The organism is Enterobacter cloacae complex sp. IR5412, from assembly GCF_049237385.1.
GTDB classification, from domain to species: Bacteria; Pseudomonadota; Gammaproteobacteria; order Enterobacterales; family Enterobacteriaceae; genus Enterobacter; species Enterobacter intestinihominis.
This window is the reverse complement of the sequence record NZ_JBMKHQ010000001.1, coordinates 595,522-652,075: the sequence shown is the minus strand read 5'-3', so window position 1 is coordinate 652,075 and position 56,554 is coordinate 595,522. Positions and strand designations below refer to the sequence as shown.

Genomic DNA, 56,554 nt, shown 5'->3' with positions numbered 1-56,554 from the left:
GACCGGCGTCTTTGGTGAAGAGAGTTATTCGCAGGGGGCGGGGATTTAAGCGTCATGGAGATGATTTTATTCCGGGATAACACCCGGGCGCAGCAAACCGATATTGTCGCCGTTCAGTCGCAGGTGGTGTACGGCAGTGTGGGAAACAGCATCGCGGTGCCAAATATTCGCACCCATCGACTGAACGTTACCGCCGTGCCGACGGTGCTGTTCAGCAATACGCCACACTACGACACCTTCTACGGCGGGGTGATCCCGGACGAGTGGTTCAGCGGCTACCTGAAGGCGCTGGAAGAGCGCGAGATCCTGCGCGAGCTTAAAGCAGTCACTACCGGCTATATGGGCAGCGCCAGCCAGATCGTGCTGCTGGCGCAGTGGCTGAAGGCGATCAAAGTGCAACATCCCGATCTGCTGGTGCTGGTCGACCCGGTAATCGGAGACATCGACAGCGGGATGTACGTGAAGCCGGATATTCCTGAAGCCTACCGTGAGCACCTGCTCCCGCTGGCCCAGGGCATTACGCCCAACGTGTTTGAGCTGGAAGTGCTGAGCGGCAAACCGTGCCGTACGCCGGAGAGCGCCATTGCCGCCGCGCAGGGACTGCTGTCTGACACGCTTAAATGGGTGGCGATCACCAGCGCGCCAGTGGCTGACGATCCGCAAAATATCCACGTCGTGCTGGTGAGCGAGGAGGGCGTTACCGTAAGCGCACACCCGCGCGTTGAGACGGACCTGAAAGGGACGGGGGATCTGTTCTGTTCGGAGCTGGTGAGCGGTATCGTCGGCGGTAAAACCGTGGCCGACGCCATTCGCATGGCGGGCGACAGGGTGACTGACGTGATGATCTATACGCAGTCGAAAGGCTACGACGAGCTTATTCTGCCTGCATAAACAAAAATGGCGCCCGAAGGCGCCATTTTACCGTGCGGCAAGAATTACTTCTTGATGCGGATAACCGGGGTTTCACCCACGGTAACGCTGCCAGACAGTTTGATCAGCTCTTTGATTTCGTCCATGTTGGAGATAACAACCGGAGTCAGGGTAGACTTCGCTTTTTCTTCCAGCAGTGGCAGATCGAATTCAATTACAGGGTCGCCAACTTTAACACGCTGGCCTTCTTCCGCGATACGTTTGAAGCCTTCGCCTTTCAGTTCAACGGTGTCGATACCGAAGTGAACGAACAGTTCGATACCGCTATCGGATTCGATAGAGAACGCATGGTTGGTTTCAAAAATCTTACCAATGGTACCGTCAACTGGAGCAACCATTTTGTTGCCAGTTGGTTTGATAGCAATGCCATCACCAACGATTTTCTCAGCAAACACTACATCCGGCACGTCTTCGATATTGACGATCTCGCCGGAGAGCGGAGCAACAATCTCAATAGTTCCGGAGTCGCTATTGCTTTTGTCACCGAACAGTTTACTAAATAAACCCATTAGACTTATCTCCTAAGCAGTAATTTGGGCCGCATCTCGTGGATTAGCAGATTGTTTTTTCTTCAATGAACTTGTTAACCAGCGTCATTAACTCGTCCGTTGTCGGTTGAGCAAGAGCCTGCTCTGCTAATACCTTCGCATCTTCGAAGTTCGTGTTACGGATAATCTTCTTGATGCGCGGGATGGAAATGGCGCTCATAGAGAATTCGTCCAGACCCATACCCAGCAACAGAAGTGTAGCACGTTCGTCGCCTGCAAGCTCACCACACATGCCAGTCCATTTACCTTCTGCATGAGAAGCATCAATAACTTGCTTGATCAAATTCAGTACAGACGGCGACATTGGCTGGTAGAGATGTGAAATCATATCATTACCACGGTCAACTGCCAGGGTGTACTGCGTTAAATCATTGGTACCGATACTAAAGAAATCAACTTCTTTGGCTAAATGACGTGCAATGGTCGCGGCTGCCGGTGTTTCCACCATCACGCCGATCTCGATTGACTCGTCAAATGCTTTACCTTCGTCACGCAGTTCCTGCTTGTAGATTTCAATCTCTTTCTTCAGTGCACGCACTTCTTCAACAGAGATGATCATCGGGAACATGATGCGCAGCTTACCGAAAGCGGATGCACGCAGGATAGCGCGAACCTGGTCACGCAGGATCTCTTTGCGATCCATGGCGATACGTACGGCACGCCAGCCCAGGAACGGGTTCTCTTCTTTCGGGAAGTTCATGTACGGCAGCTCTTTGTCGCCACCGATATCCATGGTGCGGACGATAACGGCCTGCGAGCCGCACGCTTCCGCAACCGCTTTGTACGCTGCAAACTGCTCTTCTTCCGTTGGCAGGGCGTCGCGGTCCATGAACAGGAATTCAGTACGATACAGACCTACACCTTCCGCACCGTTGCGCTCAGCGCCGTCAACGTCACGTACGGTACCGATGTTAGCGCACACTTCAACCTGATGGCCGTCCAACGTGATGGCTGGCAGATCTTTCAGTTTAGCGAGTTCCGCTTTCTCGGTAGCAACCTGCTCCTGAACGGAACGCAGCTGCTCGATCACATCGTTAGTTGGGTTGACGTAAACCACGTTGTTTACGGCATCCAGAATCAGATAGTCGTCGTTTTTCACCTGGGAGGTGACGCTACCGGTACCCACGATGGCTGGCAGCTCCAGAGAACGCGCCATGATAGAGGTGTGGGAGGTACGTCCACCTGCATCAGTAATGAAACCCAGCACCTTGTTCAGGTTCAGCTGTGCGGTTTCAGACGGGGTCAGGTCAGCGGCAACCAGGATGACTTCGTCCTGAATCGCGCTCAGATCGATGATGGCCAGACCCAGGATGTTGCGCAGCAGGCGCTTACCGATGTCACGTACGTCAGCCGCACGCTCTTTCAGGTATTCATCGTCCAGCTCTTCCAGGGCAGTTGCCTGACCTTCGATAACTTCATGCGCAGCCGCGTCGGCCGTCATGCCTTTATCTTTAATCAGGGCTATGATTTCCTGCTCCAGCTCCTCATCTTCGAGCAGCATAATGTGCCCTTCGAAGATGGCTTCTTTTTCTTCACCGAAAGTTTCGCCAGCTTTAGTTTTAATCGCTTCCAGTTGCGCAGATGCCTTGGCACGACCGCTCAGAAAACGTTCAACTTCCTGATCAACCTTGTCGGCAGAAATTTTTTTCCGGTCAATGACGATTTCGTCTTCTTTCAGCAGCAATGCTTTGCCGAAAGCGATACCCGGGGATGCTAAAATGCCTGAAATCATAACCCTACCTTACTTGTGACTGATATTGAAAAGAACCCGGTAAACTTACTCGAGTTCAGCCATCAGCTTAACCAGATGCTCAACTGCTTTCTGCTCGTCTTCACCTTCAGCGGAGATGGTAACAACGGTACCCTGAGTCAGACCCAGAGTTTGCAGCTTGAACAGGCTTTTTGCGCTAGCGCTTTTGCCGTTGGAAGTCACAGTGATTTCAGAAGTGAAGCCTTTCGCTTCTTTAACAAACTGAGCAGCAGGGCGGGTGTGCAGACCGTTCGGAGCGGTAATGGTAACTTCTTGCTGGAACATTGTATTTCCCCAACTTATAGGTTTAGTGTTGTGGAACTAAAGTCTAGCCTGGCGACTTAACTTTAGCCTGTATAGTTAGCGCTGACGTTTCAATCGTCATTAAACATTATGCAGTGAAAGCAAGACTTGAACCAAATCATAAAATCGATTCAGCAGCGCTATTTCGTTCACCGATTAATTTCGCGCATCAAAATAATTGCTGGTTTAAATACCAGACCCAACGGGGTGAAGCAATGCCAGGAGGGGTAAAACTTTGAAGCAGGCCACAAAAAAGCACCTGAAAAGGTGCTTTTTTACGCGTTTTTAACATACTGGCATCACTGTTGCAGTTCTTTCTCTGTGAACAGATCGGCAAACAGTGCTGTGCTTAAGTAACGCTCACCCGAAGACGGTAGGATAACCACAATATTCTTGTTGGTAAAGGTTTCGTCTTCCAGCAGTTTGAGAGCTGCAGCAACCGCCGCACCGGAAGAGATACCCGCCAGAATGCCTTCCTCGTCCATCAGGCGACGCGCCGTGGAGATGGCTTCTTCATTGGTGATTGCGACCACTTTATCGATCAGCTTCAGATCGAGGTTGCCTGGAATAAAGCCAGCGCCGATACCCTGGATTTTGTGCGGACCTGGTTTGATCTCTTCGCCTGCCAGCGCCTGAGCGATAACCGGAGAGTCGGTTGGCTCAACGGCAACGGTAATCAGATCTTTTTTACCTTTCGTGCCTTTAATATAGCGAGACACCCCGGTCAGCGTACCGCCGGTGCCTACGCCGGAGATAAACACATCAACCTGACCGTCGGTATCTTCCCAGATTTCCGGGCCGGTGGTTTTCTCATGAATTTCCGGGTTGGCCGGGTTGCTGAACTGCTGGAGCAGCAGATACTTTGCAGGATCGCTGGCGACGATTTCTTCGGCCTTCTGAATCGCGCCCTTCATGCCTTTCGCGCCTTCCGTGAGGACCAGATTCGCACCCAACGCTTTCAGCAGCTTACGGCGCTCAATACTCATGGTTTCAGGCATAGTCAGCGTCAGCTTATAGCCGCGCGCCGCCGCAACATAGGCCAGGGCGATACCGGTATTGCCGCTGGTGGGTTCAACCAGCTCAACGCCAGGTTTCAGCACGCCACGCTTTTCAGCATCCCAAATCATATTCGCACCGATACGGCATTTAACGCTGAAGCTTGGGTTACGAGATTCCACCTTCGCCAGAATGCGTCCATTACCGATACGGTTCAGTCGAACCAGGGGCGTATGACCGATAGTCAGCGAGTTGTCTTCATAAATCTTACTCATGGCCTGTCCTTAACTGTATGAAATTGGGATACCGACCCAGCATACCTGTTGAACAGGTATGGGGAAGTAAGGAAATCGCATATCTATATGCTGCAAGGAAATAATGGGGATCAGTATGGAATAAGGGGCGGCATAAGCCACCCCTCTTTTACACATTTTTGCATTACTTCCATAGCGCGTGCTTAGCACGGTAGCAGTCCACCCACATCGCCGTCGCGCCGCAAACGGCAACGGGCATGATGAACAGATTCAGGAAAGGGATCATGGTGAACAGGCTGGTAAGGGCACCAAACTGCATATTGGCAACCTTCTGAGTGCGCAGGGCAGTGCGCATCTCTTTAAACGGCACTTTGTGGTTATCGAACGGATAATCACAGTACTGGATAGCAAGCATCCAGGCGCTGAACAGGAACCACAGCACGGGTGCGACCGTCTGGCCGATCCCGGGTACAAAATAAAGGATGAGCAGCACAATCGCCCGCGGCAGGTACCACGCAAACTTCTGCCATTCGCGCTTCATGATGCGGGGGACATCTTTCACGATCCCCAGTACGCCCGTGTCAGGCGGCGCCGCACCGGTCAGGCGCGCTTCCAGCTGTTCGGCCAGCAGACCGTTGAACGGCGCGGCTATCCAGTTAGCTATCGTCGAAAAGAAATAGCCGAAAACCAGCAGCACGGAGATAACCGCAATCGGCCAGAGCAGGTAGTCCAACCACTGTAACCAGTCCGGCACATAGCTCATCAGGGAAGGGATCCAGCTTTCCAGTCTGGTGAACAGCCACCAGAACGCGCCCCCCATCAGTATAATGTTGATCAGTAACGGCAAAACAACGAAGCGTCGAATGCCCGGCAGGGAGACCAGTTTCCAGCCCTGAGAAAAGTACCAGACCCCGCTACGTGGGGCAGAAGAAGATGTTGAAACCATACCAGGCTGTACTCCTTTTTACACAACCAGTGGAATTGCCCGCCTATATTATCCAGTTACGGGCCAATGACCAGTTCGGAAATGTTCGAAAAACCAGCAAAAAGCACGATTTAGTTCATCTTTATGCTGTGAATGCTCTGCATACACTTGCACTTGACGTAAACGGCAAATACTCTTAGTGAGTAAATGTTTGCCGTGGTGGCAAGGTGTTAGAACAACAGAGAATATAATGATGCAGGATTTGCGTCTGATATTAATCATTGTTGGCGCGATCGCCATAATCGCTTTACTGGTACATGGTTTCTGGACCAGCCGTAAAGAGCGTTCCTCTATGTTTCGCGATCGTCCACTGAAGCGCATGAAGTCCAGTCGCGAAGACGATGACGTTGAAGACGACATCGACGGTCTTGACGACGACGGCGTGGGTGAAGTTCGTGTTCATCGGGTCAATACTGCGCCCGGCGCAGCGCATGGAGAGCATGAAGCTCCCCGCGCTCCGCAGCACCAGTATCAACCACCGTATGCCTCTGCCCAGCCGCGCCAGCCAGCGCCGCCGCCAGTGGAAGAACCTGTTCGTTATCCGTCGCAGCAGCCTGTGCAACAGCAGCCCGTTGCGCCACAGCCTGTACAGCAGCAACCTGTGCAACAGCCTGCACAGCCAGTGCATCAGCCACAGCCAGTGCAACAGCCGCAGCCGGTAGAACAACCGCAGCCTGAATCTGCACCGCCTGCGCCACAGCCCGCTCCGCGCGTTGAGCCAGAGCCTGTTGTTGAGCCAGAACCGGTTGTTGAAAAGCCGCAGCGTAAAGAAGCGGTAATCATCATGAATGTGGCTGCTCATCATGGCACCCATCTGAACGGTGACGTGCTGCTTAACAGCATCCAACAGGCAGGCTTCAAGTTCGGCGACATGAATATTTTCCATCGCCACCTGAGTCCTGACGGCAGCGGTCCGGCGCTGTTCAGCCTGGCCAATATGGTCAATCCAGGCACGTTTGACCCGGAAATGACCGGTGATTTCGTCACGCCTGGGGTTACGATCTTTATGCAGGTGCCGTCCTACGGTGACGAGCTGCAAAACTTTAAGCTGATGCTACAGTCCGCTCAGCACATCGCCGACGAAGTGGGCGGTGTGGTGCTCGACGATCAGCGTCGTATGATGACGCCGCAGAAACTGCGCGAATATCAGGACCGCATCCGCGAAGTTAAGGAAGCTAACGCGTAATCGTCGCGTTTACTTCAACTCCTCCTCAACCCCCGCCTGTCGGGGGTTTTTCTCATTGATGGTGCGATATGGACTCAATCGAACAACAACTTACTGAACTGCGAACCACGCTTCGCCATCATGAATATCTCTATCATGTTATGGACGCACCGGAAGTGCCGGATGCGGAATATGACCGCCTGATGCGTGAACTGCGCGAGCTGGAAGCGCAGCACCCGGAGCTGATTACGCCCGATTCCCCAACGCAGCGCGTCGGCGCGGAACCGCTGGGTGCTTTCAGCCAGGTGCGCCACGAAGTGCCGATGCTGTCGCTGGATAACGTGTTTGATGAAGAGAGTTTTCTGGCTTTCAACAAGCGCGTGCAGGATCGCCTGAAGAGCGTCGACAATCTTAGCTGGTGCTGCGAGCTAAAACTGGATGGTCTGGCCGTCAGCATTCTTTATGAGAACGGCGTGATGGTACGTGCCGCAACGCGCGGCGACGGCACCACCGGGGAAGACATCACCACCAATGTGCGCACCATTCGTGCGATCCCGCTGAAGCTGCGTGGCGATAACATTCCTGCGCGGCTGGAAGTGCGCGGGGAAGTTTTCCTTCCGCAGGCGGGCTTTGAGAAGATCAATGAAGAAGCGCGTCGTACCGGGGGTAAAGTGTTTGCAAACCCGCGTAACGCGGCGGCAGGTTCGCTGCGCCAGCTCGATCCGCGTATCACCGCGAAGCGACCGCTTACTTTCTTCTGCTACGGCGTCGGGATCCTGGAAGGCGGTGACCTGCCGGATACCCACCTGGGTCGTTTAATGCAGTTCAAAGAGTGGGGTTTGCCGGTAAGCAACCGCGTGCAGCTTTGCGACTCTCCGGAGGCGGTGCTGGCGTTCTATCACAAGGTTGAAGAAGATCGTCCCACGCTTGGGTTTGATATTGATGGCGTAGTGATCAAGGTTAACTCCCTGGCATTGCAGGAACAGTTGGGTTTTGTTGCCCGGGCGCCACGCTGGGCAGTGGCCTTTAAGTTCCCGGCGCAGGAGCAGATGACCTTCGTTCGCGACGTGGAATTTCAGGTAGGACGTACGGGGGCGATTACGCCTGTGGCGCGTCTGGAGCCTGTGCAGGTGGCTGGCGTGCTGGTCAGTAACGCTACGCTGCATAACGCCGATGAAATTGCCCGTCTGGGGCTGCGAATTGGTGACAAAGTGGTGATTCGCCGCGCGGGCGATGTGATCCCGCAGGTGGTTAACGTAGTGGAATCAGAACGTCCTGCCGATACCCGTGCCATCGAGTTTCCTGCCCATTGTCCGGTATGTGGTTCGGACGTTGAGCGCGTGGAAGGTGAAGCGGTAACGCGCTGTACGGGCGGGTTAATCTGCGGCGCGCAGCGTAAAGAGTCCCTGAAGCACTTTGTCTCCCGCCGGGCGATGGACGTCGACGGAATGGGTGACAAGATCATCGACCAGTTAGTTGAGAAAGAGTATGTCCATACGCCAGCGGACCTCTTTACCCTGACGGCAGGTAAGCTGACCGGTCTTGACCGTATGGGGCCGAAATCTGCCCAGAACGTGGTCAATGCGCTTGAGGCGGCCAAAAATACTACCTTTGCCCGTTTCCTTTACGCGCTCGGCATTCGTGAAGTCGGAGAGGCGACGGCGGCAGGGCTGGCGGCGTATTTCGGCACGCTGGAGGCTCTTGAGAAAGCCACCATCGACGAACTACAGAAAGTCCCTGACGTTGGTATAGTGGTCGCTACCCACGTCTTCAACTTCTTCGCCGAAGAGAGCAACCGTGAAGTGATCGGTAAATTACTGGAACAGGGCATTCACTGGCCCGCACCGGTAGTGGTTAATGCAGAAGAGATCGACAGCCCGTTTGCCGGTAAAACGGTGGTGCTGACCGGCAGTCTGAGCCAGCTCTCGCGTGATGACGCGAAAGCGCGCCTGGTGGCGCTTGGGGCAAAAGTGGCGGGAAGCGTGTCAAAGAAAACCGACCTGGTGATCGCCGGGGAAGCGGCCGGTTCGAAGCTGGCAAAAGCGCAGGAGCTCGGCATCGAGGTGATCGATGAAGCGGAAATGATGCGCCTTTTAGGAGAGTGATGTGGAAAAAGAGCAGCTCGTTGAGATCGCCAATACGGAGATGCCGTTCGGTAAATATAAGGGCCGCAGGCTGATTGATTTACCGGAAGAATATCTGCTGTGGTTTGCCCGTAAGGATGAGTTTCCTGCCGGGCGTCTTGGCGAGCTGATGGCTATCACATTACTGATCAAAACAGAGGGGCTGACCCAGCTGGTGCAGCCCCTGAAACGTCCTTAAACTTTCGCGGCGCGGGTCTCTTCCTGCGCCAGCTTTTCAGTCTGTGCCTTGTAACGCCGCGCCAGTACCGCACACACCATCAGCTGGATTTGATGGAAAATCATCAGCGGTAGTACCATCATCCCAATGACCGACGTCGGGAACAGAATATTGGCCATCGGGATCCCGTTGGCCAGGCTCTTTTTCGATCCGCAGAATACGATGGTGATTTCATCGGCCTTATTGAAGCCGCATTTGCGGGCCACAAAGACGTTAACCGCGATCACAATGGTCAGCAGAACAATGCTTACCACCACAATAAACAGCAGCGATCCTGCACCAACCCTGTGCCAGATGCCGTTCACCACGGCTTCGCTGAAGGCCGTGTAAACCACCAGCAAAATGGAGCTTTGGTCCGTTTTCCCGATCCATTTTTTGTGTTTCGCCACAAACGCCCCAATCCAGGGGCGGGATAAGTGTCCGAGCACAAACGGCAGTAGCAGTTGCAGACAAATTTTACCCACCTGCTCCAGATTACCTTCTGCACCATGCATGTTCATCAGCAGACCGACCAGCAGCGGTGAAACAAAGATCCCGAGCAGGCTGGAAGCCGAAGCAGAACAGACCGCCGCCGCGACGTTGCCGCCCGCCAGCGAGGTAAAGGCAATAGCAGACTGCACGGTGGCCGGCAAAATGCACAGATAAAGGAAACCGGTATAGAGCGCCGGATCGACATTCACCGGCGCCCACCAGGCAAACAGCACGCCCAGAACAGGGAAGAGGATAAAGGTGCTGCACATTACCCAGAGGTGCAGTCGCCAGTGGCTACCGCCTGCAATAATGGCTTCCCGGGAGAGTTTGGCGCCATGCATAAAGAACAACAGGGCAATGGCTGCCGTGGTCAGCCCTTCAATGACCGGAACGAAACCGCCCCGCGCCGGGAAGAACGAGGCCAGCAAGACGACACCAATCAGGGTCAGCGTAAACGGATCAAGGATACGAAAAAGTTTCATAATCACTCCTGAAAACAGATGCCGCTATTGTGCTTTCTTCCCTTTGAGAAATAAAATTGATTTATTGCATCCATTCATGAATTAAACAGATGAATTATTCACTACGTCAGCTTCGTGTTTTCGTCACCGTCGCGCAGGCCCACAGCTTCAGTCGGGCAGGGGAGATGATTGGCCTCAGCCAGTCGGCGGTGAGCCATAGCGTGAAAGAGCTGGAAACTCAAACCGGCGTGAAGCTGCTCGACCGCACGACGCGCGAAGTGGTGCTCACCGAAGCGGGACATCAGCTGGCAACGCGTCTGGAAAGGCTGCTGGATGAACTGAACAGTACGCTGAGGGACGTCGGACGGCTTGGACAACAGCTTTCCGGTACCGTGAGAGTGGCGGCGAGCCAGACGATTTCGGCGCATCTTATTCCCCAGTGCATCGCTGAAAGTAATCACCGCTATCCGGATATCGATTTTGTTTTGCACGACAGGCCGCAGCAGTGGGTACTGGAGAGTATTCGTCAGGGGGATGTGGATTTCGGGATTGTTATTGATCCCGGAGCGGTAAGCGACCTGGAATGTGAAGTGGTACTCTCGGAACCCTTTTTATTGCTCTGCCGCGATGATGATCCTCTGGCATCGCTGTCGCAGGTGGCCTGGCAAGCCTTACAGGGGGCAAACCTGGTGTTACAGGATTATGCATCAGGTAGCCGCCCGCTGATAGATGCCGCACTGGCCGCACAGGGCGTAAAGGCAACCATTGTGCAGGAGATTGGGCATCCTGCCACGCTCTTCCCCATGGTCGAAGCGGGGATTGGGATCAGCGTTCTGCCTGCGCTGGCGCTGCCACTGCCGCAAGGAAGTCGTTTAACGGTGAAGCGTTTCCTGCCCTGCATTGAACGCCAGCTGATGCTGGTACGCCGTAAAAACAGGTCTCTTTCCGGAGCGGCTCATGCCTGCTGGGATGTGGTGCGTATGCAGGCCAGGCGTCTGATGGAGGCCCGCACGCGCGATCCACTTTTTAACGAAACCAATGATCAGATATAGATATCAATCTGATGTTCTGCGGAGGGTTTATTGACGCCTTCCGCCACGGCCTGACCGCTTTCCTGTTTTGGCATCGCCTCTTCTGCCTGCTGACGCTGCAATTGCGCCAGCTGTGCCTGCAACATAGCCAGCTGAGATTCGAGCAATTCTTGCTGCTTTTGCTTTTCTTCCGCTGTGGCATCACCCATGGCGACTTCTTTGAGTTGCTGAGTGACTTTCGTTATCTGTTTGGTCAGACGGGTGATCTGGGAAGCAATGTCGTTTCCGCCGGAGCTGTTATCTACGCTGCCGATTTCCATCGCCGACAGAGAAACGGGCTTAAGAGTTGTCATATTGAGATCCTTTTCGCCATAAAATAGAGGTATCGGCAAAGAAGGCGTGAGCTTGAGTAAAACAAGCGGTTTGGCTGCAATGGGGATGTGCTATATCGCAGATAGCAAAAAAGCGCCTTTAGGGCGCTTTTTTACATTGGTGGGTCGTGCAGGATTCGAACCTGCGACCAATTGATTAAAAGTCAACTGCTCTACCAACTGAGCTAACGACCCGAAATGGTGGGCGATGACGGGCTCGAACCGCCGACCCCCTCCGTGTAAAGGAGATGCTCTACCAACTGAGCTAATCGCCCATTTCGGAACTGCTACGATAAGGTGAGAATGGTGGGCGATGACGGGCTCGAACCGCCGACCCCCTCCGTGTAAAGGAGATGCTCTACCAACTGAGCTAATCGCCCAATCTCAATTCTTATCTACACTGCGAGTCTACCGAAGTAGATGGTGGGTGATGACGGGCTCGAACCGCCGACCCCCTCCGTGTAAAGGAGATGCTCTACCAACTGAGCTAATCACCCCCGCTGTGTGGAGTCGCATTATAGGGAGAGTTGAAAATGAGTCAACGCATTTTCTAAAGTTTTTATTCGTTCGTCGTAAAATTAGTCAAAACGATCGCAAAACGGACTGTGGTGCATGATTTCTATACAAAAACAGCAATCTCGAACCAGATAAAGTGATCGACATTGAGGAATCGGCCCACAGTGATAGAATATTGCCCATTGTTTTCTTCCCAGGATTTGCCGATTACCGGCATCTTTATAACGTAAGGCCATTTCATGAAAATCAAAACTCGCTTCGCGCCGAGCCCGACAGGCTATCTGCATGTCGGTGGTGCACGTACCGCTCTCTACTCCTGGCTTTTCGCACGCCACAACAAAGGTGAGTTTGTGCTGCGTATTGAAGACACCGATCTGGAGCGCTCAACGCCGGAAGCAATTGAAGCCATTATGGATGGGATGAACTGGCTGAATCTGGAGTGGGACGAAGGCCCATACTTCCAGACCAAACGTTTTGACCGCTATAACGCCGTAATTGACGAGATGCTGGTCGCAGGCACGGCCTATAAGTGCTACTGCTCAAGGGAGCGTCTGGATGCGCTGCGCGAAGAGCAAATGGCAAAAGGCGAAAAACCGCGTTATGACGGTCGTTGCCGTCATGACCACAGCGAGCATGCTGCTGATGAGCCTTGCGTAGTGCGTTTTGCTAACCCGCAGGATGGCTCTGTTATCTTTGATGACCAGATCCGTGGCCCGATCGAATTCAGCAACCAGGAGCTGGATGACCTCATCATTCGTCGTACTGACGGCTCGCCAACCTATAACTTCTGCGTGGTTGTGGACGACTGGGATATGGAAATCACTCACGTGATCCGTGGTGAAGACCATATCAATAACACCCCGCGTCAGATCAACATTCTGAAAGCGCTGAACGCGCCTGTACCGGTGTATGCGCACGTATCGATGATCAACGGTGACGACGGTAAAAAGCTGTCCAAACGTCATGGCGCGGTGAGCGTGATGCAGTACCGTGATGACGGCTATCTGCCGGAAGCGCTACTGAACTATCTGGTGCGTCTGGGCTGGGCTCATGGTGACCAGGAGATCTTCAGCCGCGAAGAGATGATCGAGCTTTTCTCTCTGAACTCGGTAAGCAAATCAGCCAGCGCGTTCAACACTGACAAACTGCTGTGGCTGAACCATCACTACATCAATACCATGCAGCCAGAGTATGTGGCGACTTATCTGCAATGGCATATTGAGCAGGCAAACATCGATACCCGTACGGGCCCTGAACTGGCGGATCTGGTGAAGCTGCTTGGCGAGCGTTGCAAAACGCTGAAAGAGATCGCCGAGAGCTGCCGTTACTTCTATGAAGAGTTTGACGCGTTCGACGCCGACGCGGCCAAGAAACACCTGCGTCCGGTTGCGCGTCAGCCGCTGGAAGTGGTGCGAGATAAACTCGAAGCCATTACCGAATGGACTGCAGAAAATGTTCACCACGCGATTCAGGCAACCGCTGATGAGCTGGAAATTGGCATGGGTAAAGTCGGTATGCCGCTGCGCGTTGCGGTGACGGGGGCAGGCCAGTCTCCGGCGCTGGACGTGACCGTTCATGCCATTGGCAAATCACGTAGCGTTGCGCGTATCAACAAGGCGCTGGGCTTTATTGCTGAGCGCGAAAGCCAGCAGTAATGCTCGTAAATACAAATAACGGCAGGGTAACCTGCCGTTTTTTATGTCTGTTATTCAGCAATACCAAGACGCGTGAGAAAACCCTGCAAACCTTCGCGAGCGAGCAGCTTGTGCAAACGTTCCTGTTCGACAGTTGTCATGTTTTCCAGCGAGTCGATAATTTGTGGAAGCAGGCTGGATGAGGTCGCCACGCCATAGAGTGAAGGGCTTTCTGCCACATGGTAAACAGCCCGACTGTTACGAATGGCGGGAAGGCTAATGATGTGCTCCTTAACGTGCGCATCAATACATATCACCCTCGCTCTTCCGCCTTTTACACCGTTGATACCCTCCGTTTTCCATCCTTTCTGTCGTATCCAGCGATTAACGGTTTGTCGGGCGACGCCCAGACTGTCCGCCAGCTCTTCCGTGGTCATTTTGCTGCGTAATCTTTTCATATTAGCGTTGGTCGCGAATCCCTAAGCGTTGTAACAATCCGGTAATCCCTTCCCGCAGTAACAGAGATGTCATCTGCTTTTGCTCATCCGGCGTCATTTCATTCGCCAGCGTCAGGAGCAGGGCGTGAAGCGAGCCTTCGTGGTACGCCTTTTCTGGCATTTCCGGCGACTCTGTTACCCTGCGTGCGCTGCGAATAAAGTCGCGCACTTTTTCATTGACGTGTACCAGACGCGCCTTGCCGCCCTGAACGCCTGGTTTTGGCGATGTAATCCAACCCTCTTTGCGTACCCATTTATTGATGGTCTGTCGGCTATAGCCAGTCAGCAAGGCTAACTCTTCTGGCGTCATTCGTTCCTTGATCATACAATTTCCTGAATATCTGTGGGGTTAATTAGTGGTTCATTTTATAGCACCGTTTTACGTGAAAACGTGACAAGCTTAACTCCTGGCTGCGAGCAGACTCGCAAAGTGATTCATTTGCATGATTTTTCGGCGGTTGAAAGGCTGAGGTTGAATTTGCCGTTGACACTGTGCGGCGGAATTCATATTATGCCGCCCGTCAACATGACAGCTTTACGATGGGGCTATAGCTCAGCTGGGAGAGCGCCTGCATGGCATGCAGGAGGTCAGCGGTTCGATCCCGCTTAGCTCCACCAAACTCTGAACCCAACAGAGTACGGTAGGTAAAGTAACATGTGGGGCTATAGCTCAGCTGGGAGAGCGCTTGCATGGCATGCAAGAGGTCAGCGGTTCGATCCCGCTTAGCTCCACCAAAATTTAAACCCTCGTCGTCAGACGGGGGTTTTTTATATCTTGTAAAATATTTAGACTGTTTTTGTTGCAATTAACGTCATTTTCTATACCTCACCTCAATCCAAATCAATAAATAAGTCCATAAATAGACCTAAACTTGATTCGTCCAATTAATAAACCTATTATCGATCCGGTCAATAAGACGATGGTTAAATAGATTACCCGGATTAATGAATAGAAAAATTTACAATAATGTAAAAATATTTATGATTGCCCTGGCGCTAAGCCTGATTGCGATCCCCTTTTCCCGTTATATCTCTCCGCGCGCTATCGTTAACGAAAATGATGTTTATTTAGCGTGGCTGCCCTTAAGCGCCATGCTCGCCATCGTGTTGTTATTTGGACGACGGGCAATCATTCCTTTGTTGCTAAGTTTTAGTGTTACTAATGCTTATTACTTTGATTTAGCCCCGCTACAATCTATCGTTTTATTATGTTGTCAGACGTTTTCCGTCTTCGCCGCCTGTGGCGTTATCCGTTTGATGCTGGGCAAGCGCTGGCGCCACAGCATGCCGAATAAGTACATTGGTATACGTATTTTATGGCTCGGATTTATGGTGCCTGTGGGCATCAAATTATCGATGTATCTGGCGGGGTATTTATTTGATTTCCCGGTAACAATCTCCTCCTATTTCGGCGAAGGCTCTGCAATTTATAACGTTATCGATATTCAGAGTCTGATTTGCGCCGCCCTGATTTTCACCATGATGTTCTATTATCCATTAAGAATGATTATTAATCCTCGCTATGCCCGAACATTCTGGCGGCGAAGCGTGAAGCCCCTCTTTTGCAACAAAAAAGCGTTATTTATCGTTGTGTGGCTGATGCTGTTGGTCTCAATGATCGCTATTTTATGCGCGCCTTTTGAGTCGCAGTTTATTGCGGGTTATTTGATGCCGACCGTTTTCATTCTTTTTACCCTGGGTATTGGTCGTTTGAGCTATGCGCTCATCTCTTTATTCTGGGCAGCCTCAGCGCTCATGTTGTTGACCTATAATTATAATTTTCTCAATGGCGTTGAATCGGGCCACTCGCTCTCCTTTATTCTGTCGGTACTCATCTCTTTCGCTATCTGCCTGCTTTACATGTCGCAGATCTATCAGAAAAGTGAATGGCTGAAACAGGGGTGGCAGGAGAGGGCGCTTACCGATCCGCTCACCGGTCTGCCTAACATTCGTGCGCTGGAAGTTTTTCTACAGCATCATCCTGAGGCCAAAGTCTGCTGCTTGCGTCTGGATAATCTGGAATTCCTGAGCCGTCACTACGGCATCCTCATGCGCGTGCACTGTAAAAAGATGATCACCGCGTCGCTGCAGCCGTTATTGCAAAAAGACGAGAAGCTCTTCCAGTTACCAGGCAGTGAACTGATGTTGGTCTTGCTGGGACCGGGCACGGCTGAACGTCTGCAATTTATGGTTGACCATCTGAACAGCCGTAAAATTATCTGGAACAAGACTGAGCTCGACATTGAGTTTGGTGCCTCCTGGGGGGAAGTGCCAAATGGAGAAAGCGTGCATCACACGCTGGGTCAGTTGAGCTGGCTTTCCGAGCAGTCCTGTTCCGGGCATAACGTCCTGGCGTTAACCAACAGTCTGGATGATGTTTCTGGTCATACGACGGACAGGGTGCTAATGCTGGCCCGTATAAAACGCGCCCTTGATATCGGTGGTCTCCATCTTTACGCGCAGCCAATTCACAACGCGCGCGGAGAAGGGTACTTTGAAATCCTTTCGCGTCTTGAAAGTGATGGTGAGATCATCACCCCTGACCGCTTTATTCCGCTGATTGCTCAGTTCAACCTGAGCCACCGATTCGACCTGAACGTGGTGGAAAAATTGCTGATGTGGATGCGCAGTCATCCATCCGGACGGGCCGGAACGCGGTTCTCCGTTAATCTGATGCCGCTGACGCTGATGCAGAACGAGATTGCAGCTGAGATCATCGCGCTTTTTGAACGCTACGCCGTTGCACCGCAAGATATCGTCATTGAGATCACCGAGGAACAGGCTTTCTCTGACTCGGGAAGCAGCATCAACAATATCCAGCAGCTGCGGGATTATGGCTTCCGCATTGCTATCGATGACTTTGGTACCGGCTATGCCAACTTTGAGCGTCTGAAGCGACTGGAGGCCGATATCATTAAGATCGATGGCTGCTTCGTGAAAGATATCTGCACCGACAGCATGGATGCGATGATCGTGCAGTCCATTTGCAACATGGCAAAAACGAAATCGCTTTGTGTGGTGGCTGAATATGTGGAATCGGCTGAACAACGCGAGATGTTGCTGCGATACGGCGTTGATTATTTGCAGGGCTATTTGATTGGTAAACCACTGCCCCTGACGGCGCTGGAGACATAAAAAAACCGGGAGCGATGGCTCCCGGTTTTCATTGAGCGGTATGGATTACAGCACCAATGCTGCGATAGAGGCAGACAGGACGCTCACCAGCGTTGAACCGTAAACCAGCTTCAGGCCAAAGCGAGAAACGACGTTACCTTGCTCTTCGTTCAGGCCTTTAATCGCACCAGCGATAATACCGATGGAAGAGAAGTTCGCGAAGGAGACCAGGAAGACGGACAGGATCCCTTCCGCACGCGGGGAGAGCGTGCTGGCAATCTTCTGAAGATCCATCATCGCCACGAATTCATTGGATACCAGTTTCGTTGCCATGATACTGCCCACCTGCAACGCTTCGTGAGCGGGCACACCCATTACCCAGGCGACCGGGTAGAAGATATAGCCCAGAATACCCTGGAACGAAATACCAAGTACGGCCGCAAACAGGGCGTTCAGCGCAGCGATCAGTGCGATAAAGCCAATCAGCATCGCGGCAACGATAATCGCAACCTTGAAACCCGCCAGAATGTATTCACCCAGCATTTCGAAGAAGCTCTGTCCCTCGTGCAGGTTTGACATCTGAATGTTCTCTTCGCTGGCATCCACGCGGTACGGGTTAATCAGCGAAAGAACAATAAAGGTGCTGAACATATTCAGAACCAGCGCTGCAACCACGTATTTAGGTTCCAGCATAGTCATATACGCGCCCACGATAGACATGGAAACGGTAGACATTGCTGTCGCCGCCATGGTGTACATGCGGTTACGGGACATCTTGCCGAGGATATCTTTATACGCAATGAAGTTCTCAGACTGACCCAGGATCAGCGAGCTGACTGCGTTAAAGGATTCCAGCTTGCCCATGCCATTAACTTTCGATAACAGGAAGCCGATTGCACGGATAACCACCGGCAGAACACGAATGTGCTGGAGGATCCCGATCAGGGCAGAGATGAAGACGATAGGGCAGAGCACTTTCAGGAAGAAGAAGGCCAAACCCTGATCGTTCATGTTGCCAAAGACAAAGTTAGTCCCGTCGTTGGCAAATCCGAGCAGTTTTTCGAACATTTCGGAGAAGCCTTTCACGAAGCCGAGGCCTACGTTGGAGTTCAGGAAGAACCACGCAAGTAAAACTTCAATGACCAGCAGCTGGACAACATAGCGAATACGAATATTTTTGCGGTCAGTGCTGACCAGCAATGCGAGTGCAGTAACGACAACGAGTGCCAGGACAAAATGAAGGACGCGGTCCATATTTGCTCCAAATATGAGGCAGGTTTAATTTCCGTGCACATTCTATGTAACAAGCACAAAGAAAACGAGATCAAGCCCACACTATAGTTACATCCTGTGACGAGTCTCAAAAATAGTGATCAACAATACATTTTTGTTATGTTAGGTAAATGAGTGAAAAGTTAAGTTTGTGTGCTACGCTTCACAAATGTCTGCGCATTTTCACATTCTGTGACCTTGCTCCACCTGCCTGTCTATTGTCCCTGGCTATCAGAGTGATCATGTTAACCATTACAAATGAACTTGATAATCATTCTCATTTTGATAGCATAAAACATAGCACAGGCTATATTTCCAGAGGCAGAAATGACGAATAGTCGCGTAGAGAGTAGCAGCGGCAGGGCGGCACGCAAGCTGCGGTTCGCATTAATGGGACCTGCATTCATTGCCGCGATTGGCTACATCGATCCGGGTAATTTTGCGACCAATATTCAGGCCGGGGCCAGTTTCGGCTATAAGCTGCTGTGGGTTGTGGTGTGGGCCAACCTGATGGCGATGCTGATTCAGATGCTTTCCGCGAAGCTGGGTATTGCCACCGGGAAAAACCTGGCGGAGCAAATCCGCGATCACTATCCGCGTCCGGCGGTATGGTTTTACTGGGTCCAGGCGGAAATTATCGCCATGGCCACCGATCTCGCCGAGTTTATCGGGGCGGCGATCGGCTTTAAGCTTATTCTGGGCGTCTCCCTGCTACAGGGCGCCGTGCTGACCGGTATCGCCACGTTCCTTATTTTGATGCTCCAGAGGCGGGGACAAAAACCGCTGGAGAAAGTCATCGGCGGCCTGCTGCTGTTCGTCGCTGCCGCCTATATTGTTGAGCTGATTTTCTCCCAGCCGAATCTGGTGCAGTTGACGAAAGGGATGGTGATCCCGTCGTTACCCACCTCTGAAGCCGTATTTCTGGCCGCCGGGGTGCTGGGGGCGACCATTATGCCGCACGTAATTTATCTGCACTCTTCTTTAACCCAAAATCTGCACGGCGGGACGAGTAAAGAGCGCTACTCCGCCTCGAAATGGGATGTGGCAATTGCGATGACCATTGCCGGATTTGTGAATCTGGCGATGATGGCGACTGCCGCCGCCGCGTTTCACTTTAACGGGCATACCGGGGTTGCCGATCTCGACCAGGCGTACCTGACGCTGGAGCCGTTGCTGAGCCATGCCGCTGCCACTATTTTTGGTTTAAGCCTGGTTGCTGCGGGACTTTCCTCTACGGTTGTGGGGACACTGGCCGGGCAGGTGGTGATGCAGGGGTTCGTACGTTTCCATATTCCACTGTGGGTTCGCCGTTCGGTAACGATGCTGCCTTCCTTTATTGTAATTCTGATGGGGCTGGATCCGACCCGCATTCTGGTGATGAGTCAGGTGCTGCTGAGTTTCGGTATTGCGCTGGCGCTGGTGCCGCTACTGATATTCACCAGCAACAAATCGCTGATGGGCGATCTGGTGAATTCGACGTGGGTGAAACGCGCCGGGTGGGCCATTGTGGTCGTGGTGGTGGCGTTAAACATGTGGTTGCTGATAGGCACAGCAGCAGGCCTGTAAAAGAAAAAGGAGCCGTGAGGCTCCTTTTAGCTGTTAATGGTGATGGCCGTGACCATGGCCTCTGCCTTTTCCGTGACCCCTGCCGCCACGGCGGTCGTCACGATCGTTCCAGCCTTCGCGGTAGCCGCGCTCGTAGGCCTTACGCTTATCCCAGCCACGGTGATAGCCGTTATCGTGTTTCCACCAGCGGTTTTTACGCCACTCATAATGTCGGTGCCAGTAGTCACGGTCGCGCCAGTAGCCACCGTCCCAGTATCTGCCGTAGTCATCACGATCGCCAATTTGTAATTTAATCGATGGCAACAGGGTGATTTCGCCCGCATTGGCGACCAGCGGGGCCGAAGCCAGTAGTACCGCTGCAAGAATCAGTGACCTGAACATACTCTTTCTCCTTCACGATCGGGGCCGCTGTGCGACCTGTTAACGCAATTTTACGAGTTGGTAAACATTCGTTTCATCGCCTCAACTCCTAAATCATGAACGAGAGCACTTTTTGCTAAAAGTGTTTTTAATCTGAACTGGACAGGATCGCTTCTATCGTCTTCAGCTCTTCTGCGGAGAAATGACGATTTTCAAGCATGCCTGCTGCATCATCAATTTGTCCGGTTTTGCTTGCGCCGATGAGCACGGATGTCACCGCATCGTGGCGCAGGATCCAGGCCAGTGCCATTTGCGAAAGCTTTTGCCCCCGTTTTTCCGCCAGCGCATTCAGCTTGCGTACCTTTTCCAGCTTTTTGTCGGTGACCTGTTCCGGATTAAGGAACTTACTGCCGCTTGCTGCGCGAGAATCTGCCGGGATGCCGTTCAGATAGCGATCGGTCAACTGTCCGCCCGCCAGGGGAGAGAAGGGGATACATCCCACCCCATTTTGCTGCAACACGTCCAGCAACCCCTCTTCAGGCGCACGTTCAAACATGGAGTACTTCGGCTGGTGGATTAGACAGGGCGTGCCCAGATCCTCCAGTATTTCAATCGCCTGCCGCGCCAGTTCTGCCGGGTAGTTGGACAGGCCGATGTACAGCGCTTTGCCCTGGCGCACCACATGGTCAAGCGCTTTCATCGTTTCACGCAGCGGCGTTTGTGGATCGGGGCGGTGGTGATAGAAGATATCAACGTACTCCAGCCCCATACGCCTGAGGCTCTGGTCCAGGCTGGAAATCAGATATTTACGCGAGCCCCAGTCGCCGTAAGGCCCGTCCCACATGGTGTAGCCCGCTTTGGTGGAGATGATTAGCTCATCGCGCCAGGGCAGGAAATCCTCCTGCAGGATGCGCCCGAAGTTGCGTTCGGCTGAACCAGGAGGTGGGCCGTAATTATTGGCAAGGTCAAAATGTGTAATACCCAAATCGAAAGCGCGCTGTAAAAGTTGACGGCTGTTTTCGAGCAGCGTCGCGTCGCCAAAATTATGCCAAAGCCCCAGCGAGATGGCGGGAAGCTTGAGGCCGCTTTGTCCACAGCGGCGATATTGCATTGTCTGGTAACGATTTTTGTCAGGTTGATAACCCATGAGCGAGACCTCTGGCGCTGGAAAGAAAAATCAGTGTATGCGTTTACACTAACCTGAAGAAAATGAGCATAGCTCAGCTTTTTTCGTAAAGCATTCTTTCCAGCCCCTGATTGTCGCCAATTCTGGACACCCTTCACGCTTATTTAATACTCAGAGTGAGGTCAACGTCAGAAGGACACCTATAATATGCGTACCCCCTATTGCGTCGCCGATTACCTGCTGGACCGACTAACAGATTGCGGTGCCGATCATCTGTTTGGCGTGCCGGGCGACTATAACCTGCAGTTTCTCGACCATGTGATAGACAGCCCGGACATCTGCTGGGTGGGCTGTGCCAACGAGCTGAACGCGTCTTACGCCGCAGACGGCTATGCCCGCTGTAAGGGATTTGCCGCACTCCTGACGACTTTCGGCGTTGGGGAGTTAAGCGCCATGAACGGTGTGGCGGGCAGCTTTGCCGAACATGTCCCCGTGCTCCATATTGTGGGGGCTCCGGGTATGGCGGCGCAGCAGCGAGGAGAGTTACTGCACCACACCTTAGGCGACGGCGAGTTCCGCCATTTCTACCACATGAGCGAACCCATCACCGTTGCACAGGCGGTGCTTACCGAACAAAACGCCTGCTATGAAATTGACAGAGTCCTGACCACCATGCTGCGGGAGCGCCGTCCGGGCTACCTGATGCTGCCCGCCGATGTGGCGAAAAAAGCCGCTACGCCCCCTGTAAGCGCTCTCACTCTTAACTCCGCACCGGCCGATTCAGCCTGCATGCAAGCGTTCCGTGAGGCTGCCGAAAAGCGTTTGTCAACGAGCAAACGCACCGCGCTGTTAGCTGACTTCCTGGTGCTGCGCCACGGTTTGCGCGCGGCCCTTCAGACGTGGGTGAAAGAGGTGCCGATGGCACACGCCACCATGCTGATGGGCAAGGGCATTTTTGACGAACGACAGAGCGGTTTTTATGGCACCTACAGCGGATCGGCGAGCGCCGCGGCGGTCAAAGAGGCAATCGAGGGGGCTGATACAGTGCTGTGCATTGGCACGCGCTTTACCGATACGCTCACAGCCGGGTTTACCCACCAGCTGACGCCAGATCAGACGATAGAGGTTCAGCCCCACGCGTCCCGCGTCGGCGACGTCTGGTTTACGGGTATCCCGATGAGGGAGGCCATTGAAACGCTGACAGCGCTGTGTAAAACGCATGTGTGTGATACGCGAGCGCCATCGGATCACAGCAGCTCTTCTTTCCCCACTATCGAAGGGGCGCTGACTCAGGAGAGCTTCTGGCGTACCCTGCAAACGTTTATTCGCCCCGGAGACATTATTCTGGCTGACCAGGGGACGTCTGCTTTCGGCGCTATCGATTTGCGTTTACCGGCAGACGTGAACTTTATCGTCCAGCCGCTTTGGGGATCGATCGGCTACACGCTCGCGGCGGCGTTTGGCGCGCAAACAGCGTGTCCGAACCGACGCGTGATTGTCCTGACGGGTGACGGTGCCGCGCAGTTGACCATTCAGGAGCTGGGATCGATGCTGCGCGACAAGCAGCGCCCGATTATTCTGGTGCTTAACAACGAGGGATACACGGTTGAGAGAGCCATCCACGGGCCGGAGCAGCGCTATAACGATATTGCCCTCTGGAACTGGACGCAGATCCCGCAGGCGCTGAGCCTGGCGCCAGAGGCAGAATGCTGGCGCGTCAGCGAAGCGGAAACACTGGCGGAGGTGCTGGATAAAGTAGCACACCACGAGCGGCTATCGCTGATCGAGGTGATGCTGCCGAAAGCCGATATTCCGCCGCTGCTGAGCGCGCTGACCAAAGCGCTGGAGGCGCGCAATAACGCCTGATTACCTGTCGTTTCGCCATGCCATCAACATCGGTTTGCCCGCCAGCAGGAGCCAGGCGGGCAACATCACGATACAAAGGAGCGGCAGAAGCGTGGTATCCGGCACAACAACGGCCGCCATAAACAGACTCAGCCATGCATCGCGCGTTACCACCAGTACCAGCCCCAGAATGGAGCAGGAGACGGTAATCGCCGCAGGGACAGCGTCGACGTGCTCATGCAGCATCAGCCCCAGCGCGACGCCAACAAATACCGCCGGGAAGATACGTCCTCCCCGGAAACCACAGGCTGCAGCGATCACCAGCGCCGCCAGTTTTACCACCGCGAACAGCAGATAATCGGAGACGCTAAAGACCTGGCTGAAGGCCAGTTGCTGCATCTCGTCCAGACCCTTAAACAGCGTAACCGTCCCGCCGATAGCGCCTAAAACGCCCAGAATAAAACCGCCCATACCCAGAATCAGCACCGGATGCTTCAGCCTGTGCATCAGACGATGCAGGCGCGGAAGACACCACACTGCGATCATTCCCAGCGCAATGGCTATCGCGACGACGACGGCACCGCTGACAATATCGGTGAGTTGCATCTGGCCATAGTGGGGGATGGGGAGTGAAAAATGGGGATGGAAAAACAGGCTGGTCGTGAGGGCCCCTGCTGCGGCGGCCATCAGTGGCGCAAAGAGTTTATCCCACAGCGGCACATCATTGTCGCTGCTGAGCGTTTGCGAAAAGATGAGCGCAGCCGCTATTGGGGTACCAAACAGTGCCCCGATGGTACCGGCGGAAGCCAGAATCGTCCAGTCCAGCGCGCCAACGCGCGGGAAAAGACGTGCTCCCAGAAAGACTGCCAGCGCGATATTAACCGCCATAATGGGATGTTCAGGCCCGAGGCTTACGCCGCCCGCAAGACCGATAATCAGCGCGATAACAAGCCCCGGCAGAGCAGAGGGAGATACTGGCGCACCAATCAAGGGTTCCAGTGCCGGGTCCGGCCCGGCATGGCCCGGGCTATAGCGGATCACCAGACCTACGGCAATTCCGGTCAGGGTCAGCATCATCATGATCCACCCTGGCGAGTCAGTGCTGATGCCAAGTTTAACCGGCAGCGCGGTCCATAAAATCGTTTGCAGCACTGCCGCTACTTTCATGACGACGATGAGCACCAGGCTCGACGCTACGCCAATAATTAGCGCCGGGACAGCCAATAACAGCATGGTTCTGGCTCGCGGATGGAGCATGATGATTTCCTTGTACAAAACGGCTTAACGTTACTTTGCACAATCAGCATTGTGGCAATAGTGCAAAAGGTGCTGAAACGGTAAAGTTATTATGTGACGAAGATCGATAATCCATGGGCAGTCACCTTCTGGTCGTTGTTGTTATCACGCCTTGAATTTACAGTGTCCCAAAGATTTATTCTGACTTTAGCGGAGCAGTAGAAGAATGACAAAGTATGCTTTGGTAGGTGATGTAGGCGGCACCAACGCGCGCCTTGCCCTGTGCGATGTAAACAGCGGTGAAATTTCTCAGGCGAAAACCTATTCAGGGCTGGATTACCCAAGCCTGGAAGCGGTAGTTCGCGTCTATCTTGAAGAGCATAAAGTGAGCGTTGAAGACGGTTGTATCGCCATCGCCTGTCCGATCACCGGCGACTGGGTGGCGATGACCAACCACACGTGGGCCTTTTCAATTGCCGAAATGCGGAAAAACCTCGGCTTCTCGCACCTTGAAATTATCAACGATTTCACTGCGGTTTCCATGGCTATCCCAATGCTTAAACCTGAGCATCTGATTCAGTTCGGCGGTACGGCCCCGGTTGAAGGCAAACCCATTGCTGTTTACGGCGCCGGAACCGGTCTGGGGGTGGCGCACCTGGTCCACGTCGACAAACGCTGGGTGAGCCTGCCGGGTGAGGGCGGTCACGTGGATTTTGCGCCAAACAGCGAAGAAGAGGGCATTATTCTTGAGGAGCTACGCGCCGAAATTGGTCACGTGTCGGCCGAGCGCGTGCTTTCTGGCCCGGGTCTGGTGAACCTGTATCGGGCGATTGTAAAATCAGACGGACGTCTGCCGGAAAATCTGCAGCCTAAAGATGTGACCGAACGCGCGCTGGCCGACAGCTGTATTGACTGCCGTCGTGCTTTGTCGTTGTTCTGCGTCATTATGGGGCGTTTCGGCGGCAACCTGGCCCTGAATCTCGGCACCTTTGGCGGGGTCTATATTGCGGGCGGGATTGTGCCGCGCTTCCTCGATTTCTTTACCGCCTCCGGTTTCCGTGGTGGCTTTGAAGACAAAGGCCGCTTCAAAAGTTACGTGCAGGACATTCCGGTTTACCTGATTGTCCACGACAATCCGGGCTTGCTTGGCTCCGGGGCGCATCTGCGTCAGGTACTTGGCCAGATCCTCTGACATCCGTCTCCCTCTCCTGCGGGAGAGGGAACGCGCTACAGGTGCATGAGCTGGCGGAACGCTTTCACTCTGCTGCGGCTTACCGGCACCTGAAAATCCAGATCCTTCAGACGCAAAATATAGGTGTTATTAAACCAGGGTTCGATCTCGCGGATCTTGTTCAGGTTGACGCAGAACGAGCGGTGGCAGCGGAAGAAGTGCGCTGCCGGGAGTTTGTTGCAAAATTCGGTGATGTTCATCGCCATTACGTAGGCCTCACGCCGCGTATAGACAAACGTCATTTTTTCGTGCGCTTCAGCATAGTAAATATCGTCGACAGGCGTGACGATGATCCGTTCGTCCTTGACCAGATTAATGGTGTCGTTTTCCCGCGCTACCGGACTGGCACTGGCGGGCAGCGACTGCTGCTGCCATGCGGCTTCCAGCTTATGCAGCATGCTGATAATACGTGACTCCTGATACGGCTTGAGAATATAGTCAAACGCCTCCAGCTCGAAGGCTTCCACGGCATGCTCTTTCCACGCGGTGACAAACACAATAAACGGCTTGTGGGCGAACTGATTGATATTTTGCGCCAGCAGAACGCCGTCCAGAGACGGAATATTAATATCGAGAAAAATCGCGTCGACCCGGTTATGCTGCAAAAATTTCAGCACGTCCAGACCATCCTCAAAACAGCCAACAATCTCCATCTGGCTGTGGGTTTTGATAAGCCAGCTCAACTCCTGCTGAGCCAGAATTTCATCTTCTACGATGATGACTTTCATCTGTTACTCCGGCCTACGGCAACAAGGATATGGGGGCATTAATGGGCGTTCGTTCGTTCGGGACATAAAAAGCAATCTCGGTGCCCGGCTCAAGGCGGTGAATGTGCAGCCCGTCACCGTACAGCAGCTTGACCCGGTGGTGCACGTTCAGCAGCCCGATTTTATTTCCCGGCATTTCGTTTGATTCGACGCGCTCGATCACTTTTGGATCGATGCCGTGTCCGGTATCGCGCACGGCGATTCGCACGCGGTTACCGCTTTCCGTCACGCTAATCGTGACCACGCCTTTTCCTTTACACGGCTGAATGCCGTGAACAATAGCGTTTTCCACCAGCGGCTGGATCAGCAGGCTTGGGATCACGCAGTTGACCTCTTCATCAATATCGTAAATGACCGTCAGCTTATCGCCAAAGCGTGCCTGCTCAATCGCGATGTAATCCTTGATTTGATACAGCTCTTTTTTGATGTCGATCTGCTCGTCGTCTTTTAACTCAATGTTGTAGCGCAGATAGCGCGACAGATTAAAAATCAGCTGCCGCGCGGTATCCGGATTAAGACGAATGGAAGAGGATATAGCGTTCAGCGCGTTAAACAGGAAATGGGGATTGATCTTGCTTTGCAGGGCACGCAGCTCTGCCTTATTTGCCATCTCGCGCAACTGCTCCGCACGCGAAACTTCGAGTTGGGTGGAGATAATCTGCGACAGGCCAATCGCCATCTCCTGGAGCGAGGAGGTGATTTGGTGCGCATGGCAGTAGTAAATTTTCAGCGTCCCCGTGACCACGCCTTTTTCCCACAGCGGGATCACCAGCATTGAGTGGATCTCTGGCGTCCGGTGGGCTTCATCATTGTTTTTAATGATGATTTTTCCGTAGTTAATTGCCTGTCTGGTGGTCGGGCTGATGGTATCGTCGCTGTCGCGATAATTGTGCTCACCGACGCCAACATAGGCCAGCACGTGGTCAATATTGGTGATGGCGACCGCATCGGCGTGAATATCCCGGCGGATGATATCGCAAACCTGACGTAAAGATTCGGTGTTAACGTGTCGGAAAAGCGGCAGCGTTTTGTTGGCAATATCCAGTGCCAGCTTCGCCTGACGCGCGGCGCTGGCCTCTTTTTCGCCTTCCACGCTTTGCACCAGCAGCACGATAAAGCCTATACAGACGCTCCCGAGGATCATCGGAATACCGATCTTCGAGACGATATCCAGCCCCAGCGCAGTGGTCGGTGCCCAGACGACGACCAGGATCATGGTCAGCGTTTCGCAGACCATCCCCGCGATAATCCCCGCACGCCAGTGCTGTTTTTTCGGGATTTTGCGGTTAATCCAGCCGGAGAGTACCCCGGCAATAATGCTGGTGATAAAGCAGGGGACTGCCGTCACGCCGCCAATATCAATCAGGTATCGATGGGTGCCGGCGATAATGCCTGTGATAATCCCGACCCAGGGACCAAAGAGGATCCCGCCTGACATTACGGCGATGATGCGCACGTTCACCAGCGAGCCTTCTACCGGCACGCCGGACCAGGTGCTGAACAGGGCAAACATCGAAAAGATAAACGTAACGGCCAGCAGCTCTTTTGGCGAGTGGGCAGATTTATGCAACAGTTCGCGAAACAAGCGGATGCGGATAAGGAAAAAGAGACAGATCAGCATTAATGCCGCGCGGTCGAACACCGCCAGGAGCATATTGAAGATTTCGTGCACGGTCAGGCCTGGGAAAACGGGAAAAATCTATGATAGAAAACATAGGGCCAGATGACCAGCTATCCATCAGATTTATCAAATGGGGAAAAACCATAATTCTCAAAGGGGATTGCTGGCTTTTGACTGAAAGTCGCTGCTTTTTCGTTTGGGGAGAAGCGTCAGGTAACGATACTGAAAATATTGTGTTAAATCGCAGCGCTTAAAACTGCCTGATCACGATAAGAGTTCCGCTTTTCACTGCAATCGCATTCCCGTTTTAGCGCAATATATTGTTTTGCCGTTATCCCCTCGACAGCGTCTTTTTCTTCAGGTTATTTTCTAAGCATGCCACACGGGTGGCAGCGTCGCTCGGACGGTCCGGGCGCTAACGTGACTCTGAGGAATCTATGGCTGAATTCAGTCCTGAACGCCGTTTTACGCGTATCGATCGTCTCCCCCCTTATGTTTTCAATATCACTGCTGAACTGAAAATGGCTGCGCGTCGGCGCGGTGAAGACATTATCGATTTCAGTATGGGTAACCCTGACGGCCCAACGCCGCCGCATATCGTTGAGAAACTCTGCACAGTTGCCCAGCGTCCCGATACCCATGGGTATTCAACCTCTCGCGGCATTCCACGCTTGCGTCGGGCGATCTCCCGCTGGTATCAGGATCGTTATCAGGTGGATATCGATCCTGAAAGCGAAGCGATTGTGACCATTGGCTCCAAAGAGGGGCTGGCCCACCTGATGCTGGCGACGCTCGATCACGGCGATACCGTCCTGGTGCCGAATCCGAGCTACCCAATTCATATTTATGGGGCGGTGATTGCTGGCGCGCAGGTGCGTTCTGTTCCACTGGTGGAAGGCGTCGACTTCTTCAACGAGCTGGAACGGGCGATTCGTGAAAGCTATCCGAAGCCGAAAATGATGATCCTCGGTTTCCCGTCCAACCCAACGGCACAATGCGTCGAACTCGAATTCTTTGAGAAAGTGGTCGCGCTGGCTAAGCGTTACGACGTGCTGGTGGTACACGATCTCGCCTATGCTGATATCGTTTATGATGGCTGGAAAGCGCCGTCAATTATGCAGGTACCGGGTGCCCGTGATGTGGCGGTTGAGTTTTTCACCCTGTCGAAAAGCTACAACATGGCGGGCTGGCGAATTGGATTTATGGTGGGAAACAAAACGCTGGTGAGCGCCCTGGCGCGTATTAAAAGTTACCATGACTATGGTACGTTTACGCCATTGCAGGTCGCGGCCATCGCGGCGCTGGAAGGGGATCAGCAGTGCGTGCTTGATATTGCCGCCCAGTACAAGCGCCGCCGTGATGTGCTGGTAAAAGGGCTTCACGAAGCGGGCTGGATGGTTGAAATGCCTAAAGCTTCCATGTACGTCTGGGCGAAAATCCCCGAGCCGTATGCGGCGATGGGATCTCTGGAATTTGCCAAAAAACTGCTTCAGGACGCGAAGGTTTGCGTTTCTCCAGGCATTGGCTTTGGTGACTACGGTGACACGCATGTGCGTTTCGCGCTGATCGAAAACAGCGACCGTATCCGTCAGGCTGTGCGGGGGATTAAAAGCATGTTCCGCGCGGATGGCCTGCTTGCAGTTAAGAGCGTCGTGGAACAACCCGAGTCGTAACGGACACCAAAAAAACAGGCGCCAACGGCGCCTGTTTTTTTGACTGCATTTTCTTAACTAGATCATCAGAGCAAACGTTCCGGCCCAAACTAAAACAATAACCGAAATGCCCATAAAGAAATATTTCACGTTTCATCGCTCCGCGTATCTTCCGGTACGCATTAAAAAAACAGAGTCCAACTGAGTATAGAGAGTTGAAATCATGCGAAAGGGGAAATCGGAATTATCCCGTTACGTCGCTAACTTCAGCTCTGAATTCTGTGCTTTCCTGTCGCCAGACGGCGCTAATGTACGCCTAAATTTCAGGAGTGACAAGAGGCATTTTTTTAAATAATTTCCGATACTTACGAGTGTCGTGGAACGGCGACAGTTTGATTTCGGTACGCAATAAATGCCTGTTGAGCGACGGTCGAAAAAAGCCGTTACGCACTGCGATTACAGGTGCTTGAAAAGGTTAGTTTCTTAGCGAAACTAACCTTCGAAAGGGGTTAGATATAAAGTGAGGCTTCGCCCAGAGGGCGGGTTTTAAAGCGGCGGTGCATCCACAGATACTGCTCAGGTGCTCGCATAATCTCAAACTCAATCACCTTATTGATAAAGGTCGCGGCTTCACTCTCATCCTCAGGATAGTTCGCCATCTCCGGTGAGATATGCAGACGATAGCCTGACTTATCCGCTTTTCTGACCATGGTCACCGTTAACATCGAGGCGCCAGAGAGACGTGAAATCACAAAGGTACCGTTCGTCGTAGCGACATCTTTAACCGCAAAGAAAGGGGCAAAGCTGCTGCCTTTAGGGCCGTAGTCCTGGTCCGGGGCAAACCAGACGGCTTCACCTTTTTTCAGGGCGCCAACCATACCGCGCAGATTGTTACGGCTGATCATCGCCTTATTTGAACGCATGCGGCCCCGCGTTTGTACCCATTCCATCAGTGCGCTGTTATGCGGGCGATAGGTTGCCATCATCGGCTGACAAAGACCCATAACGCGGCCGCCCAGCTCAAGCGACATAAAATGCACACCCACAACCATCACGCCGCGTTTTTGCATCTGGGCATGTTTGAGGTTATCCAGACCTTCAACGTCAAACCATTTACGGACACGCTCGTCTGGCCAGAACCAGGCCATACCGGTTTCAAGCAACGCCATACCGATAGATTTAAAGTTTTCAGCGATCAGCGTTTCACGCTGCTGCGCGTTGTAATGCGGAAAGCAAAGTTCAAGATTTTTTCGGGCAATGGACTCGCGACGCTTAAGAAAGTGACGCGATGCGCTGCCGAGCTTCGAACCCAGGAAGCGAATCACGGGATAAGGAAGCTGGACCAGCAGCCAAAGTACGCCAAGGCCGAACCATGTAAACCAGTAGCGCGGGTGCAGAAACGCCCGCTGAAATTTGAATTGAGACAAAATAGTGGAACCTTTGTAAAGCCTGTGAAGGTAGCGCAGACTTCGCGATACCACGTGCCATTGAGACCGTAGGACGAGGTCATGGTTGCAGGCTTTACCGTTCTTTACGACGTTGCCTGGCCATTGCTGACTTGGGTGGGCGGCTTAATGTAGCACCGTTATACATTATGAGCTATTACTCGTTTTTGCTTAAAAAAGCGGCAATTGCAAAGCGGATTGATAAATCAGGGATTATAGGGAGAAATTAAAAGTGTCCCCTGCAGGAATCGAACCTGCAACTAGCCCTTAGGAGGGGCTCGTTATATCCATTTAACTAAGGGGACGAAGCGGCAAGAGTATAGCGTTATTTACACTTCTCGTTAAGCGCATTGCCGCCTGACTGGTCAAAGAGTCACCGTTCACGCCGATTTTTCGGCAGTTTTATCCTTTTTTTCCTGAGCCTTAAGTTCGGCCTTACGCTTGTTGGACATGTCGTTACGGATTTGCGCATGGCTCAGCAGTGCAAAGATAAAGGTTCCGCCACAAATGTTGCCTGCGAGAGTAGGCAGGGCGAACGGCCAGAAAAAGTCGCTCCAGTGGAGTGTGCCGTTAAATACCAGATAAAGGATTTCAACGGTCCCGACAACAATGTGCGTGGTATCGGCGAGTGCGATAAGCCAGGTCATCAGGATAATCACCACGATTTTCGCGCTGCCCGCTGACGGGAACATCCAGACCATAGTGGCGATGATCCAGCCGGAGATAATGGCATTAGAGAACATTTCAACCGGCGTATTTTTCATTACATCCATGCCAATCTTCACGAATGCGTCGCGGGTCGGTTCATCAAAGATTGGCATATACTCGAAGGCCCAGGCTGCAACGCCCGTACCGATCAGGTTCCCCAGCAGCACGACGCTCCAGAGGCGCATCAGTAAACCAAAATTACCAAGGGTCGGATTTTGCATGACGGGCAGTACGGCAGTGACGGTGTTCTCCGTGAAAAGCTGCTGTCGCGCCATAATGACGATAATAAAGCCGAACGTGTAGCCTAAATTCTCCAGCAAAAAACCGCCCGGCACGCCTTCCAGCTGAACGTGAAATATACCTTTGGCGAGCAGAGAGGCACCCATCGACAGACCGGCTGCGATGGCCGACCACAGCAGGGCCATTGCGTCACGCTCCATCTCCTTTTCGCCATCCTGGCGAATATGCTCATGAATGGCCATGGCACGCGACGGCAGGCGATCCTCATCGACTTCTATCTCTTCTCCCCGGTCTTTCTCCTCACTTTCAATCTCATGTTCCTCATTGTTCTCGCCAATTTTTTCTTCGTTAATATCTTTCATAACTGCTCCTTCGGGGTAATCGCTCATTTAAGCGTAGCGGCTTTTGGCGCCTTGCCCGTGGGGAAGCTCTTAAATTGCTGAAAATGGCAATAAAGGTGAGACATCTCTTTCAAAGCCAATATAAAATTGCCAGCGAAACGAATTCTTAAAGACAGGCTATGCTGAAATTAGCGTGATGACGCGAGCGGGTCGTCATTGTCCTCGTAGACATCGGTAAGCGTGCTGTTACAATCACTTGCACGTTTCAGGCGGAGCCTCACAGGCTCCGTCACAGATGGCATTCAACGATAGCCATATTGAACAGGGAGAAATATATGAAGCTTCGGCTGTCGGCGCTTGCGCTGGGCGTAACGATGCTTGTGGGCTGCGCCAGCTCTGGCGAGCAAACGGGACGCTCCGATCCTCTCGAAGGATTTAACCGTTCAATGTACAACTTTAACTATAATGTGCTGGATCCATATCTGGTTCGTCCGGTTGCCGTGGCATGGCGTGACTACGTTCCGCAGCCAGCGCGTAACGGGCTGAGCAACTTTACCAGTAACCTGGAAGAGCCAGCGGTGATGGTGAACTACTTCCTCCAGGGCGACCCGTATCAGGGGATGGTGCATTTCACCCGTTTCTTCCTGAACTCTCTGCTGGGTATGGGCGGCTTAATAGATGTCGCAGGCATGGCGAACCCGAAATTACAGCGTGAACAGCCGCATCGTTTCGGCAGCACACTGGGGCATTATGGCGTAGGTTATGGGCCGTATGTGCACCTGCCATTCTACGGCAGCTTTACCGTGCGTGATGATGGCGGCGATATGGTGGATACGCTGTATCCGGTGCTGTCATGGCTCACCTGGCCGCTGTCGATTGGTAAATGGACCGTGGAAGGGATTGAAACGCGTGCGCAACTGCTGGACTCTGACGGTCTGCTGCGTCAGTCTTCCGATCCGTACATCATGGTCCGCGAGGCCTATTTCCAGAACCATGACTTTATTGCCAACGGCGGTAAGCTGAAGCCGGAAGATAATCCGAACGCGAAAGCCATCGAGAACGAATTAAAAGATATCGATTCGGAATAAATAAAAAAGGTGAGCGATGCTCACCTTTTTCAATCGTGTTGGGATTAGAACGCGTAGTTGAAGTTGGTACCAAACAGCCAGGCTTTACCTTCAGAGGTAAACTCGTAAGGGCCTTCCTGGAAGGTCACTTTCTGTCCATGCATGTACGACACACCCGCGTCGATAGAGGCATTCTCGTTGAACGCGTAGGTTGCACCCGCACTTACCCAGAAACGGTCCTGATCCGGAATGGAGATAGAACGCTTATCTGCCGGTACCGGGCTGTCATCAAATGCCACGCCGGTACGGAACGTCCAGTTGTCATCCATATAATAGGTCGTACCAAGTGCGATACGGTAAGCATCGTGGAAGCTTTCGTCTTTATAGAACAGCGTCTGGCCGTTGCTGCCGGTGGCTTTCAGCTCCTGGAACTGGCTCCAGCTGGTATACGCGAGGCTATAGTGAATAGCCCACTGCGGCGCAACGCGGTTATAACCTGACACTTCCCACATTTCTGGCAGATGCAGTGACAGTGAACCCGGTACGGTTTGATTCGAGGTACCCCATGGAATGGTGGTGCCTGCGCCCGGTACCATACCGTTGACTGGGCTCAGGATGCCGCTTTTGTAATCGCCATCGAAGTCAATCTTCACTTCTGAGCGGTAGGTCAGACCCCAGCGGTTGTTTTTATCCAGTTCATACAGGATACCGGCGTTCCAGCCGTAACCCCACTCGTCACCTTTCAGGCTGGCAATTTTATTGCTGTTTTTCGGCAGCGCAGCAGTTTGCTCCCCGGAATAACGCTCGATTTTTGCATCAGCGTAGACAGCATCAAAGCCCAGACCAAAGCTCCAGTTATCGTTCAGACGATATGCGCCGCTCAGGTTAAGGTTCAGGGTCGTCAGGTCGGTTTTACCGCCGTATTCCCCGGCCGGGTAGTTGTTATTGAACTCCGTTGCCAGGCCATAGTTTGAGGTGACAGAGGCACCCCAACCAAACTGTTCATTGATTGGCGCAACAAAGTGCAGGTTAGGCACCCACGCCGTTGGTGCAATGTTATCCGCCTTCAGATCTGCGCCGGTATACTGAGATTTGCCAGAAATGTTGACATCAGGATCGATGTAAACCGCACCGGCAGAGAAGGTAGGGCGATCAAACATCATGATAAGCGCCGGGTTACGGCTTGCGTTGCCTGCGTCATCGGCAATCGCACCTTCCCCGGAATACGCACGGCCAAGGCCAGAGGAAGAAAATTCGTTTAACTGGAAGCCCGCTGACCAGGCGGACGTTGAGACGATTGCCACTGCAACTGCTAAAGCAGTTTGTTTGAACAGGGTTTTCTGGCTCATGACCATAACCTCATTGAGTTATTTTTATTCAATAATTGTTACATACCGTAACAGGAGCGCGAAGTGTAGGGTCTGAGGTATGACATACAAATCAGACCAGTGGCGAGAGTATAGGTCTGACCAGCTGGGATGTTGCAAGTTTGTTTATTAATATTTTCAAACATGTTTCATGAAACGAGATCTGGTTGGCAAAATTGTGACCAGTACGATTCATCCGAAAAGGTGAATTTTGTTTTAGATCATTTTTTAGTGTGATATTGCTCACTTATCCGGTTTTGCGCCATTAACGGCTGGAGGGGGCTCGTCCGGGGGCGTAAAATAGTCGCATCGTGTTTATCTCGCGCGCTGCGCGAATACAGAGGAAATTGAGCTATGAGTAAATGCAGTGCTGATGAAACCCCGGTTTGCTGCTGTATGGATGTTGGCACCATTATGGACAACACCGATTGCACCGCCTCTTACAGCCGCGTATTCCCTAACCGCGCTGAAGCGGAAGAGACGCTGGCCGCGCTGAGCAAGCGTGCGCGTGAAGTCGAATCCGATCCATGTGAAATCAAATCTACCTTTACGGAAGTAGAAGGCGGCGTGCAGCTGGATATCGACTTTGTGTTCGCCTGCGAGGCAGAAACGCTGATCTTCCAGCTGGGCCTGCGTTAATTCCTGCGGTCTGGTGCCCTCACCCCAACCCTCTCCCACGGGAGAGGGCGCAAACACTAAAAACGGTAACCCACGGGTTACCGTTTTGCTTTTACCCTGGGCATTTTCTTTTTCTTCTCTGTGCCTTAGCTCGCAATTTTTCGCTTCCCCGATTGGCTCAATGTAAAAAAATAGTTAAGACTATTATCAGGTCAGACCACTTAACGTGCGCGCAAAATTTTTTTACAGGGGAGTGTTATGAGTCAGGCATTACCGCTTATCACCCGACACGGTGACCGCATTGCCATTGTCAGCGGGTTACGTACGCCGTTTGCACGTCAGGCAACCGCGTTTCACGGTATACCGGCTGTCGATCTGGGAAAAATGGTGGTGGGGGAGATGCTGGCTCGCAGCGAGATCCCGCCAGAGGTTATTGAGCAACTGGTTTTCGGCCAGGTGGTACAGATGCCGGAAGCACCCAATATCGCGCGTGAAATCGTGCTGGGTACCGGCATGAATGTTCATACCGACGCCTACAGCGTCAGCCGCGCCTGCGCTACTAGTTTCCAGGCGGTGGCGAACGTGGCGGAAAGCCTGATGGCGGGGACCATTCGCGCGGGAATTGCCGGCGGCGCTGATTCCTCCTCCGTGCTGCCCATCGGCGTCAGCAAACAGCTGGCCCGCATTCTGGTGGATGCCAACAAAGCTCGCACTACCGGTGCAAAGCTTAAACTCTTCTCGCGTTTACGCCTGCGCGACCTCATGCCTGTGCCACCTGCCGTTGCTGAATACTCCACCGGCCTGCGCATGGGCGATACAGCCGAGCAGATGGCAAAAACCTATGGTATTACCCGCGAACAGCAGGATGCGCTGGCGCATCGCTCGCATCAGCTGGCAGCGAAAGCCTGGTCGGAGGGCAAACTGACCAACGAAGTGATGACCGCCTATGTACCGCCTTACCGGGAACCGCTCGCGGAAGATAACAACGTTCGCGGCACCTCAACCCTGGCAGATTACGCAAAACTGCGCCCGGCCTTTGACCGTAAACATGGCACCGTTACGGCGGCTAACAGTACGCCGCTGACGGACGGTGCCGCCGCCGTGATCCTGATGACGGAATCCCGGGCGAAAGAGCTGGGCATCACACCGCTGGGCTATTTGCGCAGCTACGCCTTTACCGCCATCGATGTCTGGCAGGACATGCTGCTCGGACCGGCCTGGTCCACGCCGCTGGCGCTGGAGCGCGCGGGGCTAACGCTCTCCGATCTCACGCTAATTGATATGCACGAAGCCTTTGCCGCACAAACGCTGGCAAACGTGCAGCTTATGGCGAGCGAACGTTTTGCCCGCGACGTGCTGGGCCGCGCGCATGCCACAGGCGAAGTGGATCAAAGTAAATTCAATGTGCTGGGCGGCTCTATTGCCTACGGTCATCCGTTTGCAGCGACCGGGGCGAGAATTATTACCCAGACGTTGCACGAACTGCGTCGCCGTGGCGGCGGCTTTGGTCTCGTCACCGCCTGTGCGGCGGGCGGCCTGGGCGCAGCAATGGTTCTGGAGGCTGAATAATGGAAACGACATCTGCATTTAACCTTGTTGTTCGCCTTGATAACGTGGCCGTTATCACCATTGATGTGCCCGACGAAAAAATGAATACCCTGAAGGCGGAGTTCGGCGTTCAGGTGCGTGCGATGCTCAGACAGATCCGCGAAAACAAAGCGATACGTGGCCTGGTATTTATCTCGGCAAAGCCGGATAACTTTATTGCCGGGGCCGATATCAACATGATTGCCCGGGCGACAAGCGCTCAGGAAGCAGAAGATCTGGCGCGTCAGGGGCAGCAGGTGATGGCGGAGATCCATGCGCTGTCGATACCCGTTGTCGCTGCGATCCACGGGGCTTGCCTGGGCGGCGGGCTTGAGCTGGCGCTGGCCTGCCACAGTCGCATCTGTACCGACGATGCGAAAACCGTACTCGGACTGCCTGAAGTACAGCTTGGATTGCTGCCCGGTTCAGGTGGCACGCAGCGCTTGCCGCGGCTGGTGGGCGTCAGTACGGCGCTGGAGATGATTTTAACCGGTAAACAGCTGCGCGCCCGTCAGGCGTTAAAGGCGGGTCTGGTTGATGAGGTCGTTCCGCACGCAATCTTGCTTGAGGCTGCCGTTGAGCGGGCGCTGAAAGGTCGTCAGGCGAAACGCCCCCTGCCGGTGCGTGAGCGTATCCTCGCCGGGCCGCTGGGGCGCACGCTGCTGTTTAATATGGTGGGTAAAAAAACCGAGCAAAAAACCAGAGGGAATTATCCGGCAGCGACGCGCATTCTGAAGGTGATTGAAACCGGTTTATCGCAGGGCAGCAGCAGCGGTTATGCCGCGGAAGCTAAAGCGTTTGGCGAGCTGGCGATGACGCCGCAGTCGCAGGCGCTGCGCGGCATTTTCTTTGCCAGCACGGAGGTTAAAAAAGATCCGGGCAGTGAAGCTGAACCGGCTCCGCTGCGCGCCGTTGGGGTTCTGGGTGGTGGGCTGATGGGCGGCGGCATCGCGTTTGTCACCGCCAGCAAAGGCAAATTGCCCGTACGTATCAAAGATATCAATCCTCAGGGCATCAACCACGCGTTGCAGTACAGCTGGCAGAACCTTGATCGCAAAGTGAAACGCCGCCATATCAAGGCCAGCGATCGCGATAAAACCCTCGCGATGATCACTGGCGCCACCGACTACAGTGGGTTTGCACACCGCGATCTGGTGATTGAAGCCGTGTTCGAAGATCTGGCCCTTAAGCAGCAGATGGTAGCGGACGTTGAACAGCATTGCGCGCCGCACACCATTTTCGCGTCAAACACCTCGTCTTTGCCGATCGGCGACATCGCGGCGAAAGCCATGCGCCCGGAGCAGGTGATAGGGCTGCACTATTTCAGTCCTGTCGAAAAAATGCCGCTGGTGGAGGTTATCCCTCATGCCACAACCAGCCCGCAAACTATTGCCACCGTGGTGAAGCTGGCGAAAAAACAGGGCAAAACTCCTGTTGTGGTCGCGGACAAAGCCGGCTTCTACGTCAACCGCATTCTGGCGCCGTATATTAACGAAGCGATGCGGTTGCTGACGGAAGGGGAGAAAATTGAGCACGTCGATGACGCCCTGGTGAAGTTTGGTTTCCCCGTCGGCCCAATCCAACTTTTGGATGAGGTAGGAATTGATACGGGGACTAAAATTATCCCTGTGCTGGAAGCGGCTTATGGCGATCGTTTTGCGCCGCCTGCAAACTTTGTTTCCGCAATTTTGAAGGACGATCGCAAAGGCAGAAAAAATGAACGCGGTTTCTATCTTTACGCCGCGAAAGGGCGTAAAAGCAAGAAACAGGTCGACCCTTCGGTTTATGCGCTTATTCCTGTCACGGGTCAGGGAAAACTGTCGGCGGTTCAGTGTGCTGAGCGCTGCGTGATGATGATGCTCAATGAAGCGGCGCGCTGCTTTGGTGAGCAGGTGATCAAAAGCGCGCGCGACGGCGACATCGGTGCCGTGTTTGGTATCGGTTTTCCGCCATTCCTTGGCGGCCCGTTCCGGTATATGGATACCCTCGGGGCGGGTGAAGTGGTTGCGATCCTGCAACGTCTGGCCTCGCAATACGGTCCACGGTTTACACCTTGTGACGAATTATTGCAGATGGCGGAACGGGGTCAGACATTCTGGCCCGCAAGGGAAACTGATTGCGTAAACTGAAGTCAAAGAAGGGTAAATCCTGAGGTGATGGAACCTGTTCTGGCGAAATTGTAAACAGAGATTGACTATACTTACGCCATTGAGGTAAAAAACAGCGTTTCATTCACCGAATGGATCAGGCACAATGCCCGGCCATCGGGTTTTCTACCTCAGAGCATTAATCGCGGGTAGTTAACGCCGGTGATTCTGGTTAACAAAAGCGGTGCAATATGCAAGTTTTTATCATGCGTCACGGCGACGCGGCACTCGATGCCGCCAGTGACTCAGTACGTCCTTTAACCGTCTGTGGCTGCGACGAATCCCGTCAGATGGCGACATGGCTTAAAGGTCAAAAAGTGGACATTGAACGCGTTCTGGTGAGTCCGTTCCTGCGGGCAGAACAGACGCTGGATGTGGTAGGGGAGTGTATGAACCTGCCCTCCAGTGTGGATGTTCTCCCTGAACTCACGCCGTGTGGCGATGTTGGCCTTGTCAGTGCTTACCTTCAGGCGCTGTGCAACGAAGGTGTCGCTTCCGCACTGGTCATTTCCCACCTGCCGCTGGTCGGCTATCTGGTATCTGAGCTGTGCCCGGGCGAAACGCCGCCGATGTTCACAACGTCCGCCATTGCCAACGTCACCCTCGACGAAACCGGCAAAGGGGTCTTTAACTGGCAAATGAGTCCATGCAACCTGAAGATGGCTAAAGCCATCTGACGTGACGTGCGATATGGCGGGGTGCCGCGTGCCTCCCGCCATCCTGTCAGGGCAACTCTGGCGGCTGCCACTCCTCAACTTCAATCAACACCAGCAATGCGGCATCTCCGCCGTACTCTTTTGGTGCCTGATGAAAAGCCATCACGTGTGGATGCTGAGCCAGCCACAGCGGCGTCTGTTGTTTGAGAATATGTTTGCCGTGACCGTGCATCACGCAGGCGCAAAAAACATGCTCGCGTCGGCACGCCGCGATCAACGCCCCCAGCTCCTGCTTCGCCTGCATCTGGGTCAACCCATGCAGATCGAGGAACAGCTCCGGCGAGTAATCTCCCCGGCGTAATTTTTTCAGTTCAAAATGGCTGACGTCTTCGCGCACGTATTTCACCGCGCCCTGCGTATTTAGCAGCGGCTGAAACTCATCTGAAAAATAGTGGCTGTTATCGGCCTGCTCCTGAAGCAACCGTTTGACCGGAACCTCGCTGATTTTTTTACGCTGTGGGCGATGGACAATGGTGTCGTGCGTGATTTTACGCGTCCCGGTCATCAGCTGACGGAAGAGAGCCTGATCCTCCTCGCTGAGCGATGTTTTCTTTTTCATTCGTCATTCTCATCTCGTATTTCCGATAGTGTACCCGACTAAACGCATTTTTTAACCTCAAGCGACACGCGTCATTGCTGATTTATCGCCGTCTTCATGGCAAACTAGCCGCCGAAAATTATGCGAGCATGCCCTGGAGGAAAGAGTGGATAAAATTTTTGTCGATGAAGCAGTAAACGAGCTGCATACCATACAGGACATGTTGCGCTGGTCGGTTAGCCGCTTCAGCGCCGCCAATATCTGGTACGGACACGGCACCGATAACCCGTGGGATGAGGCCGTCCAGCTGGTGCTGCCGTCACTCTACCTGCCGCTGGATATTCCGGAAGACATGCGCACCGCGCGCCTGACCTCCAGTGAAAAACACCGCATCGTTGAGCGCGTGATCCGTCGCGTGAACGAGCGTATTCCGGTGGCTTACCTGACCAACAAAGCCTGGTTCTGCGGCCATGAGTTCTATGTTGATGAGCGTGTGCTGGTGCCGCGTTCGCCGATTGGCGAGCTGATCAACAACCACTTTGACGGCCTGATTAACCATCAGCCGCAGCACATACTTGATATGTGCACCGGCAGCGGCTGCATCGCGATTGCCTGCGCGTACGCCTTCCCGGAAGCGGAAGTGGACGCCGTCGATATCTCCACCGACGCGCTGGCCGTCACCGAACACAACATTGAAGAGCACGGCTTGATCCATCACGTCACGCCTATCCGCTCTGACCTGTTCCGCGACCTGCCGACGCTGCAATACGACCTGATCGTCACCAATCCACCGTACGTGGATGCCGAAGACATGTCCGATCTGCCGAACGAGTACCGTCACGAGCCGGAGCTGGGCCTGGCGTCAGGCTCTGACGGGCTGAAGCTGACCCGCCGCATCCTGGCCTGCGCGCCGGATTATCTGACCGACGATGGCGTTCTGATTTGTGAAGTGGGTAACAGCATGGTACATCTGATAGAGCAGTACCCGGATGTGCCGTTCACCTGGCTTGAGTTCGACAACGGCGGTGACGGCGTCTTTATGCTGACCAAAACGCAACTGCTTGATGCACGCGAATACTTCAGCATTTACAAAGATTAATCCAGCGGGCTTCGGCCCGTTTCACAACGCTCAAACACAAACAACAACATCGGAGCCGTGATGGCAGGAAACAGTATTGGACAGGTATTCCGTGTGACCACCTTTGGCGAGTCGCACGGTCTGGCACTGGGTTGTATCGTTGATGGCGTCCCGCCAGGCATCGAACTGACCGAAGCCGATTTACAGCATGACCTTGACCGTCGTCGTCCGGGTACCTCTCGCTACACCACGCAGCGTCGCGAGCCGGACCAGGTCAAAATTCTCTCCGGCGTTTTTGAAGGCCGTACCACCGGGACCAGCATTGGTCTGCTGATTGAAAACACCGATCAGCGCTCCCAGGACTACGGCGCGATTAAAGACGTCTTCCGTCCGGGCCACGCCGACTATACCTACGAACAAAAATATGGCTTTCGCGACTATCGCGGCGGCGGACGTTCTTCCGCGCGTGAAACCGCGATGCGCGTGGCGGCAGGTGCGATTGCCAAAAAATATCTCCAGCAGAAATTCGGCATCGTTATCCGCGGCTGTCTGACCCAGATGGGCGACATTCCGCTGGCAATCAAAGACTGGGATCAGGTAGAACTTAACCCGTTCTTCTGCGCAGATGCCGACAAGCTGGACGCGCTGGACGAGCTGATGCGTGGCCTGAAAAAAGAGGGCGACTCCATTGGTGCGAAAGTCACCGTGGTGGCCGACGGTGTGCCGGCTGGCTGGGGCGAGCCGGTATTTGACCGCCTCGACGCTGACATCGCCCACGCGCTGATGAGCATCAACGCGGTGAAAGGCGTTGAAATCGGCGACGGTTTTGACGTGGTTAAGCTTCGCGGCAGCCAGAACCGCGACGAAATCACGAAGGCGGGTTTCCAGAGCAACCATGCGGGCGGCATTCTGGGCGGCATCAGCAGCGGGCAGCAAATTATTGCCAATATCGCGCTGAAGCCAACGTCCAGCATTACCGTGCCGGGCCACACGATTAACCGTTCAGGCGATGAAGTAGAGATGATCACCAAAGGACGGCACGATCCATGCGTGGGGATCCGCGCGGTACCGATCGCAGAAGCGATGCTGGCGATCGTGCTGATGGATCACTTCCTGCGCCAGCGCGCGCAGAATGCGGATGTGTCGACCACCATTCCACGCTGGTAACTATGAAAAAAACCGCAATCGCTCTGCTGGCGCTGCTGGCCAGTGGAGCAAGCCTGGCCGCCACGCCGTGGCAGAAAATCACCCACCCGGTAGCGGGAAGCGCGCAGTCCATTGGCGCTTTCTCCAACGGGTGTATCGTCGGCGCGCAGGAACTTCCGCTGCTGTCGGACACCTATCAGGTGATGCGCACCGACCAGCGCCGTTACTTCGGCCATCCTGACCTGGTGCTGTTTATTCAGCGTCTTGGCAACCAGGTGCATAACCTGGGGCTGGGGACGATGCTGATTGGCGATATGGGGATGCCTGCAGGTGGTCGCTTCAACGGCGGTCACGCCAGCCACCAGACCGGACTGGATGTGGACATCTTCCTGCAACTGCCGAAAACGCGCTGGAGCTCAGCGCAGCTGCTGAAACCGCAGGCGCTGGATCTGGTCTCGGCCGACGGTAAACGGGTCGTCGCCTCGCGCTGGTCGCCGGAAATTTCCAGCATGATTAAGCTGGCGGCAGAGGATAACGACGTCACACGGATCTTTGTTAACCCGGCCATCAAGCAGCAGCTTTGCCTGGATGCGGGAACGGATCGCGACTGGCTGCGTAAAGTGCGCCCGTGGTTCCAGCACCGGGCGCATATGCATGTTCGCCTGCGCTGCCCGGCGAACAGCCTGGAATGTGAAGATCAGCCGCTGCCACCGCCTGGCGATGGTTGCGGTTACGAACTGCAAAGCTGGTTTGAACCGGCCAAGCCTGGAACCTCTAAGCCTGAGAAGAAGACACCGCCTCCGTTGCCGCCTTCCTGCCAGGCGCTACTGGATGAGCATGTACTTTAATGGATAATTTCGTCGATCTGTTTATGGTGTCACCGCTGCTGCTGGCGGTGCTCTTTTTTGTTGCGATGTTAGCCGGATTTATCGATGCCCTGGCGGGCGGCGGCGGGTTGCTCACCGTTCCGGCGCTGCTGGCGGCAGGCATGAGCCCTGCCCAGGCGCTTGCCACCAACAAACTCCAGGCATGCGGCGGTTCGCTCTCCTCATCGCTCTACTTTGTTCGGCGCAAAGTGGTGAATCTCGCCGATCAGAAGCTCAATATCCTGATGACGTTTATTGGCTCGACGGCGGGCGCGCTGCTGGTCCAGCACGTACAGTCCGACATTCTGCGCCAGATCCTGCCGATTCTGGTTATCTGTATTGGCCTCTATTTCTTACTGATGCCAAAGCTCGGCGAGGAAGACCGGGCGCGGCGACTGCACGGCCTGCCGTTTGCGCTGATTGCCGGTGGCTGCGTCGGTTTTTACGACGGCTTCTTTGGTCCGGGAGCAGGCTCGTTTTACGCGCTGGCATTCGTGACGCTGGCCGGGTTCAACCTCGCCAAATCCACCGCCCACGCCAAAGTCCTCAACGCAACCTCCAACGTTGGCGGTCTGCTGCTGTTTATCATTGGCGGCAAGGTTATCTGGGCTACCGGATTTGTGATGATGGCGGGGCAGTTTTTGGGCGCGCGCGCAGGCTCGCGTCTGGTATTAAGCAAAGGGCAAAAGCTGATCCGCCCGATGATTGTTGTTGTCTCGGCGGTGATGAGCGCCAAACTTCTTTATGACAGCCATGGACAGGAGATCCTCACCTGGTTGGGGATGAACTAATGAACAGTACGCATAAATACGAACAGCTGATTGAAATCTTCGACAGCTGTTTTGCTGATGATTTTAATACCCGTCTGATTAAAGGCGACGACGAACCGATCTATCTTCCTGCTGATGACCAGGTTTCATACAACCGCATCGTCTTTGCCCACGGCTTTTACGCCAGCGGTTTGCACGAGATTTCGCACTGGTGCATCGCGGGGAAAGCGCGTCGCGAGCTGGTGGACTTTGGTTACTGGTACTGCCCGGACGGGCGCGACGCCGCCACCCAAGGGCAGTTCGAAGATGTGGAGGTGAAACCGCAGGCGCTGGAGTGGCTGTTCTGCGTGGCGGCGGGTTTCCCGTTCAACGTCAGCTGTGACAACCTTGAAGGCGACTTCGAGCCAGACCGTATCGTCTTCCAGCGCCGCGTGCATGCGCAGGTGATGGAATATCTTGAGAAAGGCATCCCGGAACGTCCGGCACGCCTGATCGAGGCTTTACAAAATTATTACCATACGCCGGAGATCACGGCGGAATGCTTCCCGTGGCCGGAAGATTTATAACAGAGGAAAGAAGATGATCGCAGAATTTGAATCACGCATTCTGGCGTTAATTGATGACATGGTGGAACACGCCAGCGATGATGAGCTGTTCGCCAGCGGTTATCTGCGTGGTCACCTGACGCTGGCGGTAGCCGCGCTGGAAGCAGGGGACGATCACTCTGCCGACGCCGTTCACGCGGAAGTTACTCGCAGCCTTGAAAAAGCCATTCTGGCCGGGGAACTGTCTCCACGCGACCAGTCTTTAGTGCTGGGCATGTGGGACAATTTGTTCCAGCAGGCTAAACGCTAAGTTGCCGCCTTCTCTTCCCTCTCCCTTTTGGGGAGAGGGCCAGGGTGAGGGCACCAGACCGCACCCTACTTAACCCTTTTCCCCTTCAGCAATTTCCGCACCCATAGTCGGTTCGGATTAAGCCCCGCGAGCGTAACCCTGTCCAGCGGAACCGGCTCATCGCTCATTTGCGCGGCTAGCACTTCAGCCAGCAATGGCGCAGAGCATAATCCCCGCGAGCCTAAGCCACCCAACATAAACAGTTCCGGATAAACGGGCGCACTTACCGCCGTTTCTTTGTTGTTTGTAAGATCCTGATAGACTTCAAGCGTGGCGTCATAGTCCGGCACGTTTCCCGCCATCGGCAGGTGATCGCGGGTCGCGCAGCGTACGCCGCAGCGCGCCTGACCCTCACTGACATCAACCTCTTTCGCCCACGACGCATTCGGGAAACAGTCGAGCAGGCGCTGGCGGTTTTGCTGCTGATCCGCTTCGCTGTACTGAATATCTGTTTCACCGCGATGATAGCTGGCACCGATGCAGTGATGGCCGTTGGACGGATTTTGCGGCGTCGCGTAGCCGTCGTAACACAGCACCTGACGCAGTTTGCTCAGTTCGGGCGCGGTCGGGATATGGCTCACCTGGCCGCCGACTGGATAAACCGGCAATGACGCTGTCTGGGTAAACTGAGTGATATGATGTCCGTTGGCCAGCACAACGCTGGCATGCTGCGACGCTTTGCCGTCAGCAAAACGCAGTTCCCAGTGCGCAGTGCGGCTTAGCGATTGAACCTTGTGGGCATAATGCACTGTCAACCCACGCGACTGCCCGAGGGCTATCGCCGCAGAAGTCAGTTCAGCCGGACACAGCCAGCCGCCGAGTGGATACTGAATTCCGCCGCAGCCGGTGTCGACGCCAGCGGTCTCAGCAACCTGCTGAGCCGTCACTGCATGGGCGATGGTTTCCGGCAGCCCCAGCGACAGCATTTGGGTGATTTTCTGTTGGCTCTTCTCATCCCAGCCCAACTGCGTCACACCGCACCAGTCGTGGTCGAACGCAACCGGCAGGCTATCGTAAAGGCGACGAGCAAACGTAAACGCAGCCGGGAAGAACTGGAACAGTGCGGGATCGTGTGAACTTAATAAGGGATAAAGCGCGCCCTGACGGTTGCCTGATGCACCCATCGCCGGTGCCTCGTCAGCGCAGTAGAGCGTCACCTGCCAGCCACGGTGCAGCAGAGCCAGTGAGAGCAGGGCGCTGGCAATACCTCCGCCCACAATGGCGACCTCACGCGACGCACTGGGGCGGCGAGCAAACCAGGGTGCCTGTGCCGGGATCGCCAGATCCTGCTCCATCACCCCCACCAGCATGTCGCGTTTGCGGCCAAAGCCTTTGGTTTTCCGCATGGTAAACCCCGCCTCCTGCAACCCACGGCGGACAAAGCCCGCCGAGGTGAAGGTGGCAAGCGTCGCGCCCGGGCGTGCCAGACGTGCCATTGCGCTGAACAGGTGCGGACTCCACATGTCAGGGTTTTTGGCGGGCGCAAAACCGTCCAGGAACCAGGCGTCCACTTTCTGATGCATTGAGTCATCGAGCTTATCGGTCAGGTCGTTAATGTCGCCAAGCCACAGGTCGAGCGTGACGCGTCCGTCGTCCAGAATCAGACGATGACAGCCGCCGATAGCTGGTGGCCACTGGGCCTGAAGCTGTTCCGCCCAGTGGGCAAGCTCCGGCCAGCGCTGATGGGCAAGCCGCAGATCGTGCGCGGTAAGCGGAAATTTTTCAAAACTGATGAAATGTAATCTTTGTAAGGTAGCTTCGGGGTGTGCAGCGCGAAACTGATCGAAGGCCTGCCAGAGGGTCAAAAAATTCAGCCCGGTGCCGAAACCGCTCTCCGCGACGACAAACAGGCTGCGCGGATGCTCAGGGAAGCGGGTGCTGAGATGATTTCCTTCGAGGAAGACATAGCGCGTCTCTTCCAGTCCGTTATCATTAGAAAAGTAGACGTCATCAAAATCTCGGGAAACAGGTGTACCCTCAGCGTTGAATTCGAGGTTGGCAGGTTGTATGGCGTTTTGTTTCACGTAAGTTACTCGTCCGACAGGCAGTGGCACGATCTTAGCGATGTGAGCCCATCGGTGCAAATTTCCACAGAAAATCGCTGATCGGACTTGTTCGGCGTACAAGTGTACGCTATTGTGCGACTCGAAACTTTTTATAGTGCGACTTACAGAGGTATTGAATGAAACGTGCAGTGATTACTGGCCTGGGCATCGTTTCCAGCATCGGTAATAACCAGCAGGAAGTCCTGGCATCTCTGCGTGAAGGACGCTCCGGGATCACTTTCTCTGAAGAGTTTAAAGATTCTGGAATGCGTAGCCACGTATGGGGTAACGTTAAACTGGATACCACCGGTTTAATTGACCGTAAAGTGGTTCGTTTCATGAACGATGCCTCTATCTACGCCTATCTTTCCATGCAGGAAGCGATCAAGGATTCTGGTCTGAGCGAAGACGCTTACCAGAACAACCCACGCGTGGGCCTGATTGCAGGCTCCGGCGGTTCCTCTAAAGCTCAGGTGTTCGGTGCTGACGCCATGCGCAGCCCGCGCGGCCTGAAAGCGGTCGGTCCATATGTTGTGACCAAAGCCATGGGTTCAGCGGTTTCCGCGTGCCTGGCAACGCCGTTCAAAATCCACGGTGTGAACTACTCCATCAGCTCCGCATGTGCGACCTCCGCACACTGTATCGGTAATGCGGTTGAGCAGATCCAGCTGGGCAAACAGGACATCGTATTTGCTGGCGGCGGCGAAGAGCTGGGCTGGGAAATGGCCTGTGAGTTCGACGCGATGGGCGCACTGTCCACCAAATACAACGAAACGCCAGACAAAGCATCCCGTACCTATGATGCACACCGCGACGGTTTTGTTATCGCTGGCGGCGGCGGTATGGTTGTGGTTGAAGAGCTGGAACACGCTCTGGCGCGTGGCGCGCACATCTACGCTGAGATCGTGGGCTACGGCGCAACGTCTGACGGCGCTGACATGGTTGCTCCATCCGGCGAAGGTGCGGTGCGCTGCATGAAGATGGCGATGCACGGCGTTGATACCCCAATCGACTACCTGAACTCTCACGGCACCTCTACGCCGGTAGGCGACGTGAAAGAGCTGGGTGCGATCCGTGAAGTGTTCGGCGACAACAGTCCGGCGATCTCTGCAACCAAAGCCATGACCGGTCACTCTCTGGGCGCGGCGGGCGTGCAGGAAGCGATCTACTCTCTGCTGATGCTGGAAAACGGCTTTATCGCGCCAAGCATCAACATCGACGAGATGGACGAGCAGGCGGCTGGCCTGAACATCGTGACTGAAACCACCGAACGTGAGCTGACGACCGTTATGTCCAACAGCTTCGGTTTCGGCGGCACCAACGCCACGCTGGTGATGCGTAAGCTGAAAGCGTAAGCGTTTGAAGATATAGTAGAAGGGAGCCACGCGGCTCCCTTTTTTTATGCCTGAACACGGAGTTATGCATGACGGCTGTTACCCCTGAGAAGAGCGCTCCTTCCGGGAACCTTTCCCTTTTCCGCATCGCCTTTGCGGTGTTTCTGACCTACATGACCGTTGGTCTGCCGCTGCCGGTGATCCCCTTGTTCGTTCACCAGGAGCTGGGCTATGGCAACACCATGGTCGGTATTGCGGTGGGCATTCAGTTTTTAGCGACGGTATTAACCCGGGGCTACGCCGGTCGCCTCGCGGATCAGCACGGCGCAAAACGCTCGGCGTTGCAGGGCATGTTTGCCTGCGGGCTGGCGGGGGGAGCCTGGCTGCTGGCGGCGCTGTTGCCGATAGATGCAGCGTATAAATTCGCGCTGCTGGTGGCAGGGCGCCTGATCCTCGGCTTTGGCGAAAGCCAGCTGCTGACCGGCACCCTGACCTGGGGAATGGGGCTGGTGGGACCTGCGCGTTCCGGAAAAGTGATGTCCTGGAACGGGATGGCGATTTACGGCGCGCTGGCGGCAGGCGCACCACTGGGGCTGCTGATCCACAGCCAGTTTGGTTTTGCGGTGCTGGCAGGCACCACCATGGTATTACCGCTGCTGGCGTGGGCGTTTAACGGTTCGGTGCGCAAGGTGCCCGCCCATAAAGGCGAGCGTCCTTCGCTGTGGAGCGTGGTGGGGCAAATCTGGCAACCGGGGCTTGGGCTGGCGCTTCAGGGGGTAGGCTTCGCGGTTATTGGTACCTTCGTCTCCCTCTATTTCATGAGCCGCGGCTGGGCGATGGCGGGCTTTACGCTGACGGCCTTTGGCGGCGCGTTTGTATTGATGCGCGTGCTGTTTGGCTGGATGCCGGATCGCTTTGGCGGCGTGAAGGTGGCGGTGGCGTCACTGGTCATTGAGGCCGTGGGTCTGGTACTGCTCTGGCAGGCGCCGTCCGCATCCGTTGCGCTGCTGGGTGCGGCGTTAACCGGCTGCGGCTGCTCGCTGATCTTCCCGGCGCTGGGCGTTGAAGTGGTGAAGCGCGTCGCACCGCAGGTGCGCGGCACGGCGCTGGGCGGCTATGCGGCGTTTCAGGATATTTCATACGGCATCACCGGGCCGCTGGCGGGGCTGCTTGCAACGTCGTTTGGCTATCCTTCCGTATTTCTCGCCGGTGCGGTGTCAGCGGTGGTGGGGATTGTGGTGACGCTGGTGGCGTTTCGCAGGTCGTAGTTTTTGCCCGGTGGCGCTCCGCTTACCGGGCCTACAACCGCGCGAACCGTAGGCCGGGTAAGGCGTAGCCGCCACCCGGCAGTTTTAAGCAACCAGCCAGAAAATCGCCAGCGCAATCAGCAACGCGATAAACATCAATCCCGGACGGGCAGAAAGCGTCTTGAACGTGTCAACAACGGGGGCAAACAGCGGGTTGTAGATCGGCTGAATGTTTCTTACCTCCGGTACACCGCCTTCCCGCTCGGCGCGGCGAACGAAGATCTGATTCAGTAAATCCTGTACCTGCGCGGTGGTCAGCACGGTTTGCGGTGTCGCCTGCCAGCTCTGCTGGGCGTAATCCCGGATCATATCGAACTCGTGCGGTTCCAGCGGTTGTTTCAGTGCCGCCTGTACGCTGTGCAGGGTCGGAGCGCTCTGGGTGCTGAGCGTCTGACGCGCCTGGAGCCAGGTGACCAGATGGGTAAACTGTTTTGCCGGGATCATCTCGCCCGCTTTCACACCGGAAAGTTCCAGCATGGATTGCCAGATAAGCTTTGTCGGTTCGCCGGTGGCGGCAGCCAGCTTAGTGACCATCTGCTTGAGCGTATTATGCTCCGCAGGCTGCAATGGCCGTTCTGTAGACGGGCGCTGTTGCGGCTGCGGGATAGAAAGCTGATTGCTTTGCAGCAGGGTCAACACGGTTTTCAGCTGTTCCGGCGAAAGCTGGCTCAGGGCGGTATGACCGTATTGCTGACGGATAAAATCACTCACCGCCTGACGATTATTCCCCTGGCCCAACAGCTCGGTCAGCTGCGAGATAATCTGGCGGGTAGTATGTTGCTGCTGTGCGCTGGTAAGACGCTGGTTCAGGTTTTGTTCGGCGGCAGGGAAATGGCGCGACTGTAGCGGCGCATCGTTTCTGACGCCCAAATCGTGCTTAACGCCGGCCCATACCTCTGCGTTTTGCTGTGAGGTCAACGCAATAAGACGCGTGATAAGACGCTCCAGTACGGTGCGTTGCTGCGTGGAGAGCGGTTGTTCGCCTGGCGTGTTGGGCGTTACGGGGCCTTCACCCGGAGGGCGCGGAGGCGTACCTGAAATGGGCTGCATCGTCAAAAATCCTTAAAGTCAAACTCTGCGTAACCGGGCGGAGATATATGCCCGGCGGCGAGATTATGGCACACTTGGCAGGTTTACTTCCTCTCAAACAGGTACTCAGACGTGAAAATCCTCGTTGATGAAAATATGCCTTACGCCCGTGAGCTGTTCAGCCGCCTGGGTGAGGTTAAGGCTGTCCCTGGTCGCCCGATTCCGGTCAGCGAACTGGACGATGCAGACGCCCTGATGGTGCGCTCGGTGACCAAAGTAAATGAGGCGCTGCTCACCGGCAAAGGGGTTAAATTTGTCGGGACGGCAACGGCCGGGACCGATCATGTGGATGACCAGTGGCTTAAGCAGGCGGGGATTGGTTTTTCTGCGGCACCAGGCTGTAACGCCATTGCCGTCGTGGAATATGTATTCTCCTCGCTATTGATGCTGGCCGAGCGCGATGGTTTTGCGCTGAAAGACCGCACCGTCGGGATTGTGGGTGTGGGCAACGTGGGCGGACGTCTGCAAAAGCGTCTGGAAGCCTGGGGCATCCGCACTCTGCTGTGCGATCCGCCGCGTAAGGATAACGGCGATGAGGGCGATTTCCGCACGCTGGATGAGCTGGTCGACGAGTGCGACGTCATCACCTTCCATACGCCGCTCTTTAAAGAAGGGCCGTACAAGACTCTGCACCTGGCCGACGAAAAGCTGATCCGCCGTCTGAAGGCTGGCACTATTCTGATAAATGCCTGCCGGGGACCGGTGGTGGATAACGCGGCGCTGCTGACATGTCTCGATGAGGGACAAGATATTAGCGTCGTACTGGACGTCTGGGAGCCAGAGCCGGATCTCAACGTCGCATTGCTGAATAAGGTGGACGTGGGTACCGCACATATCGCGGGTTATACCCTTGAAGGCAAAGCGCGTGGTACAACCCAGGTGTTTGAGGCTTACAGCGCCTTTATCGGCCATCCGCAGCAGGTAGCGCTGGATACGCTGCTGCCCGCCCCGGAATTTGGTCGCATTACCCTTCATGGACCGCTGGATGAGGCAACGCTGAAAAGACTGGTGCATTTGGTGTATGATGTGCGCCGCGATGACGCGCTGCTGCGTAAAGTGGCGGGTATTCCGGGTGAGTTTGACAAGCTGCGCAAAAATTACCTTGAGCGCCGCGAGTGGTCCTCCCTGTATGTGATGTGCGATGACGCCCCCGCGGCGGCGCTGTTGCATCAGCTGGGATTTAACGCCGTTCACCACCCGGCACGTTAATGTCTTCTTAATGCTCCCTGTCGGATATTCCGGCAGGGACGCTTTTTTATTTCTGGAGTAAACCACCATGTCTGAAGGCTGGAACATTGCCATTTTGGGTGCCACTGGCGCCGTGGGCGAAGCCCTGCTTGAAACCCTTGCTGAGCGTCAGTTCCCGGTGGGCGACATTTACGCGCTGGCGCGTACCGACAGCGCAGGAGAACATCTGCGTTTCGGCGGGAAATCCGTGATGGTGCAGGATGCCGCCGCGTTTGACTGGACACAGGCTCAGCTGGCGTTTTTTGCCGCAGGTGCGGAAGCCACGGCATCCTACATTGAAGAAGCGACCAATTCAGGCTGTCTGGTGATCGACCTGAGCGGCCTGTTCTCCCTGGAGCCGGATGTGCCGCTGGTGGTGCCGGACGTCAACCCGTTTGTGCTGGCTGACTACCGCAACCGCAATATCATTGCAGTACCGAACAGCCTCACCAGCCAGCTGCTGACCGCGCTGAAGCCGCTGATCGACGACGGTGGCCTGTCGCGTATTTCCGTGACCAGCCTGCTGTCAGCCTCCGCTAACGGCAAAAAAGCCGTAGACGCACTGGCAGGGCAGAGCGCGAAGCTGCTGAACGGTATCCCGATCGACGAAGATGATTTCTTTGGCCGCCAGCTGGCGTTCAACATGCTGCCGCTGCTGCCGGATCGTGAAGGTTCGGTGCGGGAAGAGCGTCGTATCGTCGATGAAGCACGCAAAATTCTGCAGGATGACGGTCTGATGATCTCCGCGAACGTCGTGCAGTCTCCGGTCTTTTACGGCCACGCGCAGATGGTCGGGTTTGAAGCCCTGCGTCCGCTGGCGGCTGAAGAAGCCCGCGACGCGTTTGGCCGCGGTGAGGACCTTGTCCTGTCCGAAGAGAGTGAATTCCCGACGCAGGTGGGCGACGCTACCGGCAGCGCGCATCTCTCTGTGGGCTGCGTGCGTAACGATTACGGTATGCCTGAGCAGGTGCAGTTCTGGTCCGTTGCCGACAACGTGCGTTTTGGCGGCGCGCTGATGGCGGTCAAAATCGCGGAAAAACTGGTGCAGGAGTATCTGTACTGATGTCAGATGTGGAACAAAAGCCGGTCCACAGAATTGCCCTCGGCATTGAATACGATGGCAGTAAATACTATGGCTGGCAGCGGCAGAATGAGGTGCGCAGCGTCCAGGAGAAGCTGGAGAAAGCGCTCTCTCAGGTGGCGAATGAACCGATAAGCGTCTTCTGTGCGGGCCGCACCGATGCCGGCGTTCACGGCACGGGGCAGGTGGTGCATTTTGACACCACCGCCGTGCGCAAAGACGCGGCCTGGACGCTGGGTGTAAATGCGAATTTGCCTGGTGACATTGCCGTGCGTTGGGTGAAAGCTGTGCCGGATGATTTTCACGCGCGTTTCAGCGCGACGGCGCGGCGCTACCGTTATGTCATCTACAACCAGCGCCTGCGCCCGGCGGTGTTAAGCCAGGGCGTGACGCATTTTTATGAACCGCTGGATGCAGAACGTATGCAGCGTGCGGCGCAGTGTCTGATTGGAGAGAATGATTTTACGTCGTTTCGTGCGGTGCAGTGTCAGTCCCGTACGCCGTGGCGTAACGTCATGCACATTAACGTCAGTCGTTATGGCGCGTATGTGGTGGTGGATATCAAAGCCAATGCCTTTGTACATCATATGGTGCGGAATATTGTAGGCAGCCTGATGGAAGTGGGCGCCGGACACCAGCCGGAGAGCTGGATTGCAGAACTGCTGGCAGCGAAGGACAGAACGCTTGCGGCAGCAACGGCGAAAGCGGAAGGTCTGTATCTGGTTTCGGTGGATTACCCGGACCGATTCGACCTGCCAAAACCGCCAATGGGCCCGCTGTTTTTAGCGGACTAAACAAAGGCGCAATTAGGGCTTAGACAATATGGACGTAATACGTTTTCTGATTGATTTCATCCTGCACATTGATGTTCACCTGGCGGAGCTGGTCGCGCAGTACGGCGTCTGGGTATACGCCATTCTGTTCCTCATTCTGTTCTGTGAAACCGGCCTTGTGGTTACGCCGTTCCTGCCGGGAGATTCACTGCTGTTCGTGGCGGGCGCGTTATCCGCACTGCCAACGAATGACCTGAATGTCCATCTGATGGTCGTCCTGATGATCATCGCCGCGATTATTGGTGATGCGGTCAACTACACTATCGGGCGGGTGTTTGGCGAGCGGTTGTTCAGTAATCCGGACTCGAAGATTTTCCGCCGCAGTTATTTAGATAAGACCCATGCGTTCTATGAGCGCCATGGCGGTAAAACCATTATCCTTGCCCGTTTTGTGCCTATTGTGCGCACATTTGCACCGTTTGTGGCGGGAATGGGTCACATGTCCTATCGTCATTTTGCCATGTACAACGTGGTGGGCGCGCTGCTGTGGGTACTGCTGTTTACCTATGCGGGCTACCTGTTTGGCGATCTGCCGGTGGTTCAGGAAAACCTTAAGTTACTGATTGTAGCGATTATTGTGCTTTCCGTTCTGCCGGGTGTGATCGAAATTATTCGTCACAAACGCGCGGCGGCAAAACAAGCGAAGTAAATGCACGCTGGCGGTTCGACCACTTTTTTATCCAAAGTTTCGGGCTGTTATGTTTTAATGTGCAACATTCATGGTCTGTTGGAGGCAAAAATGGCATTATTCGCCTCTTACAGCAAAACTGGCATACGACCAGGTTCAGGCAGAAAGGTTATCAATGAGCTGGATTGAACGAATTAAAAGCAACATTACCCCAACGCGTAAAGCGAGCATTCCTGAAGGGGTATGGACGAAGTGTGATAGCTGCGGCCAGGTTCTGTATCGCGCAGAGCTGGAACGCAATCTTGAGGTGTGTCCGAAGTGTGACCACCATATGCGTATGTCGGCGCGCAACCGCCTGCATAGCCTGCTGGACGAAGGTTCTCTGGTAGAACTGGGCAGCGAACTGGAGCCAAAAGATGTGCTTAAGTTCCGCGACTCCAAAAAATACAAAGATCGTCTGGCCTCTGCACAGAAAGAGACCGGCGAGAAAGACGCGCTGATCGTCATGAAAGGCACCCTGCATGAGATGCCGGTGGTTGCCGCCGCGTTTGAGTTCGCCTTTATGGGCGGCTCAATGGGCTCTGTTGTTGGTGCGCGTTTCGTGCGTGCCGTTGAGCAGGCGCTGGAAGACAACTGCCCGCTGATCTGCTTCTCTGCCTCCGGTGGCGCACGAATGCAGGAAGCGCTGATGTCCCTGATGCAGATGGCGAAAACCTCTGCCGCGCTGGCGAAAATGCAGGAGCGCGGTCTGCCGTACATCTCGGTACTGACCGACCCAACCATGGGCGGCGTTTCTGCAAGCTTCGCGATGCTGGGCGACCTGAACATCGCTGAGCCAAAAGCGCTGATCGGCTTTGCCGGTCCTCGCGTTATCGAGCAGACCGTACGTGAGAAACTGCCGCCGGGCTTCCAGCGCAGTGAGTTCCTCATTGAGAAGGGTGCTATCGACATGATCGTCCGCCGCCCGGAGATGCGCCTCAAACTGGCAAGCGTCCTGGCGAAGCTGATGAATCTGCCGTCGCCGAGCCCGGACGAGCCGCGCGAAGGCGTGGTGGTACCGGATCAGGAACCCGAGGCCTGATAACTGAAAAGGGCAGGGCCAAATGGCGCTGCCCTTTTGCTTTCTAAACCGTTAATGACAACCGGGCATCATGGAAAATAAAAGCATTCCTCAAGCCACGTCGCCCCTGGCCGCGTGGCTTTCTTATCTGGAAAACCTGCACAGTAAAACTATCGACATGGGCCTTGAGCGCGTAAGCCAGGTTGCCGCGCGCCTTGACGTGCTGAAACCTGCGCCTTTCGTGTTTACCGTGGCCGGCACTAACGGTAAAGGCACCACCTGCCGTACGCTGGAATCTGTCCTGATGGCAGCCGGTTATAAGGTAGGCGTTTACAGCTCGCCGCACCTGGTGCGCTACA

Annotated in this window: 52 protein-coding genes, 7 tRNA genes and 1 pseudogene (1 of these 60 cut by a window edge); 33 read left to right on the top strand and 27 right to left on the bottom strand. The window is 54.6% G+C overall.

Annotated features, from left to right (window positions below; all coding sequences use genetic code 11):
- Both cysM and pdxK read left to right on the top strand, forming a co-directional pair.
- A protein-coding gene (gene cysM, locus ACOTX2_RS03130; RefSeq protein WP_022648948.1) for a cysteine synthase CysM crosses the window boundary here: on the top strand, positions 1-49 show its final stretch. 863 nt of this gene lie to the left of the window's left edge; 49 of the gene's 912 nt are visible here — the last part of the coding sequence; the start codon falls outside the window, past its left edge; its stop codon occupies positions 47-49.
- Positions 50-54: 5 nt separating this feature from the next.
- Positions 55-891 (top strand): pyridoxine/pyridoxal/pyridoxamine kinase, encoded by an 837-nt coding sequence (pdxK, locus tag ACOTX2_RS03125; protein WP_022648947.1) that lies wholly within the window; start codon positions 55-57, stop codon positions 889-891.
- 44 nt (positions 892-935) lie between these two features.
- Here the strand turns inward: pdxK and crr are convergent, their stop codons facing one another.
- The 5 genes from crr to cysZ all read right to left on the bottom strand — a co-directional run bounded on the left by crr (position 936) and on the right by cysZ (position 5,727).
- Positions 936-1,439, bottom strand: a complete 504-nt coding sequence (gene crr, locus ACOTX2_RS03120; RefSeq protein WP_022648946.1) for a PTS glucose transporter subunit IIA — start codon at positions 1,437-1,439, stop codon at positions 936-938.
- Positions 1,440-1,482: 43 nt separating this feature from the next.
- Positions 1,483-3,210 carry a phosphoenolpyruvate-protein phosphotransferase PtsI gene (gene ptsI, locus ACOTX2_RS03115; protein WP_022648945.1) on the bottom strand — a complete coding sequence of 576 codons (1,728 nt, stop codon included), beginning with the start codon at positions 3,208-3,210 and terminating at the stop codon, positions 1,483-1,485.
- Positions 3,211-3,255: 45 nt separating this feature from the next.
- Complete coding sequence (gene ptsH, locus ACOTX2_RS03110; protein ID WP_000487600.1) at positions 3,256-3,513, bottom strand: phosphocarrier protein Hpr; 258 nt, start codon at positions 3,511-3,513, stop codon at positions 3,256-3,258.
- A gap of 317 nt (positions 3,514-3,830) precedes the next feature.
- Entirely contained in the window at positions 3,831-4,802 is a 972-nt protein-coding gene (gene cysK, locus ACOTX2_RS03105) for a cysteine synthase A (protein ID WP_006811453.1), read from the bottom strand.
- Between the two features lie 163 nt (positions 4,803-4,965).
- A complete protein-coding gene (cysZ, locus tag ACOTX2_RS03100) occupies positions 4,966-5,727 on the bottom strand; it encodes a sulfate transporter CysZ (RefSeq protein WP_022648944.1) in 762 nt (253 codons plus the stop codon).
- Positions 5,728-5,956: 229 nt separating this feature from the next.
- Between cysZ and zipA the strand changes: the two genes are divergently transcribed.
- The 3 genes from zipA to ACOTX2_RS03085 all read left to right on the top strand — a co-directional run bounded on the left by zipA (position 5,957) and on the right by ACOTX2_RS03085 (position 9,253).
- Positions 5,957-6,952, top strand: a complete 996-nt coding sequence (gene zipA, locus ACOTX2_RS03095; RefSeq protein ID WP_063147676.1) for a cell division protein ZipA — start codon at positions 5,957-5,959, stop codon at positions 6,950-6,952.
- A 68-nt stretch (positions 6,953-7,020) separates the two neighbouring features.
- Complete coding sequence (gene ligA, locus ACOTX2_RS03090; protein ID WP_032623825.1) at positions 7,021-9,036, top strand: NAD-dependent DNA ligase LigA; 2,016 nt, start codon at positions 7,021-7,023, stop codon at positions 9,034-9,036.
- 1 nt (position 9,037) lies between these two features.
- Entirely contained in the window at positions 9,038-9,253 is a 216-nt protein-coding gene (locus ACOTX2_RS03085; RefSeq protein WP_003861328.1) for a DUF3820 family protein, read from the top strand.
- On the opposite strand, the gene ACOTX2_RS03080 is transcribed toward ACOTX2_RS03085, so the two are convergent.
- The gene (locus tag ACOTX2_RS03080; RefSeq protein ID WP_022648941.1) at positions 9,250-10,245 is read right to left on the bottom strand and encodes a bile acid:sodium symporter family protein; all 996 of its coding nucleotides are present in this window, start codon (positions 10,243-10,245) and stop codon (positions 9,250-9,252) included. The genes ACOTX2_RS03085 and ACOTX2_RS03080 overlap by 4 nt on opposite strands.
- Positions 10,246-10,334: 89 nt before the next feature.
- On the opposite strand from ACOTX2_RS03080, the gene ACOTX2_RS03075 reads away from it, so the two are divergent.
- Positions 10,335-11,276: a LysR family transcriptional regulator gene (locus ACOTX2_RS03075; RefSeq protein ID WP_032676151.1), complete on the top strand. Its 942-nt coding sequence runs from the start codon at positions 10,335-10,337 to the stop codon at positions 11,274-11,276.
- On the opposite strand, the gene ACOTX2_RS03070 is transcribed toward ACOTX2_RS03075, so the two are convergent.
- The 5 genes from ACOTX2_RS03070 to ACOTX2_RS03050 all read right to left on the bottom strand — a co-directional run bounded on the left by ACOTX2_RS03070 (position 11,267) and on the right by ACOTX2_RS03050 (position 12,123).
- On the bottom strand, positions 11,267-11,608 hold the full coding sequence (locus ACOTX2_RS03070) for a FlxA-like family protein (RefSeq protein ID WP_022648939.1): 342 nt from the start codon (positions 11,606-11,608) through the stop codon (positions 11,267-11,269). The two genes, ACOTX2_RS03075 and ACOTX2_RS03070, sit on opposite strands and share 10 nt — an antisense overlap.
- A gap of 137 nt (positions 11,609-11,745) precedes the next feature.
- Positions 11,746-11,821, bottom strand: a tRNA-Lys gene (locus ACOTX2_RS03065).
- Positions 11,822-11,825: 4 nt separating this feature from the next.
- Positions 11,826-11,901, bottom strand: a tRNA-Val gene (locus ACOTX2_RS03060).
- A gap of 29 nt (positions 11,902-11,930) precedes the next feature.
- Positions 11,931-12,006, bottom strand: a tRNA-Val gene (locus ACOTX2_RS03055).
- Between the two features lie 41 nt (positions 12,007-12,047).
- Positions 12,048-12,123 (bottom strand) — tRNA-Val (locus ACOTX2_RS03050).
- 258 nt (positions 12,124-12,381) lie between these two features.
- On the opposite strand from ACOTX2_RS03050, the gene gltX reads away from it, so the two are divergent.
- Positions 12,382-13,797: a glutamate--tRNA ligase gene (gene gltX / locus ACOTX2_RS03045; protein ID WP_022648938.1), complete on the top strand. Its 1,416-nt coding sequence runs from the start codon at positions 12,382-12,384 to the stop codon at positions 13,795-13,797.
- Between the two features lie 50 nt (positions 13,798-13,847).
- Here gltX and ACOTX2_RS03040 read toward each other — a convergent pair whose 3' ends face one another.
- Complete coding sequence (locus ACOTX2_RS03040; protein WP_032622330.1) at positions 13,848-14,234, bottom strand: YfeC-like transcriptional regulator; 387 nt, start codon at positions 14,232-14,234, stop codon at positions 13,848-13,850.
- 1 nt (position 14,235) lies between these two features.
- Entirely contained in the window at positions 14,236-14,598 is a 363-nt protein-coding gene (locus ACOTX2_RS03035; RefSeq protein ID WP_022648936.1) for a YfeC-like transcriptional regulator, read from the bottom strand.
- A gap of 217 nt (positions 14,599-14,815) precedes the next feature.
- Here ACOTX2_RS03035 and ACOTX2_RS03030 point away from each other — a divergent pair.
- The 3 genes from ACOTX2_RS03030 to ACOTX2_RS03020 all read left to right on the top strand — a co-directional run bounded on the left by ACOTX2_RS03030 (position 14,816) and on the right by ACOTX2_RS03020 (position 17,408).
- A tRNA-Ala gene (locus ACOTX2_RS03030) sits at positions 14,816-14,891 on the top strand.
- Positions 14,892-14,932: 41 nt separating this feature from the next.
- A tRNA-Ala gene (locus tag ACOTX2_RS03025) sits at positions 14,933-15,008 on the top strand.
- Positions 15,009-15,218: 210 nt separating this feature from the next.
- The gene (locus tag ACOTX2_RS03020) at positions 15,219-17,408 is read left to right on the top strand and encodes an EAL domain-containing protein (RefSeq protein WP_022648935.1); all 2,190 of its coding nucleotides are present in this window, start codon (positions 15,219-15,221) and stop codon (positions 17,406-17,408) included.
- A gap of 45 nt (positions 17,409-17,453) precedes the next feature.
- Here ACOTX2_RS03020 and nupC read toward each other — a convergent pair whose 3' ends face one another.
- Positions 17,454-18,641 (bottom strand): nucleoside permease NupC, encoded by a 1,188-nt coding sequence (gene nupC / locus ACOTX2_RS03015; RefSeq protein ID WP_022648934.1) that lies wholly within the window; start codon positions 18,639-18,641, stop codon positions 17,454-17,456.
- 345 nt (positions 18,642-18,986) lie between these two features.
- Here nupC and ACOTX2_RS03010 point away from each other — a divergent pair, with 345 nt between their 5' ends.
- Complete coding sequence (locus ACOTX2_RS03010) at positions 18,987-20,225, top strand: Nramp family divalent metal transporter (RefSeq protein ID WP_023300656.1); 1,239 nt, start codon at positions 18,987-18,989, stop codon at positions 20,223-20,225.
- A 33-nt stretch (positions 20,226-20,258) separates the two neighbouring features.
- Here ACOTX2_RS03010 and ypeC read toward each other — a convergent pair whose 3' ends face one another.
- Both ypeC and mgrA read right to left on the bottom strand, forming a co-directional pair.
- Positions 20,259-20,606, bottom strand: coding sequence for a DUF2502 domain-containing protein YpeC (gene ypeC, locus ACOTX2_RS03005; RefSeq protein WP_022648932.1), 348 nt, complete (start codon positions 20,604-20,606; stop codon positions 20,259-20,261).
- 127 nt (positions 20,607-20,733) lie between these two features.
- Entirely contained in the window at positions 20,734-21,732 is a 999-nt protein-coding gene (gene mgrA, locus ACOTX2_RS03000) for an L-glyceraldehyde 3-phosphate reductase (protein ID WP_023300655.1), read from the bottom strand.
- Positions 21,733-21,918: 186 nt separating this feature from the next.
- Between mgrA and ipdC the strand changes: the two genes are divergently transcribed.
- Entirely contained in the window at positions 21,919-23,577 is a 1,659-nt protein-coding gene (gene ipdC, locus ACOTX2_RS02995; RefSeq protein ID WP_038416470.1) for an indolepyruvate decarboxylase, read from the top strand.
- Here ipdC and ACOTX2_RS02990 read toward each other — a convergent pair whose 3' ends face one another.
- Positions 23,578-24,813: an ion channel protein gene (locus ACOTX2_RS02990; protein ID WP_063147677.1), complete on the bottom strand. Its 1,236-nt coding sequence runs from the start codon at positions 24,811-24,813 to the stop codon at positions 23,578-23,580. It abuts the gene before it with no gap.
- 205 nt (positions 24,814-25,018) lie between these two features.
- On the opposite strand from ACOTX2_RS02990, the gene glk reads away from it, so the two are divergent.
- The gene (gene glk, locus ACOTX2_RS02985; RefSeq protein ID WP_022648928.1) at positions 25,019-25,984 is read left to right on the top strand and encodes a glucokinase; all 966 of its coding nucleotides are present in this window, start codon (positions 25,019-25,021) and stop codon (positions 25,982-25,984) included.
- A gap of 35 nt (positions 25,985-26,019) precedes the next feature.
- On the opposite strand, the gene ACOTX2_RS02980 is transcribed toward glk, so the two are convergent.
- On the bottom strand, positions 26,020-26,751 hold the full coding sequence (locus ACOTX2_RS02980; RefSeq protein ID WP_032622329.1) for a LytR/AlgR family response regulator transcription factor: 732 nt from the start codon (positions 26,749-26,751) through the stop codon (positions 26,020-26,022).
- 13 nt (positions 26,752-26,764) lie between these two features.
- Positions 26,765-28,462 carry a sensor histidine kinase gene (locus ACOTX2_RS02975; protein ID WP_045308680.1) on the bottom strand — a complete coding sequence of 566 codons (1,698 nt, stop codon included), beginning with the start codon at positions 28,460-28,462 and terminating at the stop codon, positions 26,765-26,767.
- 386 nt (positions 28,463-28,848) lie between these two features.
- Here ACOTX2_RS02975 and alaC point away from each other — a divergent pair, with 386 nt between their 5' ends.
- On the top strand, positions 28,849-30,084 hold the full coding sequence (gene alaC / locus ACOTX2_RS02970; RefSeq protein ID WP_023300650.1) for an alanine transaminase: 1,236 nt from the start codon (positions 28,849-28,851) through the stop codon (positions 30,082-30,084).
- A 57-nt stretch (positions 30,085-30,141) separates the two neighbouring features.
- Here alaC and ypdK read toward each other — a convergent pair whose 3' ends face one another.
- The 4 genes from ypdK to ACOTX2_RS02950 form a co-directional block, all read right to left on the bottom strand.
- Positions 30,142-30,213: a membrane protein YpdK gene (ypdK, locus tag ACOTX2_RS02965; protein ID WP_099458937.1), complete on the bottom strand. Its 72-nt coding sequence runs from the start codon at positions 30,211-30,213 to the stop codon at positions 30,142-30,144.
- Between the two features lie 359 nt (positions 30,214-30,572).
- A complete protein-coding gene (gene lpxP / locus ACOTX2_RS02960) occupies positions 30,573-31,493 on the bottom strand; it encodes a kdo(2)-lipid IV(A) palmitoleoyltransferase (protein WP_169808437.1) in 921 nt (306 codons plus the stop codon).
- A gap of 248 nt (positions 31,494-31,741) precedes the next feature.
- Positions 31,742-31,813 (bottom strand) — tRNA-Arg (locus ACOTX2_RS02955).
- 75 nt (positions 31,814-31,888) lie between these two features.
- Positions 31,889-32,818 carry a formate/nitrite transporter family protein gene (locus tag ACOTX2_RS02950; RefSeq protein ID WP_022648872.1) on the bottom strand — a complete coding sequence of 310 codons (930 nt, stop codon included), beginning with the start codon at positions 32,816-32,818 and terminating at the stop codon, positions 31,889-31,891.
- A gap of 314 nt (positions 32,819-33,132) precedes the next feature.
- Here ACOTX2_RS02950 and mlaA point away from each other — a divergent pair, with 314 nt between their 5' ends.
- Positions 33,133-33,885 carry a phospholipid-binding lipoprotein MlaA gene (gene mlaA, locus ACOTX2_RS02945; RefSeq protein WP_022648871.1) on the top strand — a complete coding sequence of 251 codons (753 nt, stop codon included), beginning with the start codon at positions 33,133-33,135 and terminating at the stop codon, positions 33,883-33,885.
- A gap of 44 nt (positions 33,886-33,929) precedes the next feature.
- Here the strand turns inward: mlaA and fadL are convergent, their stop codons facing one another.
- A complete protein-coding gene (gene fadL, locus ACOTX2_RS02940; RefSeq protein ID WP_022648870.1) occupies positions 33,930-35,213 on the bottom strand; it encodes a long-chain fatty acid transporter FadL in 1,284 nt (427 codons plus the stop codon).
- Positions 35,214-35,585: 372 nt separating this feature from the next.
- Here fadL and ACOTX2_RS02935 point away from each other — a divergent pair, with 372 nt between their 5' ends.
- The 4 genes from ACOTX2_RS02935 to sixA all read left to right on the top strand — a co-directional run bounded on the left by ACOTX2_RS02935 (position 35,586) and on the right by sixA (position 40,260).
- Complete coding sequence (locus ACOTX2_RS02935; RefSeq protein WP_022648869.1) at positions 35,586-35,870, top strand: YfcZ/YiiS family protein; 285 nt, start codon at positions 35,586-35,588, stop codon at positions 35,868-35,870.
- A 237-nt stretch (positions 35,871-36,107) separates the two neighbouring features.
- Positions 36,108-37,418, top strand: coding sequence for an acetyl-CoA C-acyltransferase FadI (fadI, locus tag ACOTX2_RS02930; protein WP_100148656.1), 1,311 nt, complete (start codon positions 36,108-36,110; stop codon positions 37,416-37,418).
- Positions 37,418-39,565 (top strand): fatty acid oxidation complex subunit alpha FadJ, encoded by a 2,148-nt coding sequence (fadJ, locus tag ACOTX2_RS02925; protein ID WP_063147679.1) that lies wholly within the window; start codon positions 37,418-37,420, stop codon positions 39,563-39,565. Before fadI ends, fadJ begins: the two co-directional genes overlap by 1 nt.
- A 209-nt stretch (positions 39,566-39,774) precedes the next feature.
- Positions 39,775-40,260, top strand: a complete 486-nt coding sequence (gene sixA, locus ACOTX2_RS02920; protein WP_003861375.1) for a phosphohistidine phosphatase SixA — start codon at positions 39,775-39,777, stop codon at positions 40,258-40,260.
- A 46-nt stretch (positions 40,261-40,306) separates the two neighbouring features.
- Here the strand turns inward: sixA and smrB are convergent, their stop codons facing one another.
- Positions 40,307-40,858, bottom strand: a complete 552-nt coding sequence (gene smrB, locus ACOTX2_RS02915) for an endonuclease SmrB (RefSeq protein ID WP_022648866.1) — start codon at positions 40,856-40,858, stop codon at positions 40,307-40,309.
- Positions 40,859-41,003: 145 nt separating this feature from the next.
- Here smrB and prmB point away from each other — a divergent pair, with 145 nt between their 5' ends.
- The 6 genes from prmB to ACOTX2_RS02885 are packed head-to-tail and all read left to right on the top strand — an operon-like array spanning position 41,004 to position 45,552.
- Complete coding sequence (gene prmB, locus ACOTX2_RS02910) at positions 41,004-41,936, top strand: 50S ribosomal protein L3 N(5)-glutamine methyltransferase (RefSeq protein WP_022648865.1); 933 nt, start codon at positions 41,004-41,006, stop codon at positions 41,934-41,936.
- Between the two features lie 60 nt (positions 41,937-41,996).
- Positions 41,997-43,082, top strand: a complete 1,086-nt coding sequence (gene aroC / locus ACOTX2_RS02905) for a chorismate synthase (protein ID WP_022648864.1) — start codon at positions 41,997-41,999, stop codon at positions 43,080-43,082.
- Between the two features lie 2 nt (positions 43,083-43,084).
- Positions 43,085-43,909, top strand: coding sequence for a penicillin-insensitive murein endopeptidase (gene mepA, locus ACOTX2_RS02900; RefSeq protein WP_063147680.1), 825 nt, complete (start codon positions 43,085-43,087; stop codon positions 43,907-43,909).
- Positions 43,909-44,718: a sulfite exporter TauE/SafE family protein gene (locus tag ACOTX2_RS02895; RefSeq protein ID WP_022648863.1), complete on the top strand. Its 810-nt coding sequence runs from the start codon at positions 43,909-43,911 to the stop codon at positions 44,716-44,718. The genes mepA and ACOTX2_RS02895 overlap by 1 nt, the downstream gene beginning before the upstream one ends.
- Positions 44,718-45,263, top strand: coding sequence for an elongation factor P hydroxylase (locus ACOTX2_RS02890; protein WP_023300646.1), 546 nt, complete (start codon positions 44,718-44,720; stop codon positions 45,261-45,263). Before ACOTX2_RS02895 ends, ACOTX2_RS02890 begins: the two co-directional genes overlap by 1 nt.
- 13 nt (positions 45,264-45,276) lie before the next feature.
- Positions 45,277-45,552, top strand: coding sequence for a YfcL family protein (locus ACOTX2_RS02885; RefSeq protein WP_022648861.1), 276 nt, complete (start codon positions 45,277-45,279; stop codon positions 45,550-45,552).
- A gap of 65 nt (positions 45,553-45,617) precedes the next feature.
- On the opposite strand, the gene mnmC is transcribed toward ACOTX2_RS02885, so the two are convergent.
- Positions 45,618-47,615 carry a bifunctional tRNA (5-methylaminomethyl-2-thiouridine)(34)-methyltransferase MnmD/FAD-dependent 5-carboxymethylaminomethyl-2-thiouridine(34) oxidoreductase MnmC gene (gene mnmC / locus ACOTX2_RS02880; protein ID WP_063147681.1) on the bottom strand — a complete coding sequence of 666 codons (1,998 nt, stop codon included), beginning with the start codon at positions 47,613-47,615 and terminating at the stop codon, positions 45,618-45,620.
- Positions 47,616-47,773: 158 nt separating this feature from the next.
- On the opposite strand from mnmC, the gene fabB reads away from it, so the two are divergent.
- Positions 47,774-48,991, top strand: a complete 1,218-nt coding sequence (gene fabB / locus ACOTX2_RS02875) for a beta-ketoacyl-ACP synthase I (protein ID WP_022648859.1) — start codon at positions 47,774-47,776, stop codon at positions 48,989-48,991.
- 68 nt (positions 48,992-49,059) lie between these two features.
- A complete protein-coding gene (locus tag ACOTX2_RS02870) occupies positions 49,060-50,238 on the top strand; it encodes an MFS transporter (RefSeq protein WP_063147682.1) in 1,179 nt (392 codons plus the stop codon).
- Between the two features lie 84 nt (positions 50,239-50,322).
- Here the strand turns inward: ACOTX2_RS02870 and flk are convergent, their stop codons facing one another.
- Entirely contained in the window at positions 50,323-51,327 is a 1,005-nt protein-coding gene (gene flk / locus ACOTX2_RS02865; protein WP_045621148.1) for a flagella biosynthesis regulator Flk, read from the bottom strand.
- 111 nt (positions 51,328-51,438) lie between these two features.
- On the opposite strand from flk, the gene pdxB reads away from it, so the two are divergent.
- The 6 genes and pseudogenes from pdxB to ACOTX2_RS02835 all read left to right on the top strand — a co-directional run.
- The gene (pdxB, locus tag ACOTX2_RS02860; RefSeq protein WP_063147683.1) at positions 51,439-52,575 is read left to right on the top strand and encodes a 4-phosphoerythronate dehydrogenase PdxB; all 1,137 of its coding nucleotides are present in this window, start codon (positions 51,439-51,441) and stop codon (positions 52,573-52,575) included.
- A gap of 67 nt (positions 52,576-52,642) precedes the next feature.
- Positions 52,643-53,656: an aspartate-semialdehyde dehydrogenase gene (locus ACOTX2_RS02855; RefSeq protein WP_023306649.1), complete on the top strand. Its 1,014-nt coding sequence runs from the start codon at positions 52,643-52,645 to the stop codon at positions 53,654-53,656.
- On the top strand, positions 53,656-54,468 hold the full coding sequence (gene truA, locus ACOTX2_RS02850) for a tRNA pseudouridine(38-40) synthase TruA (protein ID WP_001286071.1): 813 nt from the start codon (positions 53,656-53,658) through the stop codon (positions 54,466-54,468). The genes ACOTX2_RS02855 and truA overlap by 1 nt, the downstream gene beginning before the upstream one ends.
- A gap of 28 nt (positions 54,469-54,496) precedes the next feature.
- Positions 54,497-55,156 (top strand): DedA family protein, encoded by a 660-nt coding sequence (locus tag ACOTX2_RS02845; protein WP_006811410.1) that lies wholly within the window; start codon positions 54,497-54,499, stop codon positions 55,154-55,156.
- Positions 55,157-55,310: 154 nt separating this feature from the next.
- Positions 55,311-56,216 carry an acetyl-CoA carboxylase, carboxyltransferase subunit beta gene (accD, locus tag ACOTX2_RS02840; protein WP_022648854.1) on the top strand — a complete coding sequence of 302 codons (906 nt, stop codon included), beginning with the start codon at positions 55,311-55,313 and terminating at the stop codon, positions 56,214-56,216.
- Positions 56,217-56,286: 70 nt separating this feature from the next.
- Positions 56,287-56,554: pseudogene (locus tag ACOTX2_RS02835) on the top strand (bifunctional tetrahydrofolate synthase/dihydrofolate synthase); the annotation flags it as partial.

Excerpts from the sequence above, each read along its gene's own strand:
- ptsI (WP_022648945.1), bottom strand. The coding sequence starts at position 3,210 with ATGATTTCAGGCATTTTAGCATCCCCGGGTATCGCTTTCGGCAAAGCA.
- ACOTX2_RS03080 (WP_022648941.1), bottom strand. The coding sequence starts at position 10,245 with ATGAAACTTTTTCGTATCCTTGATCCGTTTACGCTGACCCTGATTGGT.
- ACOTX2_RS02990 (WP_063147677.1), bottom strand. The coding sequence starts at position 24,813 with ATGCTCCATCCGCGAGCCAGAACCATGCTGTTATTGGCTGTCCCGGCG.
- ACOTX2_RS03010 (WP_023300656.1), top strand. The coding sequence starts at position 18,987 with ATGACGAATAGTCGCGTAGAGAGTAGCAGCGGCAGGGCGGCACGCAAG.
- ACOTX2_RS03070 (WP_022648939.1), bottom strand. The coding sequence starts at position 11,608 with ATGACAACTCTTAAGCCCGTTTCTCTGTCGGCGATGGAAATCGGCAGC.
- ACOTX2_RS02950 (WP_022648872.1), bottom strand. The coding sequence starts at position 32,818 with ATGAAAGATATTAACGAAGAAAAAATTGGCGAGAACAATGAGGAACAT.
- mepA (WP_063147680.1), top strand. The coding sequence starts at position 43,085 with ATGAAAAAAACCGCAATCGCTCTGCTGGCGCTGCTGGCCAGTGGAGCA.
- accD (WP_022648854.1), top strand. The coding sequence starts at position 55,311 with ATGAGCTGGATTGAACGAATTAAAAGCAACATTACCCCAACGCGTAAA.
- ACOTX2_RS03075 (WP_032676151.1), top strand. The coding sequence starts at position 10,335 with ATGAATTATTCACTACGTCAGCTTCGTGTTTTCGTCACCGTCGCGCAG.
- mlaA (WP_022648871.1), top strand. The coding sequence starts at position 33,133 with ATGAAGCTTCGGCTGTCGGCGCTTGCGCTGGGCGTAACGATGCTTGTG.
- ACOTX2_RS02845 (WP_006811410.1), top strand. The coding sequence starts at position 54,497 with ATGGACGTAATACGTTTTCTGATTGATTTCATCCTGCACATTGATGTT.
- ACOTX2_RS03040 (WP_032622330.1), bottom strand. The coding sequence starts at position 14,234 with ATGAAAAGATTACGCAGCAAAATGACCACGGAAGAGCTGGCGGACAGT.
- mgrA (WP_023300655.1), bottom strand. The coding sequence starts at position 21,732 with ATGGGTTATCAACCTGACAAAAATCGTTACCAGACAATGCAATATCGC.
- fadI (WP_100148656.1), top strand. The coding sequence starts at position 36,108 with ATGAGTCAGGCATTACCGCTTATCACCCGACACGGTGACCGCATTGCC.
- ACOTX2_RS02870 (WP_063147682.1), top strand. The coding sequence starts at position 49,060 with ATGACGGCTGTTACCCCTGAGAAGAGCGCTCCTTCCGGGAACCTTTCC.
- flk (WP_045621148.1), bottom strand. The coding sequence starts at position 51,327 with ATGCAGCCCATTTCAGGTACGCCTCCGCGCCCTCCGGGTGAAGGCCCC.
- ACOTX2_RS02885 (WP_022648861.1), top strand. The coding sequence starts at position 45,277 with ATGATCGCAGAATTTGAATCACGCATTCTGGCGTTAATTGATGACATG.
- crr (WP_022648946.1), bottom strand. The coding sequence starts at position 1,439 with ATGGGTTTATTTAGTAAACTGTTCGGTGACAAAAGCAATAGCGACTCC.
- ipdC (WP_038416470.1), top strand. The coding sequence starts at position 21,919 with ATGCGTACCCCCTATTGCGTCGCCGATTACCTGCTGGACCGACTAACA.
- ACOTX2_RS03020 (WP_022648935.1), top strand. The coding sequence starts at position 15,219 with ATGAATAGAAAAATTTACAATAATGTAAAAATATTTATGATTGCCCTG.
- cysZ (WP_022648944.1), bottom strand. The coding sequence starts at position 5,727 with ATGGTTTCAACATCTTCTTCTGCCCCACGTAGCGGGGTCTGGTACTTT.
- ACOTX2_RS02895 (WP_022648863.1), top strand. The coding sequence starts at position 43,909 with ATGGATAATTTCGTCGATCTGTTTATGGTGTCACCGCTGCTGCTGGCG.
- glk (WP_022648928.1), top strand. The coding sequence starts at position 25,019 with ATGACAAAGTATGCTTTGGTAGGTGATGTAGGCGGCACCAACGCGCGC.
- fadJ (WP_063147679.1), top strand. The coding sequence starts at position 37,418 with ATGGAAACGACATCTGCATTTAACCTTGTTGTTCGCCTTGATAACGTG.
- ligA (WP_032623825.1), top strand. The coding sequence starts at position 7,021 with ATGGACTCAATCGAACAACAACTTACTGAACTGCGAACCACGCTTCGC.
- nupC (WP_022648934.1), bottom strand. The coding sequence starts at position 18,641 with ATGGACCGCGTCCTTCATTTTGTCCTGGCACTCGTTGTCGTTACTGCA.
- zipA (WP_063147676.1), top strand. The coding sequence starts at position 5,957 with ATGATGCAGGATTTGCGTCTGATATTAATCATTGTTGGCGCGATCGCC.
- aroC (WP_022648864.1), top strand. The coding sequence starts at position 41,997 with ATGGCAGGAAACAGTATTGGACAGGTATTCCGTGTGACCACCTTTGGC.
- ypeC (WP_022648932.1), bottom strand. The coding sequence starts at position 20,606 with ATGTTCAGGTCACTGATTCTTGCAGCGGTACTACTGGCTTCGGCCCCG.
- sixA (WP_003861375.1), top strand. The coding sequence starts at position 39,775 with ATGCAAGTTTTTATCATGCGTCACGGCGACGCGGCACTCGATGCCGCC.
- ACOTX2_RS02935 (WP_022648869.1), top strand. The coding sequence starts at position 35,586 with ATGAGTAAATGCAGTGCTGATGAAACCCCGGTTTGCTGCTGTATGGAT.
- fadL (WP_022648870.1), bottom strand. The coding sequence starts at position 35,213 with ATGAGCCAGAAAACCCTGTTCAAACAAACTGCTTTAGCAGTTGCAGTG.
- cysK (WP_006811453.1), bottom strand. The coding sequence starts at position 4,802 with ATGAGTAAGATTTATGAAGACAACTCGCTGACTATCGGTCATACGCCC.
- ptsH (WP_000487600.1), bottom strand. The coding sequence starts at position 3,513 with ATGTTCCAGCAAGAAGTTACCATTACCGCTCCGAACGGTCTGCACACC.
- gltX (WP_022648938.1), top strand. The coding sequence starts at position 12,382 with ATGAAAATCAAAACTCGCTTCGCGCCGAGCCCGACAGGCTATCTGCAT.
- fabB (WP_022648859.1), top strand. The coding sequence starts at position 47,774 with ATGAAACGTGCAGTGATTACTGGCCTGGGCATCGTTTCCAGCATCGGT.
- ACOTX2_RS02890 (WP_023300646.1), top strand. The coding sequence starts at position 44,718 with ATGAACAGTACGCATAAATACGAACAGCTGATTGAAATCTTCGACAGC.
- pdxK (WP_022648947.1), top strand. The coding sequence starts at position 55 with ATGGAGATGATTTTATTCCGGGATAACACCCGGGCGCAGCAAACCGAT.
- ACOTX2_RS02980 (WP_032622329.1), bottom strand. The coding sequence starts at position 26,751 with ATGAAAGTCATCATCGTAGAAGATGAAATTCTGGCTCAGCAGGAGTTG.
- smrB (WP_022648866.1), bottom strand. The coding sequence starts at position 40,858 with ATGAAAAAGAAAACATCGCTCAGCGAGGAGGATCAGGCTCTCTTCCGT.
- alaC (WP_023300650.1), top strand. The coding sequence starts at position 28,849 with ATGGCTGAATTCAGTCCTGAACGCCGTTTTACGCGTATCGATCGTCTC.
- ACOTX2_RS02855 (WP_023306649.1), top strand. The coding sequence starts at position 52,643 with ATGTCTGAAGGCTGGAACATTGCCATTTTGGGTGCCACTGGCGCCGTG.
- truA (WP_001286071.1), top strand. The coding sequence starts at position 53,656 with ATGTCAGATGTGGAACAAAAGCCGGTCCACAGAATTGCCCTCGGCATT.
- ACOTX2_RS03035 (WP_022648936.1), bottom strand. The coding sequence starts at position 14,598 with ATGATCAAGGAACGAATGACGCCAGAAGAGTTAGCCTTGCTGACTGGC.